Origin of the sequence: Myroides marinus (assembly GCF_900109075.1) — a bacterium.
GTDB classification, from domain to species: domain Bacteria; phylum Bacteroidota; class Bacteroidia; order Flavobacteriales; family Flavobacteriaceae; genus Flavobacterium; species Flavobacterium marinum_A.
Window position 1 is genome coordinate 1 of record NZ_FNYS01000028.1, and the last position, 41,083, is coordinate 41,083.

Consider the following 41,083-nt stretch of genomic DNA (forward strand, 5'->3'; position numbering starts at 1 on the left):
CAGGTGGTTATACTTATTCATGGGCTCCGAGTGGCGGAACTGCTGCTACCGCTACAGGATTAGCTGCTGGTACTTATACTGTGACTATTACAGATGCTAATGCTTGTACTACAACAGTAACAGCTACTATTACAGAACCTAATGTAGTACAAGCACCTAAGGTGACTAGTAATAGTGTTAGCTTTAAATATGGAGATAGTGCAACTGCATTAGTCGCTACCAATGATGCTAATCATACTCTAAAATGGTATGAAGGAGATAATAAAACATTGTTAACTAAAGCTCCAATACCTATTACCAATAAGATAGGAAAACAGACGTATTGGGTGAGTCAAGTTAATTCTACTGAATGTGAAAGTGAATTAGTTAAAATAGAGGTAACAATTACTCCAGCTACGTTAACTGTAACAGCAGATGCTCAATCTAAGGTATATGGAAGTGTAGATTCAGCATTGACTTATCAAGTAACAGGAATAGTAAATGCAGAAAAAGAGTCTGATGTATTATCAGGAAACTTATCTCGTGATAAAGGAGAGAATGTAGGAAGTTATCTTATTGATCAAGGAACTCTTATAGCGAATGGTAATTATACGATGACTTTTGCAGCAAGTAACCTAACAATTACTCCAGCTAGCTTAACTGTAACAGCAGATGCTCAGTCTAAGGTATACGGAAGTGTAGATTCTGCATTAACTTATCAAGTAATTGGTTTAGTGGATGCAGAAAAAGAGTCTGATGTATTATCAGGAAACTTATCTCGTGATAAAGGAGAGAATGTAGGACTTTATATTATTAATCAAGGAAGTTTAAAAGCTTCTAGTAATTATACATTAGATTTTAAACCAAATAACTTAGAAATTACTCCAGCTGCTTTAACCGTAAAAGTAGATACTCAGTCTAAGGTATATGGAAGTGCAGATCCTGCATTGACTTATCAAGTAACTGGTTTAGTGGATGCAGAAAAAGAGTCTGCTGTATTATCAGGAAACTTATCTCGTGATAAAGGAGAGAATGTAGGAAGTTATCTTATTAATCAAGGAACTCTTATAGCGAATGGTAATTATAAGATGACTTTTGCAGGAAGTAACCTAACAATTACTCCAGCTACATTAACTGTAACAGCAGATGTTCAATCTAAAGTATATGGAAGTGCAGATCCAGCATTGACTTATAAAGTAACAGGATTAGTAAATGCAGAAAAAGAGTCTGCTGTATTATCAGGAAACTTATCTCGTGATAAAGGAGAGAATGTAGGAAGTTATCTTATTAATCAAGTAACTCTTATAGCGAATGGTAATTATACGATGACTTTTACAGGAAGTAACCTAACAATTACTCCAGCTCCTTTAACTGTAACAGCAGATGCCAAGACTAAGGTATACGGAAGTGTAGATCCAGCATTGACTTATAAAGTAACTGGTTTAATGGATGCAGAAAAAGAGTCTGATGTATTATCAGGAAGTTTAACTCGTATAGCAGGTGAAAGTGTAGGAAACTATGAAATTCTAAAAGGAAGTTTAAATGTTAACAGCAATTACAGTCTAACTTTTAATAAAGCTGAATTGACTATCACTAAAGCTTCTATTACGGGAGTAAAACTAGAGGATGCTAGTTATGTGTATGATGGTCAAGAGAAAGAGCTGGTAGTTAATGGTAACTTACCAAAAGATGCTACAATTAGTTATGTGTCTAATAAACAAACAGAGACAGGAGTATATGAAGTAACTGCTTTAGTAACTGCTCCTAATTATATAGACTTGCCATTAAAAGCGAAGTTGACTATTAGTAAATCAACAATCACTGGGGTAAAATTAGAGGATGCTAGTTATGTGTATGATGGTCATGAGAAAGAGTTGTTAATCAGTGGTAACTTACCAAAAGATGCTACAGTTAGTTATGTAGCTAATAAACAGACAGAGGCAGGAGTGTATGACGTAACTGCTTTAGTATCTGCTCCTAATTATATAGACTTGCCGTTAAAAGCGAAGTTGACTATTAGTAAAGCGAAGCAAGAGATTACTTTTAATAAGTTGACTCCTATCGTGTTTGATAAAAATATACAGTTACAGTTGACAGCATCTAGTAATTCAGGATTGCCAGTAAGCTATACGTATTCTTATGAGGGAAGTAAGGCTGCAGCAATAGTAAGCCCTTCAGGTACTGTGACTGTAGTCTCTCAAGGTCGTATTGTTATCACAGTACATCAGGTTGGAAATAATAATTATGCCCCAGCTAAAAGTATAAGTCAGGCATTAGTTATCATTAATGACGAAGCTTTAATTACAGACTGGAAAATAAACGGACAGCGCCAAGGAGCTCTATCTTCTACAGGAGTGTTTAGACAAGAATGTAATGAGATCACTGATCAGATGGATGTGGAGCTAGAGACTAGTGTAGGAGCAGAAGTTAGTACAGGTAGTAAGTTCTCAATATCAACTCCTAAGGCAGGTATTTATAGACAGGAAGTAGTGGTTACTTCACAGAGTGGATCAACTACTAAGAAGTATGAAATAGTGATAGAGCGTCCATTTGGTTTTGACGATATCGTGATACAGAAGTTTGATAATACACTACTAGTTAATAATAACCCACAGACTAATGGAGGATATCGCTTTATAGGATATAGATGGTATAAGAATGATCAACTAATCGGTACAGAACAAGTGTATTCTGTAGGAAATAAGAAAGAGGATTTATTAGATATAAATGCGTTGTATAGAGTAGAGTTAGTTACTGATAAAGGAGAAGTATTACACAGTTGTGCATCTACAATACGATATACACATACTAAGAATATTCAACTTTATCCTAATCCAGTGGTTAAAAATGGTGTGTTAGAAGTAGCTATAGATTATCCAAGCACTGCTTTAGATCAAATGAGTGCATCAGTTTATAGTTTGACAGGACAGTTCTTATTCACAGTGCCATTACAAGGAGCGGTATCTAAAGTAAACTTACCGTCTAATATGGTAGAAGGGGTTTACATTATGCTTATCAAGATAGAAGGTAAGACTAAGACCTTTAGATTTATGGTTAAACCTTAATTACACAAGTAAATGAAAAGAAAGAAAATAAGTGGATTAATGCTTGTCGCACTGTGTTGTGCGACAGGCTTTGCTCAAGAGGTAAACGTGTCGGCATCAGGCTTTTTTAATAACACACAGTCAAATATAAAGGCCGTAGATAGTCAAGCTACTATTGGGTATGGAATAGGACTTGGGTATCGTTACTATGTAAATGAAAGTTGGAGTATAGGTACAGAAGTAGGGTATCAACATAAGGAGCTTTATTTTATCAATCGAAATGCTAATGGAAGCTGGTCATCTATGGACATAGAAGGCGATGAGTATGAATTTCGATATAAGACAAGAAATAGCAAGGAATACTTGACTTATAATAGTGTCCACATTCCGCTGACTATTCAGTATGAGACTAAAGGAACTGTAAAGTGGTATGTACAGACAGGTGTAGGCCTTTCATTAAAAGTAGGGACTAGCCAGGCAGAAGTAGTGATGAATGATCTACATACCTCGGGCTATTACCCTAAGTGGGATGCAGAGTTAACAGGGCCTAGCTTTATGGGCTTTGGGTATAAAGATCACCTAAGTCAAAAAAGCGATATAAAAGTAGAGAATAGATACTCTTGGTTATTTGAAACAGGTATAAAACAAGAGCTTGGCAATAAACAGAGTTTATATATTGGAGCCTTTGTAGACTTAGGATTAAATAACCTAATCAAGGAAGATAACAGAGTGTCTAATCCGATTAGTCTTTCGACTAATTTAGACAATCCTCTTGTATTACACAGCGTTTGGAAACAAGAGAGGTATAAGACACAAGAGCTTAAAGATTACCACATTGGTATTAAGCTTAGATATGCGTTTAATTTGTAGATAGACTACGTTTTGTTGTTGAAGGGGATGCTGTAGAGGCATCCCTTTTTATAATGTGTTAAAGCTAGATCAATAGTGAACTATAGTGCGTCTTCATATGATCAAAGGTATCTGTGTCGATTAAGCCATCAGATAGATCAAATTCACTACAGAATCTGAGGATAGAGGCGTGTATGTAATTAAATACGTATAGAGGTAGTTCTTTTGTGATGTGTTTTGATAGGAGTACTCTTAATATTTCTTCACCAAACTCTTCTTCATCGTATAGCCTTATATTATCTATAAAAGCTTGGAATTTTGGGTTTGAAATAAAAGCAATAGTTAAATAAAGGACTTCATTTTCACTCCAGTTTCTATTGTGTATAAAATTACTTATAAGTTCAGATACTTGCGGATTATTAGTACCATTGCATAGATTGGCCAATACAAAATCATCTGTAGGTTTATAGTGGTTATCTAATTCTGTGTCTATACTAAAATCTGTATATAAAGAACCGAGAATCAAAAGTGTTTGCATCCTCGCTTTTTCTATAAACTCTATAGAAAAATGTTGCTCAATGAAATCAGGAGCATTGGGTTGAGTCATTTTAGTGGAATCTGTATTATGTTGAAGATCTAGTATCTCCATAGTGTGTTTTCCAAAATTGTGTTTTAACAGAATAAATATAGCTAAAATATATTATCTATCTTAAACTTATTATTGTTGTGCTCTCTGTTGTTTTGCTTTTTGGCGAAGTACATATAGATATAAGCTCTCTACTTTCTCTCTAGCCCAAGGAGTTTTTCTAAGAAACTTTAAAGAAGAGTTAATACTCGGATCATGTGTAAAACAACGTATACTAATCTGATTACCTAAACCTTCAAACCCATCATAGTATTCTACTAATTCATTTAGGATATCTACTAACTTCTTTCCGTGTAAAGGATCTTTGGATACTTGCATATATTTATATCTTTTAGCAAAGATAAAGCAATTATTGCGACTAAGCCTAAAATATAAAAATCCCAAGCGTGAACTTGGGATTCTTTGTCCAATGTGGTGGTGTTAATTTTAAGGACTATTATATCTTTTAAAATTTAATTAAGTACAGCTTTTTCTTTTTTCTTCGAAGTAAGAAGTCATATTTATACCTAGCAAAAGGAGTTACAGAATAACCTTCTTCTATTAATTTGAGTTGAACTACCTCAGGGACATCCTCAATAATTAATGAATTTTGCCCTCTTGCTGCAGTTTGTTGTAGTTTACTAATTATCGTATTGTATCTAGATAATGCCGCGTTTAATGCTATTTCTTTTAATTTTTCTGGTGTTATAGAATTGCTCATATTTTAATAAGGTTGTATAGTATGGTGGTGAATTGAAAAGTACTACAAAAAAAATTAAAAAAATACATATTTGGTAAAAAAATATCTTAAAAATAGTTGATTCTGTTTATTGTGTTTTTTGTCAAATTACTCTAATATTTCGTTTTAAAGTATGTGTTTAACTAGTGTTTTGTTTTTAATTATAGAGCGTTTGTATTGTGTAATTGTTGTGAATTATATAATAATGTCACAAAATATTAAATATAGAGTTTGAATTTGATTCTTTTTCGTTTATAAAAAAGATCCCTCAACCTCAGTGAATACAAATAGAATAGTATTTATACTTCTAATAAAAAAGCATTAATAACTGTTAAAAAGTCATTTTATAATAAGTAAGCTATGGGATTTTGCAAAAAACGTATCTTTGAGTTGACCTATATATTAGTATGAAATATCAAGAGATCATTCCGATTAAACAGCTTCAACCTTATGTCCAATACTTCTGGATAATAGAGGATATGAGTAATAATATTGGAGTACATAATTTTAAGATTATTCCAGATGGTGTACCTACTCTGATTTATCAAGATATTCCGAATCATCTTACAGAACAGAGTTCTACTCATAAGTCTCCATTATATGTCTATGGACAGTTTACTAAATATACTAACCAGGTAATAGATGGTCCGTATAGAATTATAGGAGTATATCTTAAATCAACAGCATTAAAAGCTTTATTTAATATAGATGCTTCCGAGTTTAAAAATAAAAATATAGCTCTAGAGGATCTTGTATCTAGTTCTGTTTTAGAACAATTACTCAATGCAATAACAGTAGAAGAGAAAGTGGAGATATTGTCTACATTTTTATTGTCAAGAGTAACTGCGATAAAATATAGTAACCAAAAGGCTGTATATGCTTCTGATTTATTAAAAGAAGGAAAGGAGCTAAAAGAAGTTCAGTTAGAGATGAATATTTCAGAACGTTCACTCGAGAGAATTTTTAAAGAGCATATAGGTATGAGTCCTAAGTTCTTTTCTAGAATAATGCGTTTTCAGTTTAGTCTAAATTTATATCGAAACAATGCCTTTGAGAATTTAACTGATTTGACATATCAAAGTAATTATTTTGATCAATCACATTTGATTAGGGAATTTAAAGAGTTTACAGGAGTTAGTCCTAAGAAGTTTTTACATAAAGTAGAAGAGCAACTTATTAATTATCCTAAGATTAAAGAATAGCGTCGGTTTTGTACAATTTTGTGCATTTGCTACTTTATAGTTTAGCTCATTAATTAATACTAATATTATGCAAGACATTCAAAAAGTGGTAAGAACCACACCAACAACATTAGCACGCCCTGTAGGAAGTTATTCTCATATTACTATCGTACCTAAGAACGCGAATATCTATACTTTCTCTGGGCAGATAGGAACAGATAAAGAAGGCATTATACCTACTGACTTTAATGCACAAGTAGATAATACATTTGGCAATATAACTGCTCTTTTAAGTAGTCAGGGGTTAAGTGAAGAAGATGTGATTAAAGTTAATATATGGGCTACTAAAGAGATAGACTGGGAATACTTTGATCAAGTATGGAAAGAGTTCTTTATTAGTGGTAATCCATCGATGACTATCGCTTATATATCAGCATTAGGGCTACCAGAGATAGACTTAGAGATAGAAATATGGGCAGCTAAGAGTTAAGATGTACTCTTAGTTATAGAAATAGAACAATTTATAATAAGACAAGTCGTTTAAATAGTACTTATTATTTAATACTTGTCTTATTTACTTTTATTATGAAATCACTTAATAGACTTTGGATTGTTTTTATTGTATCTGTTTTTTGTGCTATACAGAGCTCTTATGGGCAGAATATTGGTCGACTATTGAATAGTACTTCAATAGAACACAAGAGTTTTAAATCAACAATTAAGTTCGAAACAATAGGTAAACATATAATTGTAAAACCTGTGATAAAGGGAAAAGAGTATAGAATGCTATTCGATACAGGGGCAGTAACTTCAATGACTCCTGAAATGATAAAAGAACTAAATTTAAAGAATATAGGCAAAGCTGATGTACTAGATATAGATATCAATGCAAATAAATTGAATTACGTTAAACTAGATACTTTAACTCTTGCAGATATTAGGTTTATTAATGTAGGTGCATTGGTATTAGATCACAATAGTGTAGTTGATTTTAGATGTATGAACATAGATGGTTTTTTAGGAGCGAATATCTTTAGAAAGGCTATATGGGAAATAGATTATACTACTAATGAAATCACCTTTACGGATAATATTCAAAACTTAGATATTCCTATAAATACTCCAAAGACTAGAATGTATATAGGCTATGGAGGAGTACCTAGTGTTACTTCTTATATAGGTAAACATAAGATTTATAATACTGTTATAGATTATGGGTATGGAGGTGCAATAGCATTAGATTATCCTCTCTTTAAAGAGATTTTAAAGAATGATTCTACGATAAAGTATGCTGAAGGCTTTGGTACTTCTACTGTAGGTATATATGGAGAAGTCAAAGTTCCTAAGTTTTATATTGGAAAAATAAATGAGTTGAAGATAGGGGATTTATGTATCAAGGATGAGTTTATTGACTTTGGATTAAGAACCAGAGCTTTTGGTGCAAGTAAATTGGCAGACTATAGAGTAATATTGGATTGGAAAGGGAAAAAAGCATATTTCATAGCTAATAAGGATAAACAATCTACAGATTTTAAAACAATTGGTTATGGTATTGCTTTAAGAGATAAGCAAGTTTATGTAAGTTATCTATATAAAAATAGCCCAGCTGAAAAGGCTGATATTAGGATAGGGGACCAAGTACTGAAGATAAATGGTATTGATTATAAAGATGTTACTCCTGATAAGTGGTGTGATATTAGAAATGTTTGGAGGTTTAAAAAACAAAGTATCACCTTGTTAAGAGATCAAGAAGTTATTCATGTTTCTATTGAAAGTGAGGTACTTATAGAAATATAAAGCAATAGCCTTCGAATTATCCACTTGTTTCTTTATTCTGTCCATTTTTTGAAAAGGTATAAATGAAGTCCTTTACAAAAAAATATCAAACATGAGTAAATTAGATGCAAGCCAGTTTCCATTAGTAAAGGTGACCATCGAGTCAGTAAACGAAGGACATGATCAAAATAAATATTTTAATGACTACGAGTCTTTACTAAAGACCGGAAAGAAGTTTATAATGGTAAATGAGATCAGTGCTCCTGATGTAAAGGATACAAAGAGCAATAAAGAACATATGAAGATGATGAATCTATGGATGAAAAAGAATAGAGAAGAGCTTCGTATGAATGTATTGGGTATGATACAAGTAGAACCAGATGAAGTAAAAAGACAAGCGGCTATAGACTTTAAGGAAGTCTTCTTTAAGTATTGGGGGCATGAACTATTTGTTGTTTCTACAAAAGAAGAAGCCTTATCTCTTGCTAAAGAGAAATTAGAATTAGCTAATTAAGATAAAAAACCAAGTATCTAAAGTAAGTAGGGTTTACTTACTAAAAAGCCTACAAAACAATTTTTTTTTGTAGGCTTTTTTAAAATATGAATGTTATTGTTTTTAAGTTGTTTAAAAACTATTACTTAAAGTTTTTAATAAGGTTATTTAAGCTTCTTAATCATACAATGTTGAGGGCCTTTTACACCTTGATACGTTTTGCCAGAATCATCATAACCAGTCTTTAGGTATAGATTATAAGCTAGCTCATTTTCATAGTTTACTCCAAAGACTACTTCGTCTACTTCTGGGTAATATTTATGGATCAAATCAGGAAGTGCTAACATAGTTGATTTAGCAATTCCTTTTCCTTGATGCTCTGGCATAATAGAGAATGCACGGAGTAGGATAGAGGCTAAATTATCTGTATAGATCAAGCGATCTTCAGACAAATCTAAAGAAAACAATCCGACAGGGTCTTCGTTATATAAGATGGTAAACTGTGTACGCAGTGTGTTTTCCATTATGGTTGGATTGTCTAATATATATTTAGGAACTAAGGCAAAGACTGCCTGTTGTTCATTCAATTCGTAAGAAGATAATGCTTCAAAATGTTTGATGTGATAAGGTTCTATAAATATCATATGCTATTTAATGTGATGGCAATTTAGTGAAATAAGCTGTTTATACTCCATTTAGCAGTTAATCTTCTGTAATCTTTTTTTGTACTTTAGCCTATACTAAGCTATAAGAGCTTAAATATTATAAAATGAAACTAGCACTCACTAAGAAATTTGAGAACGTAGAAAATATTTTAACCGCAGTAACTGTAAATGTGGGTACTGTAGTCTTCTTGTCTTATAGAGAAGAGGATATGCGTTATCAACTGTTATATATATCTAATGAAGAACATAAACTTATAGAATTAGATTATACAGAGAGGTATTATCAAGTAGAGAATAAACCTGTATTATTTGCTGTGAATGGTCAGTTTGGAATAGTAAAGAGCCGAGAAGAATTACTTCTTTATTCTTTTGAAAGCGAGTTGTTTGAAAGTATTTCTATAGATAATAGTAGAGTACTTCCTCAGCGTTTTCATTTAGAATGGCGAGGACCTATTAGTGATAGTTCTATTTTACCTATATGTTTTAGAGGAGATGGCATAGGAAGTGATACTAGATATATTGCTTTTCTAGATGTAGATACTACTAATAAACAAGCAAAATGGGAAAGTTATATTTCATTAGAAATGGTAAATCTGCCCAATCATACTGATCAAAGTTATCCGCCTAAAGTTGATACAGTTATGTTAAAGGATACTGAATTATACACTTTTATCTCTGGAGGACAGACTACTTCAGTGAATAAATGGGGAATGGATTACTATGCTTTTGCAAGAGGAACGAAAGAAGGTATTATTAATAACCTATTAATTGATAGCGGTGATTTACGTGCTATTGATAGTAAGAAACGTGGAGTAAATGGACTATTAAGCCATTCACAGAAGTATTTAATGTTAACACCTGTATTTCAAAGTGATGAATGGAAAGGTAAACCGAAGTTATTCTCTTTAGATCAGCATAAATTGTTAGATGTAACTTTTCCTCGAGGATTTGGTAAATATCCTCAAATACTACAACACGATGGCGCTTACTTTTGGGTATATCTAAGAGATCAAAATGAGATTGTTAAGTGTGTGGAGTAGTAGATTAAGGTACTATGTAAAACTTCTTTTCTAGAAAACCGTAATTGACTATTTTATATTACTGTAGAGGTAATATTGGTGGTAAATAGAGGATATAAATTAATAAAAGAGTTATGGGAAAAGAAAAAAGCTGGAGTGATATTATGATAGATAACATATTCACTTATTTACCTGAATTACCAGGTATTTTTATGATTCTATTAGGATGGCTTCTTCTTTATTGGTCTAAGAAAGGGGATGAGTGGATGTATGAATCAGGAGGATTGGGAGTTATAGTTATTTTAATAGGGATATTAATGCGTTTTATGCTATAAAGAATAGGCTATTGTATGAATACAATAGCCTATTCTAATTTTATTCTTTATTATCCACAAAGTCTTGTAAATAACTAAATCTATCTGTTAATTTACCTCCTTTAGCAATAGTAGATCTCTCTAGTATTTTATCTTTATCTCCGTTAAAAAATGCAGGTAATACTTGCTCTACGAAGATCTCTCCGAAACCTTCACTAGCATCTTTTGGCAATTCACATGGTAGGTTATCAATAGCCATAACTGTGATTGCAGCAGGGTGATCAAACTCTACTTCGATTCCCTTACCTGGGTGGTATCCATAGAATGGTTCTGCTATAGTAGATGCTTTAAGTGTAGAAGCAATAGGTCCGTGATCTACATCACAAGAAACATCTCCTACTAGTTTGATTTGATTAAAAGGTGAGTCTAACATCTCTTTAGACAGTATAACTGGTGCGCCTTTCTTAAAGAAGTGTCCAGTCATCAGGATATCAGCTACTTTAGTAAAACGCTCAAAGTTACTCTCGTATAATTCTGGGTGATCATAGAAGTCTTGTTTACTCGCTTCATTACCATCAATGCGTTTATAGTAGTCCTCTACACCGATTTGGGTATATACTGGTCTGTCGTATTTCTGTGTTAAGAAGTGTTCGATAGATACTTTCTTCATTTTCATACCATCTAATACTTCCATAATTCCATTAGCTACTTTTCCTGTACCTGTAACAACTATCTTAATTGGTGGGAAGTATTGTTTTTTTAATCTGTAGATTAAATCTTCTTTGTGGAGTAAAGTTTCTGCTTTTGCTAAGTTAAAAAGCTCATATTTTAATCCAAATCCTCGTAATGTATTATATGCTCCAACTATTCCAGCATATCTTCCAAAACCAATAATCCTTGTGTTCTTTCCGTCAACAAATGTTTCGTGATCCATTAATGTAATGTTCTTGTCTAAACAAGCTTTTAAAAGCTTGCGATTGTGTTCTTGTTTCTTTATTGTATGCGAAAAAAAGATATAAGTTTTATTTGGTATAAGGTTATCAACAGGAATTTCTTTAACGCCTAATAGAACATCGCAGTCGGTCATATCAGCTGCTAGTTCTAATCCTTCAGAGAGGTAGCTTTGATCAGGAAAAACTCTAATATCAGAAGGTTCTATTTTAATACTCAATTCCTTATGATTATTTAGAGCTTTTATTACCTGTTTCGGACAAAGCACAACTCGTCTATCAGGAGGCGTCTTCCGCTCCTTAATAATACCTATTTTCATAATTTATTTGTTTGTTTTTTTGGTTGGTTTTTCAAATATAGAATTATTTATGAGTTACACAACTATTCTAAGTAAAGAATTTATTAAGTTAGATATATAAGTCTTCTTTGATATTTTATATTTTTGTATTACTTTTGTAGAATATTAGTAATCTTAGTAACTATAAGGGGTCGATCGGTATTGACAGCGAGTGGAATTAGTTAGTAAGCACGTCGAGCGTTGTTAGATTGCTCGTAAATATCATCTAACGAACTTTTTAAACGGCGAAAATAACTACGCTTTAGCTGCTTAATCTGAATTATAGTAAGATTGCCTTTAGTTTCCACCAGGTGGAAGAGCTGAATTCTCCTAAAGAGCCTTGGTTTATGGCGCTTTGTTAAGGGGAACCGTAAAGTAAACCTAGAGATGTCTATTGTTTCGCTAGCATTTCGAAATCTTAGAGACTAAGCTTTTGGTGGCTGTTTTTTGCCAAGCCAACGGTCGAAAATCCAATAAAAAACTAAGCGTGTAGAAAGCTTCCTGATTGCTTGTTTGGACCCGAGTTCGATTCTCGGCGACTCCACAATTAAAAAAGCCTAACTATTTAATAGTTAGGCTTTTTTATTTCTTTTATAGTCACCTTATCTAAAACATTTATCCAATTGCACTGTAGGATTATTCATAAACTCTTCAAAAGCACATAACTCTATAAGCTCTTGATGTTCCATATCATAACAAGCCATTTTCTTAGTCTTTGGGTTCCATACAAGATCTATATGAGTGTAGTCACCAGTTTGTTTTGATAGGCGAAGTAATTTTTGCCTACCTATTTTAAAAGGAACCGTATCAAGAAGCGAAAAGAACTCCACATATTCAAAATCTGAATCAGGTAGATCAATGTGTAGGTTATCTGTCTGTAAGAAGCTTAAAAGTGCTTTAGGTAGTTTGTATGTTTTTAGTTCATCCAATTTATTGTTTAAATTATGAAAATCTACGGGTTCAAGAGATTTAAAATAAGCAGCCATTTCTGTATCACCTTTTTCTAAAGCGATACTATAAGGACGCATGCCATCTTTTTCGGCTAATGTAATATCAGCGCCATGTTCTACAAGGTATTTACACATTTTTAAATCTACATATCTTGCTGCCACGCATAGTGGAGTTGGTTTAAAAGGGTAGACCATATCCGCTTTGTTGTAATTAATATCAACATTGTTAGCAATAAAAAAATCTAATACCTTATAGTTTCTATCATTAACAGCCTGTCTAAATGCTAATCCACCATACTTTTCTACAGTATGCCCCAATTGGTGAATAAGAGGTAAGTTCTGGTATTTTTTGCCATAAAGAGCCTGCTCAAAAGCTCCAGATTTCACGTTATTTACACCATTAGTCTTGGCGCCATTAGCCACTACATATTGAATAATATGCTCATTGCAATAACGTACCGCAGTTAAAAAACTCGGATTATGCTTTACATTTAAGTTTACACCTTTTTCAACAAGCCATTTTAGAGAATCAAAGTTTTCCATAATCAAGGCAAAGTCTAAAGGAGTTTGTTCAATGTATTTACTTAAAACAATACTCTTTTCAATGTCCCAACCAGTTGTTAGGTTGTTATTTAGAGAAGCAATATCTCCTGTAATAATTGCATGAACAATAGGAGGAATATCTTGAAAGGTTCCAATATCTTTTAGGACTATCATGGTCTGATTTTGTTTACTCATAAGTGACTAAATATAGAGAAAGTATTTCAGGTAATAAATTAAATTATTTATGCAATCCCTTTAATCACAAGTCATGAAATACAATTAGTTTTTATACTTTTATTCTACAGAACTACCTACTTACACTATGCAAAAAGTATTAGATATAACCACCTTCGACTTTAAAGCTTCCGCTATAGAAATAGAAGTGAAGAACTTAGACTTTATCAAAACGCTACCTCATATTTTAGGCAAACCACATAAGGCAAGGTTCTATCAAGTTATTTATATAGAAGAAGGTGAGTTCACCTGCTTTATCGACTTTAAACAATTAACGTTAAAGGCTAATGAACTACTCTTTATCTCCATTGGACAGGTCTGTGAGTATGATATTGTTAATGAGTATAGCGGAAGGCTAATTCTATTTACAGAGGCTTTCTTTTCTACCACAGAGCAAGACGCTAAATTCTTATATACCTCTGAGATCTTAAGCCCTATTAGTACAAATCAGGTATTAGAGATACAGCAGAGTGTTGTACAACCTCTTTTAACTTTATTAGAGGGGGAATTAACCAAAGAGATAGATACTTTTAAGGCTATTATTGCGCAAAATTATCTACGCATTATATTATTAGAATCAGAGAGACAGCTCAAAACAACTACTTGTGAATTTACACAGAGCAATATCGTAAGAGATTTTTATAATCTATTAGAACTTCATTTTAAAGTAAATAGAAATACAAACTTCTACTGTGAGTTATTAGGTGTATCCGAGAAAGCCCTTTCCAAACAACTAAAAGTAACTATTGGCAATACTCCTAAAGTGTCTATCGATGCTCGTGTTGTGTTAGAAGCAAAGCGCTTGCTATCCTATAGTCCGTTATCTATAAAAGAGATAGGGTACGAATTAGGTTTTGAAGAACCTACTAATTTCAATAAATACTTTAAAAAACACACCAACCAAACTCCTAATGATTTTAGAGCCTTGCTGAGTAAATAAAACACAGGCGGAGATTTACCATTTTAAGGCGGTAATGTATTATTTAGAGCATCGCTATCTATCCTAATTTTGTCCTGTTATTAATTATAAAACACAGACAATGAAAAATATTGTATTAATAGGAGCAAGCGGATTTGTAGGATCTGCTATTCTACAAGAAGCATTAAATAGAGGCATTAACGTTACAGCAGTAGTGCGTAACCCAGAGAGTATCAAAATTACTCATAATCAATTAACTGTTGTAAAAGCAGATATCTCTTCTATAGAAGAAGTAGCTAAAATTAGCCAAGGAAAAGACGCTGTGATTAGCGCTTATAACCCAGGATGGACTAATCCTGATATTTATGACTTAACGCTTCAGGTTTACCCTAATATAGTGGAGGGAGTAAAAAGAGCAGGAGTAGAGCGTTTACTGATTGTTGGTGGTGCAGGTACATTATTTGTAGCTCCAGGAGTAAGAGTAGTAGACTCAGGTGTTATTCCACAAGAAATTATGGGTGGAGTAAAGTCTTTAGGCGAATTCTACTTAAACACTTTGACTCAAGAGCATGAGCTTGATTGGGTATTTTTCTCTCCAGCAGGTACTTTAGAACCAGGAGTAAGAACAGGAGTTTATAGATTGGGAAAAGACGATTTGATCATCAATGAACAAGGGGAGAGTAAAATCTCTGTAGAAGACTACGCTAAAGCAATGATAGATGAATTAGAAACTCCAAAACATCACAAAGAACGTTTTACAATAGGGTATTAATTTGATCTTTTTTTAATAGAATTATAATGAAATCGCCTACAAGCTTTTATTAGTTTGTAGGCGGTTTTTTTATACTTTATTCCATTTATAGAGTTTTTACTCCCATAAATAAGTAGATATTACTCTTTTTCTACACTAATTTTTTCAAAATACTCTTCTAAGACCCATTTTGAAGCTTAACTCTAAAAAAATAGCTATACTTTTTTTATAATACAATTTATGTAAATTGTTTATTTTTAATAAGTTACTAACTTACCTAGATTTTAAATATTACTTATGACTATCTTTCATCCCTTTAAAATAGGGCATTCTACTTAGTTCCATCGACAATTCAACGACAATAAGCCGTATTTAGATAGCAAAATAGATCGTTCGTCGATGAATTTACGTTTTATAGATGTTTTATTGTCCTTTAATGTGGGTTGTGAACTCTCCTTAAACTTCCTAAAAAATCCAATTATAAGCAGAATACTACTCTTTGATATACTTCATTTGAAGTCTGTTTTGAATGCCAAGTCAAGTAGGGTATGATTTTTCTTTTTTTTAAAGCTCTTTGATTAGTTAAAACACTGTATTGTAGTGTTATGTAATTTTGAAATAAAAACTTAAATCATGGCTGAGATTAAAGAAGGAATATTAGGAGCTGTAAATGGTACTGTAGGAACAGTAGTAGGGTTTCAGTGGAGAGGGCGCAACTTTCTAAGAAGTAAACCTAGGAAGTCAAATAAACCTGCTACAGATAAACAGCGCAAGAGTAGAACGAAACTAAGTGTTGTTTCAACTTTTGCTAGTAAACTTAAAGGATTTGTCAATGAGCATTGCCCTCCTGCATTGCTTAACAAGAAGATGGCTACTGGTAAAGAACAGCTTATTTCTCGCCTTATAAAAGAGGGCGTAGCAATTATAGATCAGGAAATTTGTATAGATGTAGGTGCTGTAATTGTATCAATGGGAACGTTGCCACCATCAATAATCAAGAAAATAAGTAAACTAAAGACTGGACGTATCAAAGTACAGTGGGATAATAATATCACCAATATCTTAGCTAAGGGAACTGACGAATTAACTTTGGTAGCGTATAACGAACAATTGGATACTTTTACTGATATAAGAGGAGTAGGTAAACGCGAAGATAAGTATGTACACTTTGACTTACCTGATACCTGGACAGAAGGAAATATACACTTTTGGAGTGTATGGAAATCAAAAGATGGAATTTTAGTCAGCACTAGTGCATACCACGGCATTACTGAGTTAACAACGGAAGAGTTGCCTATATCTGAAGTTATAATCACACAAGAAAACCAAGAGGATAAGTTGCCTTCTTCTATACCTGCTGAAGTACCTTCTGCTAAAGTAAGTAACCAAGAAGTAGTAAATACACCTGCCAAGAATAATGATACTTCTACAACCTCTGAATTACCTATAACCAATCCTTCTTATATCAAGATAAAGACTTTACCTCGTTTTTTAAAAAAGTTTCTCCATAAGTCAAATGATACTAGTAGTTCTCTAAAGAAGGAACCTACGGTACATCCTGATGAACCACGGTCTATATTAGAAGCCTATCGAAAGGAGGAGTGATTTTAGGTAGGGATATTGTTTTTTTGTCTGCATTAGGATTCATAGAATTAAAGGATTGAAAGATTTAGAGGTGACTTAGATGTTTGCATATTCTATTAATCATTAAATCATCTAACCCTAATTCAGACGAAAAGCATAGAATAATATCCCCACTAATCGGGATTGTGTTATCGATTACTTCATCTTAATATTGAAATATAATGTATAAGAGAACGAAGTATGAAAAATATAGTATTAAGTATGCTTTCTCTGATAGCTACAATGACAGGGTGTGCGCAAGAAAAAAGGGAGAATAAATTGATGAATTCACTTGTAAGGAAGGTGGATAATAGTATTCCTTTTTTGACTAAGGATAACGAGTATATCTATGTAGATAGAACAACTTTAGAGCCTATAGATGGGCGCAAGTATAAGAGAGCTTCTCTATATACGTCTACAGGCTATGCTTTGGTTGATACTGAAGAAGAGTCTATCGTGATAGATATCAATGGGAAAGAAGTAATAAAGTTTAGAGAGGGAGAGATAAGTTTGAGTCCTGTCAATGGTCCTACTTTTTATAAAAAGCATAGAGAATATGAAAAGAAAATGCCTTTATGGAAGTGGGAGTGGAATATATTAGGAGGAGCAATTAAAAAAGAGCAAACCTATCACAGTATAGAGGTTGGGGTGGTAGAAACTAAACAGATATTACTTCAAAAAGAGATTCCTTGGTTAGAAGAGAGTTACTATTTAGATATGATGGAAGTAGGTGATGAGTATGTATTTTGGAATGAAACGCTTTACGAAATCAAGAATAAACATCTAAAGAAAAAAGAAAGTAATATTCTAACCGTATTGGAAGACAATCGCTTTATCAAAGAAACCAGAGGTAACTTTAATATATATGCTATAAATCAAAATAAAGCTCTTCACAAAGGATTACAAGGTACAGAGACTCTGTCTATTTTGATTGAAGGTCAGCTTATTGATCTAACAGAAATCAATAAGGAGCGTTATATACCTGAGGCACCTAAATTATTGATGGATAATGATACAAAAGCTATATATGCTTTTCCACAATATGATAAAGTATTTCCTAAAGAGATCAAGAAAGCTACTGCCACTCAGATAGATTTTATCAAACAAACTTCGTTGGTTTATTCTATAACCAATTCTCCTTACTTTTTGTTGGGTGTCTTTAACTACGATCATGATATTTGGGCGTACTCTTGGCTATATATTGACATAGATGGTAATGTGATGGATACTGTAGATATAGATCATTTTAAGGTTAGGGATCAAATAGGATATATGGTTTGGCCTAATAGAGAGATGATTTTACCTGATCAGTTTATTAAGAATGACTGGAAGGTAGGAAAGATGATGTACTATGGTGGCAGTAAGGAATTGTACGAGGTGAGGGTAAATACTAAAGAGAAACAAAATGTTTATGGAATATGGAATAGTAAAGAACAACAATGGGAGATTACTCCACAGTATTATAATATCCGTATTTTAGATAGTGAAAGAGAGATTTATGCTTTCCAAAAAGAAGAGGATAGCTCGTTCATACTTTATGACAATAAGAAAAAACAAGAGATAGAAACAAAATCTTATAATAGCATCTATTCAAATGGAATGGTAGAAGAACGTACAGAGGATGGCGGCTTTGTGAATTATTATATCGATATTTATACAGGAAAAGAGTATAGAGAGGAGTAAGTTTTTGTCACAAATTTTGATAATATTTGTTACAACAGAATAAGGTAAATTGGTTAGTATTACTACCCATTTGAGATGAACTACAGCGAATAGTTGAACACAGTAGGATAACTAACAGAAATAGATAATGAACTGGTTATTATACTAATCTTTTGAAAATAAATACAGTAATAAAACCTCTTTGTCTTTTAAGATAAAGAGGTTTTGTATTTAGTTAAAGATTGTCAATCTTTATTGAAATAATATATTGTACTTTAGATAGATTAAGTGTTTTGTTTATAAATAAAAGAACTAATGAAAAAATATTACATCCCAGGAATGTTTAGCATTATACTATTGCCCATTATGTGTATATGGTATTTTAACTATAAAGGCTTTTTAAAAGAGTATAGATGTTATGCGTTGTCATCAGTAGTGATGGATAATGCCTGTAAGATTGTAGAAAGATATTCGTTCTATAATGATTCAGTAGTGTATAAACAGTATAAACTGTCAAATGATTTAATCAAAAATAAAGGGGTATTATTAGATGCAAAAGAGGAATTGAATACTATTTTTTCTTTAAATAATTACGAGAAAGGAGTTGAATTTATTTTCGATCCTACTATGAAATATGCTACTTATATAGAAGTTCTAAATTTAACGAATCATAAAAAAGGGAAGAGGATGATTACGTTAGATAAAATATTATACGTAAATGATAAGTATTATGAAGAAAACCAGATACCACCTGTAGTTAATAATATAGATTTATCTGAAGAAAAAGTTTTTATAAAAGAAAGTAACCTAAGTATTCTCATTAATCTAATAGGTAACTATAAATATCTTCTCTTTGGTAGTTTTATGTTATTGTTGTTGTTTTCTTTTAGAAATAGATACTAATAAAAGCTCTTAATAAGCGAAAGTATTGAATTTAAAATAAGTTAGGAGTGTAATGCTTTATGCTCCACAACGTATATCACGATTATAAGTATATACGTTGTGGAGTTACGAGTGAGATCCTTCCTTCGTCAGGATTACAACTCTTGCGATATTCATTGTACTTTTATATTATGGGGCGAATTGCAAGGTCCCTACTAGGGTATAATATGCCACATAGGTCTTATTAATCATTAAATCATTAAATCATTAAATCCTAATTCAGACAAATAATAGGAATGTCACAAAAACTAATAATAAATAAAACCACTGTAATTAGGGATGTTTACTCTCGATTTCTTGTACTACTTTAGAAAAATGAAATACCTTATGATTTTAGCGTCTATATTTACTTTATTTGGTTGTCAAACAAAGGCTCAAACGTTGCAAATAGCAACGATATATACTGAGCCTAAACAGGTGACAAGGGAGGTTCCTGAAACAGGTGAACAGCATACTTATACCACTTCTCAAGAAGTTACTGAGAGGTTAATGCCTTCTGTTTCTTTAGTGTCGAAAGAGGATAAAGTCTTGCGATTTCGCATACAAGGGAATATCAGTTCAAGAGGGCATCATATTCGCAATGTATCTAAGATACGTTTTGAACAAGGAGAAGAATTTGGAAATAGTATTACGCTGAAGTATTATGTAGTAGTTAAACATATATCAGGTAAAGAGAGTGGCAATGTAGCAGGTTATAATTACAGTAAAGAAGAAAAGTATAAGATACCGGCTAATGTGAAGGTGATAAATATAGAAGTATATGAAGAGCACCCTAATCAAGAACCTAAGTTAATAGCAGAACAAAAGTTTGACTTCTTTGCTAAAATTTAAGCTTAAACAACAACAATAAATGAATATAGATTTTAACGCATTAGCGATTGATATAGAGTTAGCTACACGTAAAGCTTTTCAAGAGATGCTAGCTAATCACAGTAGTGAAGAAATATACGGATTTGCTTTGTACAGTGATGAAGGAGCGATGACAGTTTGTCCTTCTACTAATACTCAGGTGTATTTAGAGACTAAACCTAAGCAAGATTATGTGTATTATAAATATGAACCTGCAGAATGGAACTACGAAGGTGATGGAGCTGACGATGATTTCTCAGCTATCTGTCATACGCTTTACAATGCTCTTGAAGGTGATTTTTGGTCAGAGGATGCAATAGATGATGAAGATTTTGAGGCTTTTCAACAGATGTTATATAAGACTTGTATTGCTGTATTGGTCAAATTAAAAGAAGAAGAGTTCTTTAAAAAGCTGGTGGGAAAAGATATCTTTTTGATGTTCTCTGTTACCGATTATGAGTATGATCGCGAAGAATTGAAAGAGATGATTATTACCTTAAATGACAACCCTTATTGTCAAGAGTATTTGGATTGGATGAAAACTTGGCGTAAATAAAAGACTTGATTACAAAAAAAATGAGTGATTTAATAAAACTATTTCCAGAATACGAAAGTGTGTTCTATGACGATATCGAAAACCACAAGAAGTATTTCTTACCTATATGTTCTTTTAATTTAAAGCTGATAGATCCTACTAAAGACCAATGGTTGCACATGGTATCTGTCAAAGAGATCTTTGACGGCTGTATAGGGGAGAATACAGCAGCGTATCACACAACTTTTACTAAAGAAGATATGTTTGGATTTGATGTGATAGATGGCAAGTATAAGTTTGATGCAGATTGGAATTTCTTTTCTGTAGATACAGTGATAACAGCAGAGGATTATCAGAATAAGTACTCAGAATTAGAGATAGAATATAATAAGAATGAGACTATCTATCAGCTCAAAAAAACATATTATCAGAAACATGGCAAACTATGTGATAAAGATTATGACCGACCAGGTTTGCACGTAGATGGTATTCGCAGCTTAGAACGTATGCGTCAACTAACTGTTGAAGACATGGAAAACGGCAATCACTCAGACTATTTAGTAGAGCGATTAGAGCAAAAGATTTATAGCCTTTTCGAAGAGTTAAATACAGCGGGTTTACCTTTAGAAGATTGTAAGTTTGGAGGAGAGAACTTGATAAATAAACCCTATCACAATGATGTGTTGTTTCCGAATATTGCTGCGATAGAAGGATGTGATTTTCAACAAAGTGCGGCAGATTTTCTATTTCTTTTTTATAATGAAGAGATTAACAAAGCTGTGATATGCTTGGAATACACTTAATAAAATGGAAGAGACTAAAGTAAACTGTTCTATTCATGGAGAGCAAGAATTTGGACTATTGTGTACACATTTAGCACATAGTTTATTGGATAGAGTTCCAGTGGGATTTCACGAATATGACGCTGGTGATGCAGGGAGACCTGATGGGTGGTGTGATGCTTGTGAAGCACGTTGGGAATTAACAACTACTGAAGAAGAAAGAGAGCAATGGTTCTTAGATTGTGATCATAAATTACTATGTGTTAACTGCTGGGACGAAGCTAAAGAATTAAATAGTTGATTCTATCTAAAGCCTGATTATGCATTAAGTAGTCTGTTGAATTAATTTATCTTTGCTATCTCTTATCAGATGGCTAATATTTATACTATTGAAAATACTATTAACCCCTTTATCGCATTTGTACACTAAGGCTTCTAAAATAGCCTTATTAACAGCTCTTTTATTGCTTGGCACTGTGCAATCTGTAAGAGCACAGTCTTTGGAGAACAGGGAGAAGCAGTATAAAGCTCAAGTTAATACAGGTAAACTACAGAATTCAGTAGCAGTGTCCTATATATCAGCTTCATATGCTAATAAACAATATGATAATGCACAAAAGGTTCTAACACAGAATGTAGCTGCTGCTATTAAAAGGGCAGATTATAGTAGTGTGAGTATACTATATTGTATTGAGGCGGTGAATTTGCGTTTAATGGAAAACAATACAGGTGCAGAGAAAAGTCTTGATTTGGCTAAACAATATAGTTTGAAGGCTAATGATAATGAGACTAAAGGTTATGTAGCTTATTGTGAAGGTTGGTTAAACAGTAGAAATGGCAAACAGGACCAGGCAGTAAAGAACATAATAACTGCATTAAAGTATTATGAGGAGTCTGTTAGCTCGACTACATTAAACAAGAGAAAATCTCTTGCCAATAATGAGTTGAGTGTGATCTACAATAACTTAGGTGAAGAAGAGCTAAATGAGAAATATGCCAAGGCTTCACTACAATATGCTTTATTGCAAAGCGAGCCTCAGACTAAGTTTTCTGCTTTTATGCAGATGGGTAATTTATACGATCGATTATATGGTAATAATCCTTCTCAGACTAATTACCGCAAGTTGTCAGAACGCTATTTCTTACAATCTATAGATATCTTTAATCAGAATAAGGATGTAATGAATAACCTTTCTGATTTGTCTTTTGCCAATAACAATCTAGCAAGCTTATATTTATATTCTTTTCCTGATAACTATCGTCCTAAGGCATTAGAATATGCAAAACAAGCCAATGCTATTGCATTAAAATTAGAACGCGCAGATCAGATTGCCTCTTCTTATGGGATTATGTCTACAATATATCAGGTAGAAGGTGATACAGATAAGGCCATTTACTATCTATTAGAGGCAAAGGATGCTATTCGCAAGTCAAGTTTAGTTGACAGAAATATAGAACTTAATATCTATGAGTCTTTAGTAGAGGTATATGTAGAAAAAGGCAATTTTAAAGATGCTTTTCACTATCAACAGGAGTATTTAGAGTTATTTAAGAAGCTGTTTAATCAAGATAAAATTGAGATTGTCAAAAAGTTAGAAGCGGAGTTTGATAAAGAAAGGCAACAGCAACAACTAATAAAACTACAGTTTCAGTCTGATAAGAATGCTCAAGAAATAGTGTTAATGCAAGCATTAGCGCAACAGAGAGAGCAGGTACTAAACAACCTAAAGCTATCAGAGGAGAACCAACGCAATCAGTTGAAGTTCTCCGTGCTGGAGGCTCAAAAAAATGCACAGCAACTTAAATTATCTCAGTTAGAGACAGAACAAAAGAACAAGGATCTTCTGACCTATAAGAATATAGTGGCTTATAAAGAGAATTTGAACACATTTTATGTAGCATCTATTATCTTCTTCTGTATCTTGATTTTGCTATTACTATATGCGTATAGACAACGTGCAAAGACAATGAAACAGAAAGATGATTTGCACAAACTCGCTTTGGAACAAGAGAAACAAAACTCTAAGATTTCGACACTGACAGCCTTATTACAAGGACAGGAGGAAGAAAGAGGACGATTGGCTCGTGATCTACACGATGGGTTAGGAGGATTGCTTTCTGGAACGAAACTACACTTAACACAATTAAACGATAAGGTAGAGGGACAGACTAAACAAGGTCTCGAGAAGTCAATTGATCAAATAGATGGAGCAGTGGCAGAGCTTCGTAAAGTAGCGCATAACTTAATGCCTGACTTATTAGTAAATTACGGATTAAAGGAAGCTTTAGAGGAGTTTGCTATTCGCATGTCTAATGATACTTTAGATATTCATATCGAGTTTTTAAGTTATACAGGAGCTTTATCACAAGAGCAACAATTATTAGTCTATCGCATTATCCAAGAGTTGGTAAACAACGCTATTAAACACGCAGAGGCCTCTCAGATTATTATTCAATTGGTAGAGGAAGAAACGGATATAGTAGTAACCGTAGAGGACGATGGAAAAGGCTTTGATATTAATAAAATAGATTTAAAAAAATCAGCAGGTTTCCACAATATACAGTCGCGTGTACAGTTTATGAAAGGAAACTTAAATGTACATGCTGAAGAAAACGTTGGAACGAGTATTGAATTTACATTTCCTAAAAAATAATTATGATAAAAGTAGCGATTACAGATGATCATCCTTTATTGTTAGAAGGATTAAAAAATATATTAAGCAATCAACCTAATATTGAAGTAGTAGCTTGTTTTTCGGATAAGACTTCGATGATGGATGGTTTGTCAAAAACAGAGGTAGATGTTATCTTATTAGATATCAATTTAGCAGATATTAATACCTTAGAATTAATAAAACCATTAAAACAGAAATTCTCTTCGCTGGAGATTATTATGCTTAGTGTACACAATGAGTATGCTGTAATTAATAGTAGTTTGACAGAAGGTGCTAAAGGATATATACAGAAGAATGCCTCTGTAGAAGAGATTATTGCAGGAATTAAGACAGTGTATGACGGCGGAAGTTATTTGTGTTCGCAGTCAAAAACGGTACTCGATAAAAAAGAAGAAGTTGGTCTAAAACAAATCCCTAAGCTTACACGCCGTGAGAAGGAGATTTTAGTAGAGGCTGCATCAGGACTTACGACTAATCAGATCGCTGAGAAACTATTTATTAGCCATCATACTGTAGAGAGTCACCGCAAGAACTTAATCGAGAAGTTTCAGACTTCTAATCTAAGTACAGCGATTAAGATGGCTATGGAGTATAATTTGATTTAATAGATATAGTTTGTGGTTTACAGTTCACGGATGTGTCTACGGTATTGTATATTGTTCTTCATTCCACTAATATGGATATATCACTTTGAATAAAATAAAAAAGCCAAATTCATTCATTTGAATTTGGCTTTTTAAGTAATAAGCGATTTTCTTTTTTCTAATTAAATTTTAGTTCAGCTTGATAATGAATAATCACTTCAGTCATATTATAATCTTCATCATAGACTGGTGTGTAGAAATAAACAAACACAGAACCTTTATATTTTGTCAATGGAATAGTTTCATAGTTCGATAAGTTATTTAATATCTTAATAGTTCTATTACCTATCCAATGCTCAGCGTTTCCTTTTGGGTTTTTATCAAATCGGTGATCGGTAGCATTGCTATAAAACCAATAACTTGGTGCTTCGTCAGATACTATAAGTTCTTTGTTAGGATTATACATTTCGTCTGCAAAGGCTGTGTTCTCAAACCATGGCACTTCTAAATCAGCCTCGCCAATTGCAGAGCGATATAAGTCTTTATCAAAAGTAGCTCCTATAAGAAAGCTCTCTACGCTAAAGGATTCAACTTCAAAAGCAAACTCTCCACTTTTTAAGTTTATTACACCATTATCCATAGTAACTATCTTTCCATTTTGTTTTACTTCTACTTGGATAGTTCCTTCTTGTGCCCAGCTGCTTATTTGAGTAATGAATACTAACAATAAACTAAGACCTAATCTTTTCATACTAATTTTACTTCGGTTAATAATTCTGAAGCCAAAAGTAATATAACAAGGAGGTAAAAAGATTAGCTGTAAATAGGGATATTTATAAAATGAGAATAGTGTGATCTTTGAATTAGTATAAAAGAGTGCAATAAGAATGTATATAGGTACAACAACACCTGGGCGTAAAGAACGATTCATTATAGTAGAAAAAGGAGATTCTACTCAATCTCTCTTGGCTTTTAGTCAAAAAGAGCAAATAACCAATTTGATTATATCTGGTAAGGAAAGTGGCTTAGAAATACTAGTAGATGAATCCTTTGCTCCTTTGTTCAAGGAAATAAAGATTCTTCATCTAAAAGATATAAGTATTAATAAGAATTGGCTATATCAGTTTGTAAATCTAAAACGTTTAGAGGCTAAAGGTTGTCAGTATAAAGGAAAAGAACCATTAGATTGGTTGATGTTTACAGTATTGGAAGAAGTCTTTACTCCTTATTCTAAGTTATTTGAGAATCTGTTTGTACATCCTACTCTAAAAACAGTCTTTATAGAAAACTTTGATCAGGAAGGTTTTGTTTTTCCTTTAAACACTGTAATAGAATCTTTCTCAATAGAAAAGAGCAAAGAATGTACTTGGAGTAGTTTAGTAAACTTAAGTGCCTTAAAAGCGCTCTATTTAGTAAAAACACCTACGTTGACAGATATTAACTGGTTAAGCAAGCTTACACAGTTAGAAGATATAGAAATAAGCGCTTGTAAAGAGGTAAATAACTTGATAGCATCTATTGCAGAAGTAAGTACTTTAAACACTGTATATTTATCTTCTATGGGAGATATAGAATCATTAAAACCACTTGAGAAGCTTCAAAATTTAAAGGAGTTAACCATTGAATCAGGAGGAAGGCTTATGGATAAGAAAAGTAGTGTCGTTCTTAATAAATTAACTGGTCTTGAATACAGTATAGAAATGAAGAATTATATAGATAGTAACGACAAGTAAAATTGAATACTAATAAAATAGGCCTTTATAGTGTTAGCTATAAAGACCTGTTTCTATCTTTTAAAATTATGGAATAATCTTCTTTCTTAATGAGCTAAGCATAGAAGCGTCTTCTTCGCTTTTTTTCATTGTAGCTATACTAGCTGTAATTTTGAATATCTTTTCGGATAAACTAGATAGCCAGATAAGCTGTTCTATCACTAATACGGACTCTTCCATTAAGCTCTGTATCTGTTTATCGTCAGAGTAAGTTTTCTTTAATTCATATTCTCTAATACCTTTTAGGTAAGAGATGCTTAGATTAAAGTTTTCTGTGCGTTCTATTATTGCAATTTCCTCATTATTATGATCTTCTAATAGAGCTATAGTCTGTTTTAGGTTACCTATCGTATAATCCATTACTACATTGAATGCTTCAGAGGCTTTTGTAGTTGTATGAGATTGTACATAGATTCCAATAGAAGCTGCTGTCGATAGAAAAGTGTGATTTAGCACAGCTAATTCGTATAATTCTGTTCTATACTTCTGTTTAGATTTTGGCTCTTGAATCATACGTTGAAAAGAAGCCATTAAGTTACCTATCTCAATAAATGCATATTTTCTAGCTAATTTATAAGGTAAAGTAACCTCTCCTTTTTCATTATAATAAAGTGTGATTTCTTTTACATATTCTTTATTTGCTTCTATAGATTTTTTTAAATGTGTATTTACATTTAAGAACTCCCATGAAGGCCATAACAAATAGTTGGCAGCAAAGGCTAATAAAGCACCAATTATTGTATCTACGATTCTGTAAATCATTACATCCATAAAGTTAGGAGTAAGTAATCCGTAGATTAGCACAACATACATCGTTATAAAAGTAACTCCGACTTTATAATCAGTATGAGAGAACCAATAACCTATAATCATCGTTAATACAGTAATATAAGCGATTACTGTACCATTAGGAATAAGATAAAGTAATCCTATAGCAAATAAACCTCCTAAAACAGTACCAATTACACGTTCAAAAGAACGTTGCTTAGTAAGACCAAAACCAGGACGCATAATAACGACTATTGTCAAAAGAATCCAGTATCCGTTTAATAGATCAAACATTTTACTAATAATAAGACCAACTAGAATAGTAAGAGTTAGTCTTAATGCGTGTCTAAAAATAGTAGAAGTAAAGTTTAAGTTCTCTTTTAAAGTCTCTAATCTATAGTGGACAGGAGTTAAGAACTTCTCTAAATCTTTAAATCTCTCTTCAACATCAGCAGTAAAAGCCTTTTCAGTTAATGTTTTTTCTAAAGCGTGTATTTTGCTAATCTGATTTTCTGCATAATGCAATACATTAGAGAACATAACTACAGCCTCTACCATATTGTTAGAATCGCCACTTTTGACAAAATTATTAAGCATTAATTGAATCTCTCCAAGCTCTTTAGACAAGTCATACTTAGATTTATATTTAGTACCTAGGTTAATAGAATACGCAATATCGTTGATTGTTTCAGCGAAGTGATAAGCTAGTTGTTGGTAGCTTTTGATTACTTCAGGTTTGTTTTTAAATAATTCGTGTAACTTGCTGTGTTCAAAAGAAGTAGATACTGCTATCTCTAGTATCTCTACAAGTGTAGAAAACGCAACTAGTAAACGTCTATTATTCGACGAGTTACCTGTATTGGCTTTATTTCGAACTAAATATTCACGTAGATTTTCGTGTACTTCATTTAGATGAACTTGAATATTTAATTGCTCTTCAGTAATCTTTTCAATATTAGCATCCTTATCCCATAGTTGACCTCTGTGTTTTAGATAGTCCGCTGTTAGCTCCATACACTCTGAAGTCTGGAGTACAACATATCTCTTAGGTCTGATAAGATTAAAGGCAAGTGAAACTACTAAGTAGAATAACCCTCCAAGGAGTAACATCAAGCAGTGTAGTAATAAATCTTTGCCTTCATAACTATGTGCTAAACCTAAACTCGCAGCAAGTAGACCTGTAAACGAAAGCATATTAGCTCTATGCCCGTATACCGAAATCATGCTTAAAGAGAATAAAATAAAAACAAAAATAGGATAGAAGTACCAATGTCCATCAGTAATAGACAGTGCAAAGGTAACAGCAGGAACTGTAAAAGCCCCAACAGTAAGTCCGATTATCTTGTCTTTTTTGTTACTAGGAATATCAACAGGGGCAGTAAGCATAGCTCCAATAGCAGCCGCGAAAGCCCAGTTAAATGCTTCATAAGGCATTAGTATTAAGAATGGTACAACTGCTGATATAGTTATTTTTAAAGAATCAGCAAGATGAGTATTATCTGTGAATTTTCTAGCTTTTCCTAGCATGGGGTTTAGAAACTTTGATTTTAATTAAAGAATAGGACTTTTTACTTAGCAATATAATACAATTTAGAGACCAAAAATAATTTGGAGTGTTATTTATTCATTTATTTTTGAGTATTTTTGCACCTTTAGAATAAAATAAGAAGACATGATATTATCAATAGTTGGATACGGTGATCCCGTTTTACGTAAAGTAGGAGAGGACATCACTAAAGACTATCCAAACTTACAAGAGCTAATCGCTAATATGTATGAGACAATGTATGGAGCATATGGAGTAGGATTAGCGGCACCTCAGGTAGGATTACCTATTAGATTATTCGTAGTGGATGCTGCCCCTTTTGCAGAGATGGAAGGAAATACAGAAGAAGAGATTGCTTTTTTGACTACTTTCAAAAAAACATTCATCAATGCTAAGATTTTAAAAGAAGAGGGTGAAGAATGGGCTTTTAATGAAGGATGTTTAAGTATTCCAGAGGTACATGAACCTGTTAAAAGAAAATCTAAGATTCAAATAGAATATTATGACGAAAACTTCGTTAAGCATATAGATGAATTTGATGGATTAGCTGCACGTGTTATCCAACATGAGTACGATCACATTGAGGGAGTGCTATTTACAGATAAAGTTTCTGTCCTTAAGAAAAAGTTGATTTCTAAGAAGTTGAACAATATTTTAGAAGGTAAAATATTCACAGACTACAAAATGAAATTAAATAAGAAAAAAGGCAGATAAATAACTTGATTATTAATAACAATTTAAGATATTTGCGACTCTTAAAGTAAAATTTAGAAAAAAATGAGTTTAGAAAAAGTTTTAGCTATTTCGGGAAAACCAGGATTATATGAGTTACTAGTACAAACTCGTACAGGATTTATCGCTGAATCATTGGCTGATGGGAAAAAAAGTACAGTAGGATTAAGAAATAACGTTAGTTTACTTTCAGAAATTTCAATCTATACTTACAGTGATGAAGTAAAGTTATTTGAAGTATTCAAAAACATTGCAACAAAAGAAAACAATGGTGAAGCTATTTCTCACAAAGAAGACAATCCTACATTAGTAGCGTACTTCAGAGAAGTATTACCAGAATTTGATGAAGAAAGAGTATATGTTTCTGATATCAAAAAAGTACTTAACTGGTACAATATCCTTCAAAAAAGAGGATTAATTGCTGAAGCATTTACTGCTGAGGCTGCAGCTACAGAAACTGAAGCTAAATAATTTATAAAAAATTATATCTAAAAGCTCGCTTTGTCAAAAGCGGGCTTTTTTTTATATTCGTTCAAAACGTATAATTATGCATACAAGAGAAGAACAATTACAAGCGGTAGGTCGCTTACTAGATATATTAGACGAATTAAGAGTAAAATGCCCATGGGATAAGAAACAGACTTTTGAAAGTCTGAAGAACTTAAGTGTGGAAGAAATGTATGAATTAGTTGACGCTATTACAGAAGGGGATACTGATGAGATGAAGAAGGAGCTTGGAGATCTACTAATGCATATTGTTTTCTATGCTAAAATAGGAAGTGAGCAATCTTTATTTGATATTAAAGATATTGCAGATAGTATCTCTGATAAACTTATCTTTAGACATCCTCATATATATGGAGATGTAGAAGTAAACTCAGAAAAAGAAGTATTAGAGAACTGGGAAAAGCTTAAACTAAAAGAAGGCAATAAATCAGTACTAGCTGGGGTGCCAAAAGCATTACCTGCATTAATAAAGGCTTATAGAATTCAACAAAAAGCTAGTGGAGTAGGTTTTGATTGGGATAATGTGAATAATGTATGGAATAAAGTAGAGGAAGAAATCGAAGAATTCAAGGTTGAAGTAGCTAAGGATAATAAAGAGTTAATGGAAGAGGAATTTGGAGATATTTTATTCTCTTTAATTAATTATGCACGACACCAAGGAATTGATCCTGAGAAAGCTTTAGCTCAATCTAATAGTAAGTTTATCTCAAGATTTAATAAAGTAGAGGACCTTGTCAATAAACAAAACAATGGTTTTGATAATGTTACACCTGAAATTCTAGATCAATATTGGAATCTAGCTAAAAAATAAGCTATAATAAAAACTAACCTGATTAGATATATATAATACAATTCAAATATACTTTCTCTTTTGATGTCATAAATGAAACAATTAACATAGCAAGGCATAGGCTTTGGGCTATTGATTTAAACAATAAAGCCAATCGCCATGAAAAAAGTAATAACCTTATCCTTATTGTGTTTCTATGTTTTTTCATTTGCTCAAAATGATTCTTTAATTAGAAACATTATCACAGCTAGGAGTTTGCAATCAGATCGCGAAGTTCAGGTTGATTTAGAAAGAGAACACATTCTTCGTCAGGAGAAAGTGAGTAGAGTAATTAAAGAGAGGAATATCCCTTATAGCTATGTGTCAGATTTAGGGGTATATAGTGAGATTGTAGATGTTTATCCAGATGGTAGGCCTCTATACTATCAAGGATTTAATTCTAGAGCTGCACAAATTGCTAAAATTCCTGCTATTCAGAAAGGAGGAAAGTTCAATTTAAACCTTACTGGTAAAAATGTATTAATAGGTGTTTTTGATGCTACTCCTGTTTATAAGAAACACGATGAATTCAAAGATAGGTTAAATCAAATTCACATTAAGTCTGAAGTAGTTTCAGAGAGTGCTCCTCTAAGCGAGCGTAGAACTTTTCAACTAGCTCAAGAACATGCTACACATGTGACAGGTACTATCTTAGCTAAAGGATTGTATCCCGAAGCGAAAGGACTAGCTCCAGGAGTCAGAATATATTCATATAACTGGAGGAATGATGAGATTAATATGAGAGATGCTGCAAAAAAAGGCGCTTTAGCTAGTAATCATTCATATGGAGCAGTCATTATTAGTAATGGTAGACTAATCATTGATCAACGTTTAGTAGGAGTATACGATTGGAAAGCAGAAGGGTTTGATCGTGTTACATTTGCTTTTAAAAACTATCTGCCTGTTATTGCTGCAGGTAATAATCACAAGTATGCTAATGTATTAAATGACAATCAAACAGAATTTAATAACCTGGCAGGTATTGCTACTGCTAAAAACACTTTAGTTGTAGGTTCTCTGGCTCAGCTAAGTAATTCTCTAGATATTACAGATATGACAATATCACCTACAAGTAATTATGGACCAACAAGAGACTTTAGAATAAAGCCTGATATAGTAGCTAAAGGTGAAGGATTGTATTCTACAATTAATGACTATTCCCGTACAGAAGATTATGTACTTAGAACAGATAGATATACTTATCTAGCAGGTACATCTATGGCTTCTCCTGTCGTAACATCATTAGTAGCACTATTACAAGAATGGGCTGTTAATGCGTTTAGTACTCCTCTTAGAGCAGCATCTATAAAAGGGTTAATTATTCATACAGCTTATTCACTTAATAAGATTACTGATAAAGAAAGTAATACTATAAAAAACCTTGGAAAGGGACCTAATGCAGTTTATGGATGGGGAGCTATTGACGCCGAAAAAGCAATGACTCTATTAAATAACTTATCTACTAATCGAAGTTATTTAATAGAAAATGAACTTGTCAATAAAAAAACTAAGAAATATATCATTACGAATAACTATGATAACAATGAGATCGAAGCAACTTTAGTGTGGACTGATCCAGCTTCTGTATTTGATTATAGTCTTATAGCGATGAGTAACAGTAAGCCTGTGTTGGTAAATGATTTAGATATGCGTCTTAAAACAAGTAATTTGACCTATTTGCCTTGGGCACTTAATAAAGATATAAATAATCCTATAGCTTTAGAGAAAGATAATGATGTAGACAATGTTGAGCGTATTACTTCCAAAAAATTAGTTAAAGGAGAAAGCACATTGACCATAAGTCATAAAGGAGGTATAATTCTTGGAAGACAAGAGTATTCATTAATCTTATCTTCTAAAGAACCAATATCAATTGTTGAAATAGATGCTAGTAAATCAGGAGATAGTACAACTGAAGAAATAGTAATCCTACCCAAAGAGATTACTGATTTAGATATTGGTATTTGGCCTAATCCTGTTGTGAATATAGCAAATTTAGATTATGATATTCAACAACTTAAAGTACATGAGTTGAAAATCTATGATCTAAATGGAAGATTAATAAAAGTAGTCAATGACGTTGACAAAAAAGCCCTGTCTTTAGAAGATTTGACTATAGGTAGATATATTCTAAATTTTATGACTAGCGAAGGAATAATAGTAAAACACATCGTTAAGAAGTAAGATAGATAATAAGAAAAGCCCTATTTCTTAAAATGAAATAGGGCTTTTCTAGTTTATATGACCGACATTATTTTTTTGTTTCTGCTTTTTGTGAAGTTGCTTTTTTAGCAGCTTCTTGTTCATGTTCATTTAGCATTTTTAAGAAAGCCTCTTGTTGTACTTTCATATCCTCTTGCATTCCTTTCATTAACTGCATAAAATCTTGTGCAAAGAAATCTTCATATTCTTCATTTAGTTCCTGAGAATACAATGCTCTTCCAGCTTGAGGGTCATTTGCAATATTTAGCATCTGATTTGATTTATTACCTAATTCTAAATAGCGTTGACCTGTTTCACTTTGATGAATTTTAACTGTAAAATCTGAAATACCATTAGAGTTGTATTCTGATTTTTGTTGAGAAGAACCTCTTTCATCTTTAAATCTTGTACTAATAGCTATTATTTGCCCTTTATCATTGCGTTTGATATTAGAAAAAGTAAGGTTGGCAATCTTTTCATTGTTGACCTCTTTTTTAATCTCTTCTAATTCATTATCTTTAGTATCCTTATTTATAAGATACTCTACAGTAGTACTCTTTATTTTTAGACTTTCCTTTTCTTGAGCATTTACTCCACTAATAGTAAAGAATAAAATAGTAGAACAAATTGCTGTTTTAGCAAGGATTGTTTTAAAAGAAATAAGTAACTTTTTAAATGCATTCATAAAAATAGGTTTTTAGGTATAACAAGTTTTTAAGTTCATTACGAATTTAAGTCTTAAACATTTAAACTTAATCTAAAATACTGAATATGAGTGTTAAAATAAATTAAAATGATATGAAAGAAAATTTAATAAAGAATGAGGTAGTTATAGAAGGTTCAGCAAGACCATTCTTGTCTGACAGCACTTATATTACAAGTGATGCTGCATTGCCATTAGTGATTTTTTGTCACGGTTATAAAGGATTTAAAGACTGGGGAGCTTGGGATAAAGCCATGGATTATATTGCGGAGACAGGATGCTATGTTGTCAAGTTCAATTTTTCATTGAATGGAACTACATTAGATGCTCCTACTGAATTTAATGACTTAGAAGCTTTTGGACAAAATACCTATACTCAGGAACAAAACGACTTAACCGCAGTTATTAATTACTACAAAGAGAAACCGGAAGTAGATAAACATAATATCTATCTAATAGGACATAGTAGAGGAGGAGGAACAGTGATCTTACAAGGATACTATAATGCTGATGTCAAAGGAGTAATTACCTGGGCAGGTGTATCAGATTATAGAAAGCGATTTCCTAAAGGAGAGCGCTTTGAAGAGTGGGAGAATAAAGGAGTATTCTATAGTGTAAATGGTAGAACACAACAACAAATGCCACATTACTTCACTTTTTGGGAAGATTATGCTATGAACGAAGATGTACTTAATGTACAGAAAGCGGCTCAGCATTTAAAGAAACCAACACTTATTGTACAAGGGACAGATGATCCTGCAGTACCTCTAAAAGAGGCTCAGTTATTGCACCAGTGGATATCGAGTTCCTTATTAGATGTGGTAGATGGAGCAGATCACGTATTCGGGTCTAAGCATCCATATACAGACGATAACTTACCAGAGCATTTAGAGCATGTTGCACGAGTGACGAGTGAGTTTATACACTCAACTAAATAACAACTAAAAAGGGGCGTTTAAATCATCGATTTAAACGCCCCTTTTTTATATTGACTATTGTATATTAATCTAAATTGCTTTTACCACTGTAATAGCATTTTCTAGATTCTAAAATTAATTGGAACTGAACTCCAAAAAGAATAGAAGCTAATACTAAGTGAGCAGCTTGTGATCCGAATGGGAAATGTACATAATACATCATAATTCCAGTAAATATCTCCAGAATAAGTAATACCATTACCCACTTCATTTTGTCAAAACCTAAGTTCATACTTCTATTGATATAGAATAAATACATATTTAGGAACATCACTAAGAAAGAGAAACTTCTATGGATATAGAATTCTACTGTAGGATTGTTAAGCCATAAGTATTCGTTACCTATTCCAGCCTGTACTTGCTCATCTATAAATTCGCGTACTTGTGTTCCTAGTACTACTTGAATTAAAGTAAAAGCAAGAGATACAGCTAATAATGTTCTAAATGTACCATTGTATTTCTTAATCTCAGTACCTGTTTTTGCTCTTCTGATAATTCCTATAATAATAGCTACAATAACTAAAGCCATTACCATGTGAACTGTAATTTTAATAGGGTTTAGTACTGAGTAAACTACTGTAGCTCCTAACCAAGCCTGGAATCCCATTAAGAAAACAACTAACCAAGAAGCCAATACAAGTCCTTTGCGGTCTCTCCAGAATCCGAATGAAGCAATAGCCATTGCTAAACAAGCAAGCCCTGCTAATGCACCACATAGTCTGTTTACATATTCAGTCCAAGTGTGTTTAGCATTAAACTCTGCATAATCATGACGAGTATATTTCTCCCAATGGTTTTCATCATACGTGTCAGTAGTAGTAAAAGTTTCTTTTGCTTTCCAAAGACTCTCATCGTGAATGATCATTTGTCCTTTTTCGTATTCTCTATTTGGTTCCCACGTGATTGTTTGTTCTTCAGTAGGAGGGATGTAATATCCAAAACACTTTGGCCAATCTGGACAGCCCATTCCTGACCCTGTCATTCTCACTGCAGCACCCGCAAATATTACTAAATAAACTAGTATAAGTGATGCTTTAGCTAATGGCAAAAAATAGTTTCTCATATTCTTATTTTTTATTTACAATTTCAAGTCCCATCTTAGATGCTTTAGCTACCATAAATTCGTAAGCAGCATCGTATTCATTAGGGATAACACCTTCTAAAATAGCTTCTTTTATAGCCTCTTTAATCATACCGATTTCTCGACATGGCTTTAGGTCATAAATTTCCATAATCTCTTCACCAGAGATAGGAGGTTGGAAGTTACGTACGTGATCGCGTTCTTCTACTTCTACTATTTTATCTCTAACAATCTTGAAGTTATTGTGGTATTTTTTAAATTTAGATGGGTTCTTAGTTGTGATATCAGCTTCACATAGCGTCATTAGATCTTCTACATTCTCACCAGCATCAAAGACTAATCTACGCACAGCAGAATCAGTTACTTCTTTTTGTGCTAGTACAATAGGTCTAGAACTCATGATTACCATTTTCTGAACGAACTTCATCTTTTGGTTTAATGGCATGTGAAGTCTCATAAAGATCTTTTTAACCATTTTACCTCCTAAGAATTCGTGTCCATGGAATGTCCAACCTTGTTTTTTAGAAAAACGCTTAGTAGGTGCTTTTCCGATATCGTGAAGTAGAGCAGACCATCTCAACCATAAATCATCTGTATTCTCACAGATATTATCTACTACTTCTAGAGAGTGGTAGAAATTATTCTTATGAGTATGACCTTCTATTTCTTCTACTTGATTTAGAGCTGTTAATTCAGGTAAAATCATGTCTAATAATCCCGTCTTATACAGTAATAAGAATCCTTTAGAAGGCTTTTTAGCCATCAGAATTTTGTTTAGCTCATCTACTATACGCTCACCAGAGATAATCTCAAGGCGTTGGTGATTAGTAGTTATAGAATCTAGTGAATTCTGCTCTATCATAAAGTCTAGTTGAGTAGCAAAACGAATTGCTCTCATCATACGCAGTGGATCGTCAGAATAAGTAATGTCTGGATCTAAAGGAGTGCGTATAATTTTATTCTCTAAGTCAGTAACTCCGTTAAATGGGTCTACTAACTCACCATATGTTTCTTTTTTAAGAGATATAGCTAGCGCATTAATCGTAAAGTCACGTCTATTCTGATCATCTTCTAATGTACCATCTTCTACCACAGGTTTTCTACTGTCGAAGTGGTATGATTCTTTTCTAGCACCTACGAACTCGATGTCTATATCATCATATCTAAGCATAGCAGTACCATAGTTTTTAAATACTTGTACTTTAGGCTTATTAGGTAGTAATTCAGAAACTTTTAAGGCTAATTCTATTCCGCTGCCTACAGCTACAATATCAATATCCTTTTTAGAATCTCTTTTTAATAAAAAATCTCTTACAAATCCACCAATAACATAACTATCTACATTTAAACTCTCAGCTGCTTTAGAGATATATTCAAATATAGGATGTGTAATAGCTTCTTTATATATAGGGGTTTCAGTCATAATATATTCAATAGGAGTAACTACTTTCTAATGATTGTTACTTGGCTATTATTTTTTAATTTAATAATTGTAGAAGGTTTAGCAGGTTTAGTCTCTTGTTGACGTAATTTTACTACATAATCTACACCTTCTAAGATCTCTTTACTAATCTCACTAAAGTTAGCAGGAGAAGGTGCTCCACTGATATTAGCTGAAGTAGAAACCAATGGAGATTTCATTTTCTCGATTAGTCTAAAGCAGAAAGGTTCTTCTACTATACGGATACCAAGTGAGTTATCTGAAGAAACTACTTCTGGTGCCACGTATTTAGGGTTATCTAGGATTAAGGTAGTAGGTCTTTCACTACAATCTAAAAGATCCCAAGTTACTTCTGGTGGAGAATTAAACACTTTGTGAAAAATTCTCTCTGTAGCTAATACAATCATGCTTTTGGTCTCAGCACGTCTTTTTAGCGCATATATTTTTTTGATAGCTTCAGGGTTATTTGCATCACATCCTATTCCCCATACTGTATCAGTAGGATATAAGATTATTCCGCCATTTTTAATGACTTCATATGCATTGAAAACTTCTTGTTGGATATCTTCCATTATTTGTTGTAAATAGTATAGTTATAATCAAGGAGGTAAAATTACTAAAAAAATAGGATAGTAGTAACTGATGAAAGTCATTAAAAACGCAGACTAGCCCAAATTCAAAACAATTATAATATTTTTAAGAATTCAGCAGTTAATTTCCTTTAATTTTAAACCCATTAAGGAAGTAGAAAAGAGGAAATCACTTATCTCTTTTACTATTTATCTAGTGAATATCCCTTAGAATGATTATCTTAACCATATCCTTAAGGGATAGAGTATTGACTAAAAATACTTTACAACTAATTATGAGCAAAAAGAATATGAAAGACTTTAATAAAGAAGAATTATTAGCAATGTATGCCAAAGTGTGTAAGAATACACTTATGGAAACATTAGAAATAGAATATATAGATGCAGGACCTGACTTTTTAGTAGCTAAAATGCCTGTTAATCCTAGAGTGCATCAACCAATGGGATTATTGCATGGTGGAGCATCTGTAGCTTTAGCAGAAAGTTTGGGAAGTGGAGCTTCACTAATGCTTATAGATCCTGCTAAACAAGAAATAAGAGGAATTGAAATCTCAGCTAATCACGTAAAGAGCAAGCGTGCAGGTTATGTAATAGGTACTGCTAGATTACTTCACAGAGGACGCACATTACACTTGTGGGAGATTAGAATTACAGATGAAAACGATGTCTTAGTATCAATCTGTAAGATTACCAATATTGTTATTGATAGAGAATAAGCTCTAGAATCTGAATAATTAAAGAAAAGATAAAAACATAATATGTATTTATTTAAATGCTTAGCGAAACAGTATAACGGCCAAAAGCCCTTTTCTGTCTATCGCAAACCCAATTCAACTATCGCCGTGGGTTTATTTCAGAAAACCTATGCTTTATGTGAAGTAGAAACTTTTGAAGAACAAGGTTTTATCTTTGCGCCATTTGCAGAAGGCAAGAGATTTTATATCCCACTAGCAGAATCAGCTATTATCAAAGAAACGCTAAATGAGGCTACTTATGAGCTAGCAGATGTTTTATTAGATTATGAAAACAAGGAAGCTAAAGAAGCATTCGAAGATTTAGTTACGCGATGTGTTAATGCTATTAAGGACAAGAAATTTGGCAAGGTAGTTCCTTCTCGTAAAGAGAGTATATCTTATCAGGTAGAAGATCTAGGAATATTGTTTCAGAAATTATGCAGTACTTATCCAACTGCTTTTTGTTCTTTAGTTTATCATCCTCAAATAGGTTTGTGGATGGGAGCTACTCCAGAGACTTTACTTTCAGTAAATGGGAACACTTTAAAAACTATGGCATTAGCTGGTACTCAAGTCAATCATGGACAAGAAAAAGTAGAGTGGGGATTAAAGGAGCAAGAAGAACAACTCTTCGTAACAGACTTTATCACAGATACTTTAAAACCTTTTTCGAGTGATATAACAACCTCTGAACCTTATTCTAAGAGAGCTGCTAAAGTGATGCATATTTGCACTGATATTACAGCAACATTAAAAGATAATAACCTTAAACCAATAGTTGAAGCATTACATCCAACTCCTGCTGTATGCGGGATGCCAAAGGCAGTTGCTAGAGATTTTTTAGTAAAAGAAGAAGGCTACCACCGAGCGTATTATGCGGGGTATTTAGGAGAGCTTAATTGCAATGTGGAGTTAGAAAACACAGAAGAAACTAATCTATTCGTAAATTTGCGCTGCATGAATATAGAAGAAGATAAAGTTAATCTATATATAGGTTGTGGAGTAACGATTGATAGTGATCCTACAAGTGAGTTTATAGAAACTGTAAATAAGTCTTCAACAATGAAGAAGATTCTTTTTTAATGAAGAATGAACAATTGTTGACGGCTAGCGGTTGACAGTTATAAGTTTTTGCCTTTGGCATCTGTAGAGGCGAATTGTAATTCGCCCACACAAACAAGCGACACCATACAAACAAGGTAGAGACGCAATACTTTGCGTGTTACACAAAATATGAATACACGGAACAGATTACAAATCCGTTCCAATAGCAAAAAAACAAAATAACGATATTACAAAAAACAAAAAATGAAACTAGATATATTAGCCTTTGGAGCACACCCAGATGATGTAGAATTAGGATGTGGGGCAACCATAGCCAAAGAAGTAGCACTAGGTAAGAAAGTAGGAATTGTAGACCTTACGCAAGGAGAATTAGGAACTAGAGGGTCTGCAGAGATACGCAAAGTAGAAGCTACAAATGCTGCAGCTATATTAGGAGTGTCTGTAAGAGAGAATTTAAAGTTTAGAGATGGATTCTTTACTAATGATGAACAACATCAATTAGAGATCATAAAAATGATCCGTAAGTACCGTCCTGAGATTGTATTGTGCAATGCTATTGATGATAGACATATCGATCATGGTAAAGGGAGTAAATTAGTATCAGATGCTTGTTTCTTATCAGGGCTAAGAAGAATAGAAACTAGTTTAGATGGAGAAGGACAAGAGGAGTGGAGACCTAAAGTAGTATATCATTATATACAATGGAAAAATATAGAGCCAGACTTCGTAGTGGATGTAACAGGATATATAGATAAGAAGGTAGATTCAGTGATGGCATATACAACACAATTCTTTGATGCAAACTCAAAAGAACCTAGTACACCTATTACCTCAAAAAACTTCTTAGATAGCATTACGTATCGTGCGCAGGACCTGGGAAGGTTAATAAATAAAGATTTTGCTGAAGGATTTACTGTCGAAAGGTATTTAGCAGTCAACACATTAGCAGATTTGATATAAAATAGATGTAAAAAAGTGTAGAAAAAGCTTGCGAAGTATAGAAAAATCGCTAAATTTGCACTCGTTAAACAAAACATGGTAGCTATAGCTCAGCTGGTTAGAGCGTCGGATTGTGGTTCCGAAGGTCGTGGGTTCGAAACCCATTAGTTACCCTA

Annotated in this window: 40 protein-coding genes, 1 tRNA gene and 1 other RNA gene; 30 read left to right on the forward strand and 12 right to left on the reverse strand. The window is 32.9% G+C overall.

Going from position 1 to position 41,083, the window contains the following annotated elements; translation table 11 throughout:
* Both BMX53_RS17255 and BMX53_RS17260 read left to right on the forward strand, forming a co-directional pair.
* The coding region (locus BMX53_RS17255; RefSeq protein ID WP_143061448.1) for an MBG domain-containing protein at positions 1 to 3,044 on the forward strand (3,044 nt) is incomplete at its 5' end.
* A gap of 12 nt (positions 3,045 to 3,056) precedes the next feature.
* Positions 3,057 to 3,893 carry an outer membrane beta-barrel protein gene (locus BMX53_RS17260; RefSeq protein ID WP_242651327.1) on the forward strand — a complete coding sequence of 279 codons (837 nt, stop codon included), beginning with the start codon at positions 3,057 to 3,059 and terminating at the stop codon, positions 3,891 to 3,893.
* Positions 3,894 to 3,957: 64 nt separating this feature from the next.
* On the opposite strand, the gene BMX53_RS17265 is transcribed toward BMX53_RS17260, so the two are convergent.
* The 3 genes from BMX53_RS17265 to BMX53_RS17275 all read right to left on the reverse strand — a co-directional run bounded on the left by BMX53_RS17265 (position 3,958) and on the right by BMX53_RS17275 (position 5,218).
* Positions 3,958 to 4,521 (reverse strand): hypothetical protein, encoded by a 564-nt coding sequence (locus BMX53_RS17265; protein WP_063176114.1) that lies wholly within the window; start codon positions 4,519 to 4,521, stop codon positions 3,958 to 3,960.
* Between the two features lie 69 nt (positions 4,522 to 4,590).
* Complete coding sequence (locus tag BMX53_RS17270; RefSeq protein WP_038988220.1) at positions 4,591 to 4,836, reverse strand: VF530 family protein; 246 nt, start codon at positions 4,834 to 4,836, stop codon at positions 4,591 to 4,593.
* A gap of 127 nt (positions 4,837 to 4,963) precedes the next feature.
* Positions 4,964 to 5,218 (reverse strand): hypothetical protein, encoded by a 255-nt coding sequence (locus BMX53_RS17275; protein WP_038988221.1) that lies wholly within the window; start codon positions 5,216 to 5,218, stop codon positions 4,964 to 4,966.
* A gap of 425 nt (positions 5,219 to 5,643) precedes the next feature.
* Between BMX53_RS17275 and BMX53_RS17280 the strand changes: the two genes are divergently transcribed.
* The 4 genes from BMX53_RS17280 (at position 5,644) to BMX53_RS17295 (ending at position 8,707) form a co-directional block, all read left to right on the forward strand.
* Positions 5,644 to 6,438 (forward strand): helix-turn-helix domain-containing protein, encoded by a 795-nt coding sequence (locus BMX53_RS17280; protein ID WP_074748059.1) that lies wholly within the window; start codon positions 5,644 to 5,646, stop codon positions 6,436 to 6,438.
* 67 nt (positions 6,439 to 6,505) lie between these two features.
* Positions 6,506 to 6,907: a RidA family protein gene (locus tag BMX53_RS17285; protein WP_063176112.1), complete on the forward strand. Its 402-nt coding sequence runs from the start codon at positions 6,506 to 6,508 to the stop codon at positions 6,905 to 6,907.
* A 95-nt stretch (positions 6,908 to 7,002) separates the two neighbouring features.
* A complete protein-coding gene (locus tag BMX53_RS17290) occupies positions 7,003 to 8,214 on the forward strand; it encodes an aspartyl protease family protein (protein WP_063176111.1) in 1,212 nt (403 codons plus the stop codon).
* 91 nt (positions 8,215 to 8,305) lie between these two features.
* Positions 8,306 to 8,707, forward strand: a complete 402-nt coding sequence (locus tag BMX53_RS17295) for a hypothetical protein (RefSeq protein WP_063176110.1) — start codon at positions 8,306 to 8,308, stop codon at positions 8,705 to 8,707.
* Positions 8,708 to 8,850: 143 nt separating this feature from the next.
* On the opposite strand, the gene BMX53_RS17300 is transcribed toward BMX53_RS17295, so the two are convergent.
* Entirely contained in the window at positions 8,851 to 9,330 is a 480-nt protein-coding gene (locus tag BMX53_RS17300) for a GNAT family N-acetyltransferase (RefSeq protein ID WP_063176109.1), read from the reverse strand.
* Positions 9,331 to 9,455: 125 nt separating this feature from the next.
* On the opposite strand from BMX53_RS17300, the gene BMX53_RS17305 reads away from it, so the two are divergent.
* Positions 9,456 to 10,391: a hypothetical protein gene (locus BMX53_RS17305; protein ID WP_063176108.1), complete on the forward strand. Its 936-nt coding sequence runs from the start codon at positions 9,456 to 9,458 to the stop codon at positions 10,389 to 10,391.
* Positions 10,392 to 10,504: 113 nt separating this feature from the next.
* Entirely contained in the window at positions 10,505 to 10,705 is a 201-nt protein-coding gene (locus BMX53_RS17310; protein ID WP_063176107.1) for a hypothetical protein, read from the forward strand.
* Positions 10,706 to 10,745: 40 nt separating this feature from the next.
* On the opposite strand, the gene BMX53_RS17315 is transcribed toward BMX53_RS17310, so the two are convergent.
* Positions 10,746 to 11,954 (reverse strand): NAD(P)-dependent oxidoreductase, encoded by a 1,209-nt coding sequence (locus tag BMX53_RS17315; protein ID WP_063176106.1) that lies wholly within the window; start codon positions 11,952 to 11,954, stop codon positions 10,746 to 10,748.
* A gap of 166 nt (positions 11,955 to 12,120) precedes the next feature.
* Here BMX53_RS17315 and ssrA point away from each other — a divergent pair.
* Positions 12,121 to 12,519: a transfer-messenger RNA gene (gene ssrA / locus BMX53_RS17320) on the forward strand.
* A gap of 55 nt (positions 12,520 to 12,574) precedes the next feature.
* On the opposite strand, the gene BMX53_RS17325 is transcribed toward ssrA, so the two are convergent.
* Complete coding sequence (locus BMX53_RS17325; protein ID WP_208597265.1) at positions 12,575 to 13,660, reverse strand: ankyrin repeat domain-containing protein; 1,086 nt, start codon at positions 13,658 to 13,660, stop codon at positions 12,575 to 12,577.
* Positions 13,661 to 13,787: 127 nt separating this feature from the next.
* Here BMX53_RS17325 and BMX53_RS17330 point away from each other — a divergent pair, with 127 nt between their 5' ends.
* From BMX53_RS17330 to BMX53_RS17380, 11 genes are all read left to right on the forward strand, one after another.
* Positions 13,788 to 14,639, forward strand: coding sequence for an AraC family transcriptional regulator (locus BMX53_RS17330; protein WP_063176105.1), 852 nt, complete (start codon positions 13,788 to 13,790; stop codon positions 14,637 to 14,639).
* Between the two features lie 100 nt (positions 14,640 to 14,739).
* Positions 14,740 to 15,390: an NAD(P)-dependent oxidoreductase gene (locus tag BMX53_RS17335; protein ID WP_063176104.1), complete on the forward strand. Its 651-nt coding sequence runs from the start codon at positions 14,740 to 14,742 to the stop codon at positions 15,388 to 15,390.
* Positions 15,391 to 16,002: 612 nt separating this feature from the next.
* Positions 16,003 to 16,974: a DUF6266 family protein gene (locus BMX53_RS17340; protein ID WP_063176103.1), complete on the forward strand. Its 972-nt coding sequence runs from the start codon at positions 16,003 to 16,005 to the stop codon at positions 16,972 to 16,974.
* A 219-nt stretch (positions 16,975 to 17,193) separates the two neighbouring features.
* On the forward strand, positions 17,194 to 18,675 hold the full coding sequence (locus tag BMX53_RS17345; protein ID WP_074748062.1) for a hypothetical protein: 1,482 nt from the start codon (positions 17,194 to 17,196) through the stop codon (positions 18,673 to 18,675).
* Between the two features lie 294 nt (positions 18,676 to 18,969).
* Positions 18,970 to 19,557 (forward strand): hypothetical protein, encoded by a 588-nt coding sequence (locus tag BMX53_RS17350; protein WP_143061449.1) that lies wholly within the window; start codon positions 18,970 to 18,972, stop codon positions 19,555 to 19,557.
* A 366-nt stretch (positions 19,558 to 19,923) separates the two neighbouring features.
* The gene (locus tag BMX53_RS17355) at positions 19,924 to 20,427 is read left to right on the forward strand and encodes a hypothetical protein (RefSeq protein WP_244154539.1); all 504 of its coding nucleotides are present in this window, start codon (positions 19,924 to 19,926) and stop codon (positions 20,425 to 20,427) included.
* A 19-nt stretch (positions 20,428 to 20,446) separates the two neighbouring features.
* Positions 20,447 to 21,001, forward strand: a complete 555-nt coding sequence (locus tag BMX53_RS17360) for a DUF4303 domain-containing protein (RefSeq protein ID WP_074748071.1) — start codon at positions 20,447 to 20,449, stop codon at positions 20,999 to 21,001.
* Between the two features lie 20 nt (positions 21,002 to 21,021).
* On the forward strand, positions 21,022 to 21,783 hold the full coding sequence (locus tag BMX53_RS17365; RefSeq protein ID WP_063176098.1) for a hypothetical protein: 762 nt from the start codon (positions 21,022 to 21,024) through the stop codon (positions 21,781 to 21,783).
* A 4-nt stretch (positions 21,784 to 21,787) separates the two neighbouring features.
* Positions 21,788 to 22,063, forward strand: a complete 276-nt coding sequence (locus tag BMX53_RS17370; protein WP_063176097.1) for a hypothetical protein — start codon at positions 21,788 to 21,790, stop codon at positions 22,061 to 22,063.
* 82 nt (positions 22,064 to 22,145) lie between these two features.
* Entirely contained in the window at positions 22,146 to 24,416 is a 2,271-nt protein-coding gene (locus BMX53_RS17375; protein WP_394333472.1) for an ATP-binding protein, read from the forward strand.
* Between the two features lie 2 nt (positions 24,417 to 24,418).
* Positions 24,419 to 25,042 (forward strand): response regulator transcription factor, encoded by a 624-nt coding sequence (locus BMX53_RS17380; RefSeq protein ID WP_063176095.1) that lies wholly within the window; start codon positions 24,419 to 24,421, stop codon positions 25,040 to 25,042.
* 157 nt (positions 25,043 to 25,199) lie between these two features.
* Here the strand turns inward: BMX53_RS17380 and BMX53_RS17385 are convergent, their stop codons facing one another.
* Positions 25,200 to 25,772 carry a hypothetical protein gene (locus BMX53_RS17385; protein WP_074748077.1) on the reverse strand — a complete coding sequence of 191 codons (573 nt, stop codon included), beginning with the start codon at positions 25,770 to 25,772 and terminating at the stop codon, positions 25,200 to 25,202.
* 136 nt (positions 25,773 to 25,908) lie between these two features.
* Between BMX53_RS17385 and BMX53_RS17390 the strand changes: the two genes are divergently transcribed.
* Positions 25,909 to 26,754: a hypothetical protein gene (locus BMX53_RS17390; RefSeq protein ID WP_074748080.1), complete on the forward strand. Its 846-nt coding sequence runs from the start codon at positions 25,909 to 25,911 to the stop codon at positions 26,752 to 26,754.
* Between the two features lie 66 nt (positions 26,755 to 26,820).
* Here the strand turns inward: BMX53_RS17390 and BMX53_RS17395 are convergent, their stop codons facing one another.
* Positions 26,821 to 29,088 carry an FUSC family protein gene (locus BMX53_RS17395; protein WP_074748083.1) on the reverse strand — a complete coding sequence of 756 codons (2,268 nt, stop codon included), beginning with the start codon at positions 29,086 to 29,088 and terminating at the stop codon, positions 26,821 to 26,823.
* 145 nt (positions 29,089 to 29,233) lie between these two features.
* Between BMX53_RS17395 and def the strand changes: the two genes are divergently transcribed.
* From def to BMX53_RS17415, 4 genes are all read left to right on the forward strand, one after another.
* Positions 29,234 to 29,821 carry a peptide deformylase gene (gene def / locus BMX53_RS17400; protein ID WP_074748086.1) on the forward strand — a complete coding sequence of 196 codons (588 nt, stop codon included), beginning with the start codon at positions 29,234 to 29,236 and terminating at the stop codon, positions 29,819 to 29,821.
* Between the two features lie 63 nt (positions 29,822 to 29,884).
* Positions 29,885 to 30,310: a DUF5606 family protein gene (locus BMX53_RS17405; protein ID WP_074748089.1), complete on the forward strand. Its 426-nt coding sequence runs from the start codon at positions 29,885 to 29,887 to the stop codon at positions 30,308 to 30,310.
* A gap of 76 nt (positions 30,311 to 30,386) precedes the next feature.
* Entirely contained in the window at positions 30,387 to 31,157 is a 771-nt protein-coding gene (mazG, locus tag BMX53_RS17410; RefSeq protein WP_074748092.1) for a nucleoside triphosphate pyrophosphohydrolase, read from the forward strand.
* A 138-nt stretch (positions 31,158 to 31,295) separates the two neighbouring features.
* Positions 31,296 to 33,359, forward strand: a complete 2,064-nt coding sequence (locus BMX53_RS17415) for a S8 family serine peptidase (RefSeq protein ID WP_074748095.1) — start codon at positions 31,296 to 31,298, stop codon at positions 33,357 to 33,359.
* Between the two features lie 67 nt (positions 33,360 to 33,426).
* On the opposite strand, the gene BMX53_RS17420 is transcribed toward BMX53_RS17415, so the two are convergent.
* On the reverse strand, positions 33,427 to 34,062 hold the full coding sequence (locus BMX53_RS17420) for a hypothetical protein (RefSeq protein WP_074748098.1): 636 nt from the start codon (positions 34,060 to 34,062) through the stop codon (positions 33,427 to 33,429).
* Between the two features lie 113 nt (positions 34,063 to 34,175).
* Between BMX53_RS17420 and BMX53_RS17425 the strand changes: the two genes are divergently transcribed.
* Entirely contained in the window at positions 34,176 to 35,018 is an 843-nt protein-coding gene (locus BMX53_RS17425) for an alpha/beta hydrolase family protein (protein ID WP_074748101.1), read from the forward strand.
* Between the two features lie 64 nt (positions 35,019 to 35,082).
* Here the strand turns inward: BMX53_RS17425 and BMX53_RS17430 are convergent, their stop codons facing one another.
* From BMX53_RS17430 to BMX53_RS17440, 3 genes are read right to left on the reverse strand one after another with little or no spacing between them, the layout of a single operon-like run.
* Complete coding sequence (locus BMX53_RS17430; protein WP_063176088.1) at positions 35,083 to 36,120, reverse strand: COX15/CtaA family protein; 1,038 nt, start codon at positions 36,118 to 36,120, stop codon at positions 35,083 to 35,085.
* A gap of 4 nt (positions 36,121 to 36,124) precedes the next feature.
* A complete protein-coding gene (locus BMX53_RS17435; RefSeq protein WP_038986768.1) occupies positions 36,125 to 37,561 on the reverse strand; it encodes a CCA tRNA nucleotidyltransferase in 1,437 nt (478 codons plus the stop codon).
* A 20-nt stretch (positions 37,562 to 37,581) separates the two neighbouring features.
* The gene (locus BMX53_RS17440; protein ID WP_038986769.1) at positions 37,582 to 38,151 is read right to left on the reverse strand and encodes an L-threonylcarbamoyladenylate synthase; all 570 of its coding nucleotides are present in this window, start codon (positions 38,149 to 38,151) and stop codon (positions 37,582 to 37,584) included.
* A 308-nt stretch (positions 38,152 to 38,459) separates the two neighbouring features.
* Between BMX53_RS17440 and BMX53_RS17445 the strand changes: the two genes are divergently transcribed.
* The 4 genes from BMX53_RS17445 to BMX53_RS17460 all read left to right on the forward strand — a co-directional run bounded on the left by BMX53_RS17445 (position 38,460) and on the right by BMX53_RS17460 (position 41,080).
* Positions 38,460 to 38,885 carry a PaaI family thioesterase gene (locus BMX53_RS17445; RefSeq protein WP_117584342.1) on the forward strand — a complete coding sequence of 142 codons (426 nt, stop codon included), beginning with the start codon at positions 38,460 to 38,462 and terminating at the stop codon, positions 38,883 to 38,885.
* Between the two features lie 42 nt (positions 38,886 to 38,927).
* On the forward strand, positions 38,928 to 39,986 hold the full coding sequence (locus BMX53_RS17450) for a chorismate-binding protein (RefSeq protein WP_063176086.1): 1,059 nt from the start codon (positions 38,928 to 38,930) through the stop codon (positions 39,984 to 39,986).
* 225 nt (positions 39,987 to 40,211) lie between these two features.
* Positions 40,212 to 40,928: a bacillithiol biosynthesis deacetylase BshB1 gene (bshB1, locus tag BMX53_RS17455; RefSeq protein ID WP_063176085.1), complete on the forward strand. Its 717-nt coding sequence runs from the start codon at positions 40,212 to 40,214 to the stop codon at positions 40,926 to 40,928.
* Between the two features lie 78 nt (positions 40,929 to 41,006).
* Positions 41,007 to 41,080 (forward strand) — tRNA-His (locus BMX53_RS17460).
* Positions 41,081 to 41,083: the final 3 nt, after the last annotated feature.

What these genes read in the sequence shown, in the direction of transcription:
- BMX53_RS17260 (WP_242651327.1), top strand. Translation starts at nt 3,057, where the DNA reads ATGAAAAGAAAGAAAATAAGTGGATTAATGCTTGTCGCACTGTGTTGT.
- BMX53_RS17265 (WP_063176114.1), bottom strand. Translation starts at nt 4,521, where the DNA reads ATGGAGATACTAGATCTTCAACATAATACAGATTCCACTAAAATGACT.
- BMX53_RS17270 (WP_038988220.1), bottom strand. Translation starts at nt 4,836, where the DNA reads ATGCAAGTATCCAAAGATCCTTTACACGGAAAGAAGTTAGTAGATATC.
- BMX53_RS17275 (WP_038988221.1), bottom strand. Translation starts at nt 5,218, where the DNA reads ATGAGCAATTCTATAACACCAGAAAAATTAAAAGAAATAGCATTAAAC.
- BMX53_RS17280 (WP_074748059.1), top strand. Translation starts at nt 5,644, where the DNA reads ATGAAATATCAAGAGATCATTCCGATTAAACAGCTTCAACCTTATGTC.
- BMX53_RS17285 (WP_063176112.1), top strand. Translation starts at nt 6,506, where the DNA reads ATGCAAGACATTCAAAAAGTGGTAAGAACCACACCAACAACATTAGCA.
- BMX53_RS17290 (WP_063176111.1), top strand. Translation starts at nt 7,003, where the DNA reads ATGAAATCACTTAATAGACTTTGGATTGTTTTTATTGTATCTGTTTTT.
- BMX53_RS17295 (WP_063176110.1), top strand. Translation starts at nt 8,306, where the DNA reads ATGAGTAAATTAGATGCAAGCCAGTTTCCATTAGTAAAGGTGACCATC.
- BMX53_RS17300 (WP_063176109.1), bottom strand. Translation starts at nt 9,330, where the DNA reads ATGATATTTATAGAACCTTATCACATCAAACATTTTGAAGCATTATCT.
- BMX53_RS17305 (WP_063176108.1), top strand. Translation starts at nt 9,456, where the DNA reads ATGAAACTAGCACTCACTAAGAAATTTGAGAACGTAGAAAATATTTTA.
- BMX53_RS17310 (WP_063176107.1), top strand. Translation starts at nt 10,505, where the DNA reads ATGGGAAAAGAAAAAAGCTGGAGTGATATTATGATAGATAACATATTC.
- BMX53_RS17315 (WP_063176106.1), bottom strand. Translation starts at nt 11,954, where the DNA reads ATGAAAATAGGTATTATTAAGGAGCGGAAGACGCCTCCTGATAGACGA.
- BMX53_RS17325 (WP_208597265.1), bottom strand. Translation starts at nt 13,660, where the DNA reads ATGAGTAAACAAAATCAGACCATGATAGTCCTAAAAGATATTGGAACC.
- BMX53_RS17330 (WP_063176105.1), top strand. Translation starts at nt 13,788, where the DNA reads ATGCAAAAAGTATTAGATATAACCACCTTCGACTTTAAAGCTTCCGCT.
- BMX53_RS17335 (WP_063176104.1), top strand. Translation starts at nt 14,740, where the DNA reads ATGAAAAATATTGTATTAATAGGAGCAAGCGGATTTGTAGGATCTGCT.
- BMX53_RS17340 (WP_063176103.1), top strand. Translation starts at nt 16,003, where the DNA reads ATGGCTGAGATTAAAGAAGGAATATTAGGAGCTGTAAATGGTACTGTA.
- BMX53_RS17345 (WP_074748062.1), top strand. Translation starts at nt 17,194, where the DNA reads ATGAAAAATATAGTATTAAGTATGCTTTCTCTGATAGCTACAATGACA.
- BMX53_RS17350 (WP_143061449.1), top strand. Translation starts at nt 18,970, where the DNA reads ATGAAAAAATATTACATCCCAGGAATGTTTAGCATTATACTATTGCCC.
- BMX53_RS17355 (WP_244154539.1), top strand. Translation starts at nt 19,924, where the DNA reads ATGATTTTAGCGTCTATATTTACTTTATTTGGTTGTCAAACAAAGGCT.
- BMX53_RS17360 (WP_074748071.1), top strand. Translation starts at nt 20,447, where the DNA reads ATGAATATAGATTTTAACGCATTAGCGATTGATATAGAGTTAGCTACA.
- BMX53_RS17365 (WP_063176098.1), top strand. Translation starts at nt 21,022, where the DNA reads ATGAGTGATTTAATAAAACTATTTCCAGAATACGAAAGTGTGTTCTAT.
- BMX53_RS17370 (WP_063176097.1), top strand. Translation starts at nt 21,788, where the DNA reads ATGGAAGAGACTAAAGTAAACTGTTCTATTCATGGAGAGCAAGAATTT.
- BMX53_RS17380 (WP_063176095.1), top strand. Translation starts at nt 24,419, where the DNA reads ATGATAAAAGTAGCGATTACAGATGATCATCCTTTATTGTTAGAAGGA.
- BMX53_RS17385 (WP_074748077.1), bottom strand. Translation starts at nt 25,772, where the DNA reads ATGAAAAGATTAGGTCTTAGTTTATTGTTAGTATTCATTACTCAAATA.
- BMX53_RS17390 (WP_074748080.1), top strand. Translation starts at nt 25,909, where the DNA reads ATGTATATAGGTACAACAACACCTGGGCGTAAAGAACGATTCATTATA.
- BMX53_RS17395 (WP_074748083.1), bottom strand. Translation starts at nt 29,088, where the DNA reads ATGCTAGGAAAAGCTAGAAAATTCACAGATAATACTCATCTTGCTGAT.
- def (WP_074748086.1), top strand. Translation starts at nt 29,234, where the DNA reads ATGATATTATCAATAGTTGGATACGGTGATCCCGTTTTACGTAAAGTA.
- BMX53_RS17405 (WP_074748089.1), top strand. Translation starts at nt 29,885, where the DNA reads ATGAGTTTAGAAAAAGTTTTAGCTATTTCGGGAAAACCAGGATTATAT.
- mazG (WP_074748092.1), top strand. Translation starts at nt 30,387, where the DNA reads ATGCATACAAGAGAAGAACAATTACAAGCGGTAGGTCGCTTACTAGAT.
- BMX53_RS17415 (WP_074748095.1), top strand. Translation starts at nt 31,296, where the DNA reads ATGAAAAAAGTAATAACCTTATCCTTATTGTGTTTCTATGTTTTTTCA.
- BMX53_RS17420 (WP_074748098.1), bottom strand. Translation starts at nt 34,062, where the DNA reads ATGAATGCATTTAAAAAGTTACTTATTTCTTTTAAAACAATCCTTGCT.
- BMX53_RS17425 (WP_074748101.1), top strand. Translation starts at nt 34,176, where the DNA reads ATGAAAGAAAATTTAATAAAGAATGAGGTAGTTATAGAAGGTTCAGCA.
- BMX53_RS17430 (WP_063176088.1), bottom strand. Translation starts at nt 36,120, where the DNA reads ATGAGAAACTATTTTTTGCCATTAGCTAAAGCATCACTTATACTAGTT.
- BMX53_RS17435 (WP_038986768.1), bottom strand. Translation starts at nt 37,561, where the DNA reads ATGACTGAAACCCCTATATATAAAGAAGCTATTACACATCCTATATTT.
- BMX53_RS17440 (WP_038986769.1), bottom strand. Translation starts at nt 38,151, where the DNA reads ATGGAAGATATCCAACAAGAAGTTTTCAATGCATATGAAGTCATTAAA.
- BMX53_RS17445 (WP_117584342.1), top strand. Translation starts at nt 38,460, where the DNA reads ATGAAAGACTTTAATAAAGAAGAATTATTAGCAATGTATGCCAAAGTG.
- BMX53_RS17450 (WP_063176086.1), top strand. Translation starts at nt 38,928, where the DNA reads ATGTATTTATTTAAATGCTTAGCGAAACAGTATAACGGCCAAAAGCCC.
- bshB1 (WP_063176085.1), top strand. Translation starts at nt 40,212, where the DNA reads ATGAAACTAGATATATTAGCCTTTGGAGCACACCCAGATGATGTAGAA.